Here is a 45124-nt window from a genome sequence, read left to right as displayed (position 1 = left end):
GCGAGCCGTGCCGCGATGCCCATCCACGCCGACCGCTTCAACGAGCTATTCCGCTATCGCTGGGACCGCATCGTCGATTTCCTCAAGCTTCACTATGTGCTGAGCCGCCGCGACGACCCCTATTGGCTGGCTCAGCGCGACGCGGCGCATGTCCCGCCGCGACTGGCAGAAATGTTGGCCCTGTGGCGCGACCAGCCGCCGTCGGCATGGGACTTTCCGCGGGTCGACGAAATCTTCTCGGCCGAGAGCCACCAATATATTCTTTACGGCATGGGGTTTCCGGTTCCTGCGGAGTTATCCGGGAGCGCGCGCGCCGCGGCCCTGCTTTCCGAAATCCGGCAGCGTGCGCGGTCGCTCGCCGCGGCGCTGCCGCCCAACCGCGATTATCTCGACGCGCTTCGCCCCGATGCCAAACCGGCCGCGGCGCGATAGGAAAGGATTTTGATGACCCGCCACGCCGTCCTCGACAACAAGACCCACCGCGATCTGCGCATCCGCACCGATGCGGGTGCCGAACTGGGCGACGACATCATGGCGGCGCTGACGGTGCCGAGCGAGTTTCGCCGCGTGCAGGCGCATTTCCCGATCCTGTTCCGGCGCGAGACGGGACGCGACGATTTTTCTGCGCTGGCGATGTTCGGTTTCCAAAATGGCGAAAACCTGTTCCTCGACGGCGATCGGTGGGACGCGCGTTATCGGCCGCTGTCGATTGCGGTCCAGCCGTTCCTGATCGGCCGCCCGGAAAATGGCGACGGACTGGGACAGGTGCATATCGACATGGACCATCCGCGTATTGCCACGGGCGGCGAGGGGGTGCGTCTGTTCGATGTCGACGGCGCCGCGACCCCCTATCTTGAAGATATCGCAGAACGGCTGGGCGATCTCGATGAAGGGTATCGCGAAAGCAAATCCTTCTACGACGCGCTGCTCGCCTATGACCTGCTCGAACCGTTCAGCCTGGAAGTGACGTTGGACGACGGGTCGCTTCATTCGCTGGTCGGATTCCATATCGTCGACGAGGCGAAGCTGCGCGCGCTCGACGCGGCGGCGCTCGGCGCGCTGCACACGGCGGGGCATTTGATGCCGATGTTCATGGCGCTGGCCTCGCTGTCGCAACTGTCGGTGCTGGTTGCGCGCAAGAACGGCAGGCTTGGCGGTGGCTGAGCAGGGCGGCGCCTTTACCCACCGCCTGGCGCGGGTGCCCGAGCGGACGTGGGACAAGGATGCCGGACTGGATGCGCTGCTGGAAAACCCGCGCGCGCCATTCGTCCTGCGCGGCCTGGTCGCCGACTGGCCGCTGGTCGAGGCGGGGAAACGGTCGGCCCGCGACGCGCGACGCTATTTGCTGGATCATGCCCGCGAGCGGCCGTTCAAGGTGTCGATCGCGCCGCCGGGCCACGATGGCCGCCTGTTCTACGACGCGGACATGGAAATGAATTTCGGCATCGGCACGGGGCGGCTGGCCGATATTTTCGGCGGTATCGACCAGGCCGAGGATCGCGGCGAAAACCGCACCGTCTATCTGGCGTCGATCGACATTCCATCGCACTTCGACGGGCTCGACGAAGCCAATCCGATCGACCTTGGCGACCGCGATCCGCTGAAAAGCATCTGGATCGGGACGCGCACGAAGATTGCCGCGCACAATGATTTTCCCGACAATCTGGCTTGTTGCGCCGCCGGGCGGCGCCGTTTCACGCTGTTTCCGCCCGGCGCGTTCCGAAACCTCTATCTTGGCCCCATCGACAACACGCCCGCCGGGCGCGTCGTCAGTATGGTCGATTTCGATAATCCCGACCTGGCCGCGCACCCGCGCTTCGTCGATGCGATGGCCGAGGCGCTGACCGTCGATCTGGAGCCCGGCGACGCGATCTTCATCCCCTCGATGTGGTGGCACCATGTGGAGGGGCTCGCGGACTTCAACATATTGGTCAATTACTGGTGGCGGCGGACACCGGCCTGGCTGGGCCAGCCGCAGGCGGCGCTCAATCACGCGATCCTTGCGATCCGCGACTTGCCGCCCGAAGACAAGGCGATCTGGCGTGAGCAGTTCGACCACTATGTCTTCGACAATGACGCCAGCGTCACCGACCATATTCCCGAAACCGCGCGCAGCATCCTTGCCCCGCTCACGTCCGAGACGGCGGGCCGGTTGCGCGCCTTTTTGCTGAGGGCCTTGAGTAAATGAGCGACAAGAAACCGGTCCGCGTCGTCATCGCGGGCGGCGGCACCGCGGGCTGGATGATGGCAGCGGCGATCGCGCGCACGATGGGTCCGACCGTCGATCTGACATTGGTCGAATCCGAAGCGATCGGGACGATCGGGGTCGGCGAGTCCACCATTCCGCCGCTGGTCAATTTCAACCGCATCCTGGGCATCCCCGAACCCGATTTCATGCGCGCGACGCAGGCGACCTTCAAGCTGGGCATCCTGTTCGACAATTGGAAGCATGACGGCGACAGCTATTTCCACAGCTTTGGCCTGTCGGGGAAGGACCACTGGTCGGCGGGTTTCCAGCATTTCTGGCTGAACGCGCGGGAGCGCGGGCATGAACAGCCCTATGCCGATTACTGCCTCGAGCTGGTCGCGGGGATGCAGGGGAAGTTCGCGCACCTGCCCGAAGATCGGATGAATTACGCCTATCATGTCGATGCGACGCTTTACGGGCGCTACCTTCGCAAGCTCGCCGAAGCCGATGGCTGCACGCGCGTCGAGGGCAAGATCGCACACGTCGAGCTGGACGGGACAAGCGGCGATATTGCCGCGCTGCATCTCGACGGCGAGCGGAGGATCGAGGGCGACATGTTCGTCGATTGCACCGGCTTTCGCGGGCTGCTGATCGACGGCGCGCTGCACGCGGGGTTCGAGGATTGGAGCCACTGGCTGCCCAATGACAGCGCGATCGCGGTGCAGTCGAAACATCTCGGCCCGCCGATGCCTTATACGCAGGCGATCGCGCACGACGCCGGGTGGCAATGGCGCATCCCGCTGCAACACCGCATGGGCGCCGGGATCGTCTATACCAGCGGCTATCTGTCGCGCGACGAAGCCTATGACCGGCTGATGAGCAGCGTCGGCGAACCGCTGATCGAACCGTTCGACATCAAGTTCAAGGGCGGGGTGCGGCGGAAGCAATGGTATCGCAACTGCGTTGCCGTCGGCCTGGCGGGTGGTTTCGTCGAGCCGCTCGAGGCGACGACGGTTCACCTGATCCAGCGCGCCGTGCTACGCTTCATCCGCCTTATGCCGAACGGCCGCGTCAGCGAGCGCGACGCGATGGAGTTCAACGACCAGCAACGGCTGGACATCGAACAGATCCGCGACTTTGTTGTGCTGCATTACAAGGCGACCAATCGGCGCGACAGCCCGTTCTGGCGCCATGTCGCCGCCATGCCGATCCCCGATTCCTTGCAGCAGAAGATCGAGCTGTTTCGCGAAACGGGCCGCGTCTTCCGCAAATATGAAGAGTTGTTTGCGGAGAATAGCTGGGTGCAGGTGATGATGGGGCAGGGGATCGAACCGCAATCCTATCACCCCATTGCCGACAAGCTGCGCGACGACGAGGTGGAGCGATTGTTCCAGTCGATCCGCGACAATATCGCGCAGACCGTTGCGACGCTGCCCGAACACCACGCCTATGTCGCGCGCTATTGCGGGGCGGAGGCGCCAAAGGCGGCATGATCCGCGCGGCAGCGATCCTGACGCTTGCGGCCGCGTTTGGCGGCGGTGCAGCGGCGCGCGAACCCGCCGATGGCGGATGGCGGCTCGCATGGTCGGACGAGTTCGGCGGCACGGCGATCGATCGCGACAAGTGGGACTTTGACGTCGATTGTTGGGGCGGCGGCAATAACGAACGCCAATGCTATACCGACCGGCCCGCCAATGCGGCGATCAAGGACGGCAAGCTGGTCATCACCGCGCGCAAGGAGGCGATGACCGGGCCGGCATTCCCGCTGTCGCAGCGCGGCGAAGCTGAAAAGGCGACGGCGCAGGCGACGAAGCCCTTTACCTCCGCCCGCCTCGTCACGCGCGGCAAGGCGGCGTGGACCTATGGCAAGATCGAGGTGCGCGCGAAGTTGCCGCAGGGGCAGGGGACGTGGCCCGCGATCTGGATGCTGCCCGAAGACGGCCATTATGGCAGCTGGGCCGCGTCGGGCGAGATCGACATATTGGAGGCGGTGAACCTTGGCGTCCGATGCGAAACCTGCGCGGGCGGGATCGAGAACCGCATCCTCGGCACGCTCCATTTCGGCGGTCAATGGCCGGCGAACAAGCATAAGGGCGACGAAACTGCGCTGCCCGCCCCGCTCGATGGTTTCCACGTCTTCGGCATCGTCTGGCAAAAGGGCAAGATCGTCTGGACGGTCGATGGCAAGCCCTATGCCACGCGCGTCGCGAGCGAATGGTCGACGAGCGGATCGAGCGAACCCGCCGCACCGTTCGACCGGCCGTTCCACCTGATCCTGAACCTCGCGGTCGGCGGCGGGCTGGCCGAAGACCGAGGGCTGAAGGGCGTGGATGAGAACGGCTATCCCAAAAACATGGAAATAGATTGGGTCCGCGTCTGGCAATGTGATGGCAATGCCGTTAGCGATTGCAGCAGCACGGGGGATCAGGCGAAATAATGGGGCGTCGGCGGCAGTCGGTTACGATCAAGCATGTTGCAGCCGACGCGGGCGTGTCGCTGCAAACGGTCAGCCGCGTCATCAACAACGAGCCGAATGTCCGCCCGGAAATGAAGGAACGGGTCCAGGCGTCGATCGACAAGCTGGGCTATGTGCCGTCGATCGCCGCGCAGCGGATGAGCGGATCGCGCTCCTACCTGATCCTTGCGATCAACGACCGCGAACGCACGATCGCCGACTGGCAGGGGCGGCAGGGCGTCGACTGGGTCGACCAGATGCTGCTCGGCGGGATGCTCAAATGTGCTGAATATGGCTACCGGATGATCTTTGAGCTGGTCGATACCCACAATGACCATGTCGAGCGCGAGCTGCGCGCGGCCATCGCGGCGCTGCAACCCGACGGCGTGATCCTGACCCCGCCGCATTCGGACAATCCGCTGATCGTCGGTCTGCTCGACCAGCAGAAGATTCCGTTCGCGCGCATCGGTTCGCGCGGCGGCGCGGCCGGGATCGCGCTGACGATGGACGATGAAGGGTCGGCGCGGCGCGCAACACGCCACCTGATCGACCTGGGGCACCGGCGCGTCGGTTTTATCGCGGGCTCCCCCGAATACAGCCTTAGCCGCTGGCGTATCGACGGCTGGCAGGGCGAGATGGGGGCGGCCGGACTGCCGACGGATGGATTGCTTGTGGAGGGCGACTTCACCTTTGCGTCGGGGACCCACGCGGCGCGCCAGTTGCTGGGCGGCGTCCATCCGCCCACCGCGATTATCGCGAGCAGCGACCAGATGGCGCTCGCGACGCTGGAGGTCGCACGCGAACTCGGCCTCGACGTGCCCGGGCAATTGTCGATCGTCAGTTTCGATAACCCGCCGGTCGTGCGTTTCACCCAGCCGGCGCTGACCGCGGTGGACCAGCCGGTCGCCGAAACCGCGTCGCGCGCGGTCGAACTGATCATCGCGGCGCAGCGCGGCGCTCCGCGCCCGACCGAGCCGACGCGGGTTCAGGGTGGGCTTGTGCCGCGCGGGTCGACGGCCGCGCCGCCGGTTGCCGTCCATGGATGATGTCGGCGCGCCGCGTCGCCAGTCCACCGCATTCCTCCTCCTCTACGCGCTCGCTTCGGCGGGCGGCGCCATCGCCTATGTGCCGTTCCTGACGATCTGGTTGCCGTCCCGGATGACCGAACTTGCGGGAACGGCGGATGTCCAGACCTTGGGCTATGTCACCTTTTTTGGCGCGATCGCGGCGAGTATCGGCGGGATCGGGTTCGGCTGGCTCAGCGATCGCACGCGCAACAGGCGCGGCTGGGTGCTGGCCGGATTGACGCTGACGATCCTGTTGCTGCTGGCGGTGCCGCTCGCGCACGACATCTGGTCGCTCGTCGGCATCATCATCGCGTGGCAACTCACGCTCAACATGATGCTCGGGCCGCTCGCCGCCTGGGCCGGCGATCTTGTCCCCGACGAACAAAAGGGCCTGCTCGGCGGCTTGCTCGCGTTTTCGCCGGCGCTCGGCGCCTGGTCGGGGGCACTCGTGACCTGGCCGGGACTGGTCCCGGTCGAAGGGCGGCTGATCGTCATCGCGATGCTCGTCGCGACCGCAGTATCGCCGGTGCTGTTGTTCGGCCGACCGCGCGCCTTCCCCGAACTCAACGCGCGCCCCATAGGCGAAGCGGATGCGCCGTCGCGTCGGCCGACCGGCCCGGCTGTGCGGATGTGGCTCGCGCGCTTGCTCGTCCAGATCGCCGAAGCGGCGCTGTTCGCTTATCTGTATTTCTGGTTCCGGTCGATTGACCCCGGCATGCACGACAATGAAAAGGCGCGGCTGTTCGGCATGGCGTTGACGATCGCGATCCCCATCGCCCTGGCGAGCGGACGCTGGGCCGATCGCAACGACCGACCGTTTCTGCCGCTGGTCGTCAGCTCGGCCGTATCGGGCCTCGGGATGGTCGGCATGGCGGTCGCGACAGGGCTGGAAGCGGCAAAGGCAAGCTATCTTCTGTTCGGGATCGCGACGACGGTGTTCCTTTCGCTCCACGCGAGCCAGACGCTGCGTATCCTGCCGCGATCGGACCGGCGCGGCCGCGACCTTGGCGTTTTCAACCTGACCAACACTGTGCCGTCGCTGATCATGCCGTGGCTGACAATCTCGCTGGTTCCAGGTTTTGGTTTCGACGCTTTGTTCCTGCTGCTGGCGGGGCTGACCGCGATCGCCGTGCTGCTGCTGGCGACCATGCCGCGCATCCGCTGACCCACCCCGCAAATACAGCGCTTGATTTCAGGGGGTCACTATGCGACACCCAATTTGATAACGTTCACAATAGAGGGATGGGAGAGATAATGCGCCGACAGGCAATGGTGATGGCGACCGCGCTGCTTCTGGCAGGAACGGCTGCTGCCGCAGCACAGACCGCGAACCCCGATGCGGCGGCGGTTCATCCCGACCTATGGCCTGCGGCAAAAAGCCCGGCCGCAATCTCCGATCCCAAGACCGAGGCGCGGATCGACGCCCTGATCGGCAAGATGACGATTGAGCAAAAGGTCGGCCAACTGGTTCAGGCGGATATCAGCACGATCACGCCGAAGGATCTCGAAACCTATCCGCTCGGGTCGATCCTGGCAGGCGGCAACAGCGGCCCGAACGGCAACGAGCGGTCGACCGCCGCCGACTGGGCAAAACTGGTTGGCGATTTTCGGGCGGTGTCGCTGCGGCCGCAGGCCAATGGTGTTGCGATTCCCATCATCTTTGGCGTCGATGCGGTCCACGGGCACAATAACATCCCCGGCGCGACCCTGTTCCCCCACAATATCGGCCTTGGCGCCGCGCGCGATCCCGAACTGATCCAGCGTATCGGCGCGGTGACGGCGGCTGAAATCGCGGGTAGCGGAATTGAATGGACCTTTGCCCCGACACTTGCCGTGCCGCAAGACCTGCGCTGGGGGCGGAGTTATGAAGGCTATGCCGCCGATCCGAAACTGATTGCAGATTATGCGAAGGCCATGGTGCTCGGCTTGCAAGGCAAGCTGGTTGCGGGCCGGACTCTCGGTGCCAGCCAGGTCGCCGCGACCGCCAAGCATTTCCTTGCCGATGGCGGGACGTTCGAGGGCAAGGACCAGGGCGACGCAAAGATCGACGAAAAGGAACTGATCGCCAAGCACGCCATGGGTTATCCGGCCGCGATCGATGCGGGCGCGCTCACCGTGATGGCAAGCTTTTCGAGCTGGCAGGGGGTCAAGCATCACGGCAACAAGGGGCTGCTGACCGACGCGCTGAAGCAGAAGATGGGCTTTGAGGGCTTCGTCGTCGGCGATTGGAACGGCCATGGGCAGGTTGCGGGATGCACCGTCACCGATTGCGCCCAGTCGATCAACGCTGGGTTGGACATGTTCATGGCACCCGACAGCTGGAAGGGGCTGTTCGACAGTACGGTAAAACATGCGAAGGATGGCACGATCCCTGCGGCTCGCCTGAACGATGCGGTCCGGCGTATCCTGCGCGTGAAATATAAGCTCGGCCTGTTTCCCGAAGGCCATGTCGACCGCAGTATCGTGAAAGCGGTCGGCACGCCCGACCATCTCGCGGTCGCGCGTGAGGCGGTCGCCAAGTCGCTGGTCCTGCTCAAGAACAACGGCAGCGTCCTGCCGATCAAACCCGGCGCGCGCGTGCTCGTCACTGGCCCCGCGGCCGACAGCATGGCGATTCAGTCGGGCGGCTGGACGATCAGCTGGCAGGGGACCGACGTCGTGCGGTCGGACTTCCCGAACGGGCAGACGATCTGGGAGGCGCTGGACAAGTCGGTGCGCGATGCGGGCGGTGTCGCCACGCTGTCCGATGACGGCGCGTTCAAGGAAAAACCCGACGTTGCGATCGTCGTGTTCGGCGAGGCGCCCTATGCCGAGTTTCAGGGCGACGTGGCGACGCTCGACTATCAGCCGTCGGAGGCCACCGATCTTGCGACGCTGAAGAAGCTGAAGGCCGCGGGTATCCCCGTGGTTGCGCTGTTCCTGTCGGGGCGGTCGATGTTCACCAATCCCGAAATCAATGCGTCGGACGCTTTTGTTGCGGGCTGGCTGCCCGGGTCGCAGGGTGCCGGCGTTGCCGATGTGCTCGTCGCGGGCAAGGACGGCAAGACGGTACGCGGCTTTACGGGCACACTGCCTTTCGCCTGGCCCGCCAACGCGCGATCGCCGGTCGAAAAACCGCTGTTCGCCGTGGGTTACGGGTTGAAATATGGCGACGCGTCGACGGTGCCGCAGCTTTCGGAAGAGCTGGGTGTCGATATCACCGCGGCGTTGAACGTCGAGAACTTCTTCTCCGGTGGCCGTGCGCGGTCGCCCTGGGTGCTTTCGATCACCGATGCTGGCGGCAAGCGTCCCGTGGAATCGGCGGCGATCACAAGTCCGGGCGGCATGATCGCGGCCCGCTCGGTCGATGTGCGCGCACAGGAGGATGGCAAGTCCTTTGTCTGGACCGGGCCGGCGACGCTCGAGCTGACCGGACCCTATGCCGACCTGTCGCGTCAGCTGAACAACAGCTTTGCGCTTCGCATCGAATGGCGGATTGATGCGCCGGGCACGGCGCCGGTGAGCATCGCGCTGGGAGGCAAAGCCTTCGACATTTCGGCAGCGGTCAAATCGGCCGCGCCGGGGCAGATCGTCACGATCAAGGTGCCGCTGCGTTGCTTCGCTGACGCCGGCGCCAATTTGCGGCAGGTGGACAATGCCGCGACCGTCAAGGCCGACAAGGGCTTTGCCGCGACGCTGCTGAATACGAATGTCGAGGCGGTCGGCGAGAATCTGCCTTGCCCGCCCGCGGTAAAGTGACAAGACCCGACGCGGGTTAGCCAGAAAACAGGGTTGGGAGAGAGACATGGCATTGGCGCCGAGCGTTGCGACGAGTGTGGACCCGAACGCGGTCGAACAGCCGGGCAAGGGAGGGGGCGGCACCAAAGTCGTGCTGATCCTCGCCTTTGCGGTGTTTTTCCTGCTTGGCGGGGTGACGAACATCAACGACCTGCTGGTCGGCAAGTTCAAGCCGATGTTCCACCTGACGCATGCGCAGGCCAACCTCGTCCAGATGGCGTTTTTTATCGCCTATGGCGCCTTTTCGATCCCCGCCGGCATCATCATGTCGAAGCTCGGTTATATCCGCACCTTCGTGCTAGGGTTCGTCATCGTGGCGGCCGCCGCGTTCCTCTTCATTCCCGCTTCGGCCGCGGCATCCTATCCGGGTTTCCTTGCCGCACTTTTTTGCATCGGCGCGGGGATTACGGTTCTGCAGGTCGCGATGAACCCCGTGATCACGACGCTGGGGCCGGTCGAAACCTCGCACAGCCGGCTGACCTTTGCGCAGGCGTTCAATTCGATCGGCGTGTTCCTGATGGTCTATGGCGGCGCGACCTTCCTGCTCGGCGATGAACAGCCGATCGACGCCGAAACCGCGACCGAGGCGCAAATCCAGGCCTATCGCGTCGCCGAGGGCGCGTCGATCGGTACCGCCTATATGTGGCTCGGCGTGCTGATGCTGGTCATCGCCGCGGTGTTCTGGATGTACCGGTCGGCGCTCGACCATGCCCGCACCGACGATGTGAAGCTGGAGGGCACCTGGGGCCTCTTGACCCACAACCGCCGTGTCCAGTTCGGCGCGCTGTGCATCTTCGTCTATGTCGGCGCCGAAGTCGCTATCGGCTCGAACCTCATGGCTTATCTCGCCGAGCCGAGCGTGATGGGGCTGGGGCTCCAGGCGGCGGGCAAGCTCGTCGCGATGTACTGGTTGGGCGCGCTGGTTGGCCGGTTGCTCGGCGGTTTCATCCTGCGGTTGGCGAAGCCGGGCCGCGTGCTCGCGACCTTTGCGGCCGGTGCGATTTCGCTGATCCTGCTCTCGGCGGTGACCACGGGCGCGTTGTCGGGCTGGGCGCTGATCCTCGTCGGCTTCTGCAATTCGCTGATGTTCCCGACGATCTTCAGCCTCGCGACCGAGGGGCTCGGCGAACGGACGCCGCAGGGATCGGGCATCATGTGCACCGCAATTATCGGCGGGGCGATCGTTCCGTTCCTGTTCGGAACGGTGGCCGATCTGAGTGGCGATATCCGTCTCGCGCTGGCGGTGCCGCTGATCTGTTATGCGATCATCGCAAGTTTCGGTTTGTGGGCAGCGCGCCGGGCGACCACGTAGCCGCCAGGCGGAATAAAGCCGCGGGCGATCGCGCTCTGGTGTGCGATCGCCCGCGGCCTCCCGCCCCCTCGCGGGAATAGCTGGAATTCAGGCCGGGTCGGCGATTTCAATCCGGTTTCGGCCGGCCGCCTTGGCCTTGTAAAGCGCGGTGTCGGCGGCCTTCAGCGCGGCGCGCGTGTCGCCATAGCCGAAGACGTCGGCGACCCCTCCGGAGAAGGTGATCTGGCCAAAGGGCTCGTCGGTCTTGCGGTTGATGAGCCGCCGGTCGGCCAGTGCCTCGCGCGCATCGTCGAGCTTTTCGGCCGCTTGCGACGGGGTCAGCCCGCGGAACAGCATGACGAACTCCTCGCCGCCGTGGCGCGCGACGTGGCAATGGTCGTTCGATATCCGCGCCAGCGTATCGGCAATCGCCTTGATGACGCGGTCGCCGGCTTCATGGCCGTGAAGGTCGTTGACCTTCTTGAATTCGTCGATGTCGCAAAAGGCGATGCTGAGCGGTTCGACCGCGGCGCGTGCTTCCTTATAGTGGCGCTCGAGCAGGATTTCGAAGGCGCGACGGTTGGGCAGTCCCGTCAGATAATCGAGCTCGGCGTCGCGCTTGGCGCGATCGAGGCTGCGGCGCAGGGCTTTCGCCTCATCCTCGCTCTTGCGCATGTCGTCCTCCGCCTGGCGCGTGCGGTCGAGCATGACCTTGGCGAGGTCGGCAAGGCTGGAGACGATGCGGCCGGTCTTCTGGAGCTGTTCGAGGTCGACGACATGCTGCTCCAACTCGGTGCCATAGTCGCTCGTGACCGATCGGGCCTCCTTGGTGTTGGCGTGAAACGCCTCGATATTGGTTTCGAGCCGCGTCATCAGGCGATCGAGTTCGACGCGGTCGGGCTGGCTCGCTTCCTGTTGGTCGAGGTCGTTGAGCCATTGCTGGCTGATCCCCTGCGGCGTTTGCGCTTGCGCGACGATCTGGCGCGCCAGCCGCGGGTTGCCACCCGAAAAGGCCCCGTGCGCCAGCAGCAGGTTCGCAGGCGAGACGTCGAGGTCATTGTCGACCAGGAAGGAGGTGATCGACGCTGCGAGTTCGTAGCGCGCGGCGCGGGCGCGGTCGCGCGGTCCGCCGCCATCGGGCGGAGCTCCGCCTTCGTCGGGCGCGCCGCCACGCGAATGGCGAAGCCCCAGCCAACCCAGGAACCGTCCTACCGGCTCGTTCGATTGTGTCGCTTTAGTGGTCATGCGACATTTAACGAGCGGCGCGGTGAAGGTTTAAGTCCGATTTACTGCCAATGGCGCGATTTTCAGGCGCCATTTGCTCGCCGATACCGGCATTGGTGCAATCGCCGCTTTAGAACAGTGGCTTAGCTGGAGACGCTCGATCAACGATCATGCGCAGCGGCGACCCTTTTGTCCCGCAAATGACGTCAGACGCACCGCATCGCAAAGGCCCAGAACAACGCTTTCTGTCGATATTCGCTTGCGATGTCGGCGCTGCCCTGGTGCCCGCTGTCCATGTCGGTGTGGAGGAGCGCCGGATTGCCGCTGGTCGAACGGCGGCGCACTTCGGCGACCAGTTTCGCGGGTTCCCAATAGGCGACGCGGTCATCCTTGAGACCCGCGGTGCACAGGAGCGGCGGGTAAGCGGCCGCCCCGACGTTTTCGTAGGGCGAGATCGAGGCGATATAATCATAGGCCTTGGGATCCGCGAGCGGGTCGCCCCAATCGGGCCGAAACAGCGGCACGAGCGGATGCGCGCCGTCGCTCATCGTGTTGAGCATGTCGACAAAGGGCACCTGCGCGATCACGCCGCCCCACAATGTCGGCGCGATGTTCATACTGGCCCCGACGAGCAGCCCGCCCGCCGACAGACCATAGGCAACGACCTTGCCCTTTTCGGTATAGCCCTCGGCGGCGAGATGCTGCGCACAGGCGATGAAATCGGTGAAGCTGTTACGCTTCGTGAATTTGCGCCCGCCGAGGAACCAGCGCCGCCCTTTTTCGGAACCGCCGCGAACATGGGCGATGGCATATCGCCAGCCGCGATCGACCAGCGCAAGTGCCGGAACCGAAAATTCGGGGTCGCTTGGCACGCCGTAGGAGCCATAGCCATATTGGAGCAGCGGCGCCTTGCCGTCCCTTGGCGCGCCGCGACGCGACAGCAGGGTGATGGGGACCATTTCGCCGTCAGGGGCAGGAGCAAAAAGGCGTTCGACGACATAGTCGTCTGGATCGAAGTTCGCGACCGTCTGTTGCTGGATGACGGTCTGCGTCCCGTTCGCGAGGTCGACGCGAATCCAGCGGCGCGGCGATTTGGGCGATTGGTGGACAATCGTCACCGTGCGCGCAGTGTAGCTCTGCTCGGCGGGCAGTTCGATCGCATAGGCGGGGTCGTCGAACGCGATCACCTGCTCCGACCCGTCGGGGCGCAGGATGACGAGACGGTGGAGGCCGTCGGCCCGCTCAAGCCGAACCAGCGCCGCCCCAAAAGGCACAAGCTGGAGGATCGGCGTTCCCGCGCGATGCGGAACGAGTGTGCCCAAGGTGCGGAAATCGGCGCGGTCGAGGCGCAGCAGCGCCATGTCGAAGGCGGCGTCGGCGTCGGTCAGTGTGACGAGTTCGCCGTTCCATTCGTCGATTTCATAACGGACCCCGACCTTGCGCGGCCAGACGACGGCGGGCGCGGCGGTTTCGTCGGTCGCGGACAGCAAGCGGACTTCGGCGGTTTCAGGGCCGGCGAGGGTGAGCGCAACAAAGCCGTCGGCGGCGGTGCGCTTCACCTGCATGAAGATTGCGGGGTCCTTTTCTTCATAGACAAGGCTGGTCGTCGTGCCGTCGACTGCGGTGCGATAGAGCCGTGTCGGACGGTTGCGCGCGTCGCGCCAGATCCAGAAGAGCCACCGCGACGACGGGGCGAAAACGAGTCCGCCATAGCCATAAGCGTCCTGTTCCACGATCGTGCGGACGGCGCCGCTCCGATTGTCGCGGACGCAGATACGATGGCGATCGTTGCCGATAACGTCCTCGGCCCAAGCGAAATAACGATGGTCGGGGCTCGGCTGATGGCCGGTGCTGCGGAAATAGGGCTGGCCCGCCGCCCGCGCACTTTCGTCGACGAGCAGTTCGGGTTTTTCGCCCTCCTTGTGGCGAATGTAGCGGGCGTGGGCCTGGCCCTCGGGAATTGCGGAGGCGTAGGTCCAGCCGTCCTTTTCGAGCGCCGGCGCCGCGACGGCCCCCGCGCTGCGCGCCAGCATCGCGCGAACCAGTTCGGCCTGCACCGCTTTCGTCGGCTCCAGCATCGCGTCGGCATAGGCATTTTCGTCGGCAAGCATTTTCGCGACGGGACGGGGCAGGTTGGTCCGGCTGCGTTCGCCCACTGGGGGAATGAACTTCATCCAGCTATAGGCATCGTCGCGCCGGCGGCCCAGTTGGTCGATCACATGCGAAATGCGCGGCGAGCGCGGCGGCGCGATCATCGGCCAGCGTCCGCGCGCGCTTTTTTCGAGCGCGCGGCCCGGGCCGCTGCCCAGCAACAGCGCCGCCGCCGCGACGCTACCCATAAACGCCCTTCGGCTCTTGTTGTCGACGCTGCGCATTTTCCGACCCTCTTTTGCCCGACGGGGATGTCGCGTCCAGTCTATGGCGCCTCGACCGGCTTACTGCATCGATCAGGCCGCCCAATCCACCGATTGGGCAAATTGGCCGCAAGCTCGCGCGAAACCGCGCTTTCCGGCGAATGGCGGGTGGCCCGATCCCGCTGGAATATGGCCCGACCATCGCCGTCACGCCAATTTCCCATGATAGCTTGAGCATCGGATCTTCTTACCAATAGGCATTATCAATTAGGGAGGCAAAAATGGGGTTTGCATCGATCAGGCGCGTCGCGGCGTGTGGTATTTCGATCCTGGCGCTGGGACAGGCATCGATCGCCCTGGCGCAGGAAACCGATGACAGCGAGATCGTCGTCACCGCCGCCAAGCGCGAACAGTCGGTCCGCGACGTCAGCGGTTCGGTGAGCGCGGTCAGCGAAGCGACGCTGCAAAAGCTGAATGCCCAGAGCCTTTCCGACTATATCACCCGCGTCCCCGGCGTCGTGTTCAACGATTACCAGCCGGGCGTCTCCGAAGTTGTGATCCGCGGCGTCGCATCGTCGACCTATCATGAAGCAAATCAGGCGACGACGGGCTATTATCTCAACGAAGTGCCGCTGATCGAACCCGGCTTCCCGCTCGTCATCCCCGACGTCGACAGCTTCGACGTGTCTCGCGTCGAAGTGCTGCGCGGGCCGCAGGGCACATTGTTCGGATCGTCGTCGCTCGGCGGCGCAATCAACTATGTGGTGAACGAGGCCGATCCCAGCCGATTCGATGCGGGCTTTGAAGGCAATCTTGCGACAACCAAGGGCGCCGGCGAGGCAAGCTATGCCGCGAAGGCGATGGTCAACCTGCCGATCGCGACCGACAAGCTCGCTGTCCGCCTCGTCGCGCTCCAGCGTTACGACGCGGGCTATCTGAACAACACGCTGCTCGGCGAAGACGGCAGCAACGACCTGCGGGTCAGGGGCCTGCGCGGGTCGATCGTCTTTACCCCGACCGAGGCGACGCGCATCTCGGCGCTCAGCATGTACCAGGAATATGATCTCGACGATCAGACCTATGTGATCTTCGGCCCGCCCAAGACTTTCGACCGCGCGACCAACGTGGCCGAGTTTCAGGACACCAGCTTCATGATGCACAGCCTGCGCATCGAGCAGGATCTGGGCTTTGCGACTCTGACCGCAGTCGGCAGCTATACCGAAAAGAAGGCGAACCTCGCGTTCGACAACTCAATCTTTGGCGGCAACGACCCGCGCACCGACACGCCCGAACTGGCGAGCAGCGATGGCAAGTCGAAGACCGAATATGGCGAGTTGCGACTGGCGTCGCCCGACGGCGGACGCTTCCGCTGGCTGATCGGTGCCAATTACACGCGGCTGCGCTCGAACAATACCGACGGCACCTTTATCGAGGGCATCGCTGACTATATCGACGCGAACCCCGGCGAATTCGACGGCCAGCCGGGCAGCGAACTTGCCCCCGGCGACCTCGCGACGCGGACGATCAGCAGCAACCGCGTCACCGAAAAGGCGATCTTTGGCGAGGCATCGTTCGACATTGTCGATGCGCTGACGCTGACGGTCGGTGGGCGCCTGTTCGAATATCGCTCGCGCCCGCGCCTCCAATATCTGCCCAACGCCAATCTGGTCGATCCGTTCGATTTCGCCCCGGCGGCGAGCAAGGATTCAGATTTCATCCCGAAAGTCTCGCTGACGTACAAGCCGTCGAACGACTTCATGGTCTATGCGCTCTATTCGGAGGGTTTCCGCATCGGCGGTGTCAACGTCTATTCGGCTGCGGTTCCCGGACTGCCGCTGACCTTTGAAAGCGACACGACAAAGAATTACGAGATCGGAACGCGGGTCGACCTGATCGACCGGACGCTGAGCGTCGACGTCACAGCCTATCATATCGACTGGGGCAATGTGCAGGCGCGGCTGTTCACGCCGGTCGATTTCAACGCCTATACGGTGAATGGCGGCGGCGCCGACATCGACGGTGTCGAAATCAGCCTGAACCTGCGTCCGACGCGGAACCTGACCTTCTCGTCGAACATCGCCTATAATGACGCGCGGTTGTCGACGCTATTGCCCGACAGCTTCGCGCCGGGCGGCGGCTATGCCAAGGGAACGCGCTTGCCAGGGGCGTCCGAATGGACGCTGTCGAACTCGCTCGACCTGAGCTTCCCCGATGCCAGCTTGAAGCCCCGGTTCGGCATCGCGCACCGGTATCTGTCAAGCGCACCCGTCGATTTCGCCGGGTCGCTGGAGAAGGGCGATTTCCACCTTGTCGACCTCAATGCCTCGGTAACGGTGAGCGATCGGATCGAAGTCAGCCTGTTCGCCAAGAATCTGTTCAACCAGTATGGCATCCTGAATGCGCCCTTCGCCTTTGCGGGTTCCGTCGCACGGCCGCGCACGCTGGGCGCCAGCCTGCGGTTCAGTCTGGACTGAGATCGGGAAATCCCCCCTTGCCGGCGGCATGGGGGGATTTATCAGAAACCCGAAAGGAACGCCGCGACATTCTTTCCGAGGTCGCCGACGGCATAGCCGCCCTCCATCACGATCAGCGTCGGCACGCCGAGGCTGGCGATACGGGCGGCCATGGCGACATAATCCTCGCGTTCCAGCGCGAAGCTCGAAATCGGGTCGCTGCTGTGCGTGTCGGCGCCGAACGAGACGATAAGGAACCGTGCGCCCCAGTCCGCCATCGCGCTGAGCGCCGCATCGAGCGCCGGGGCATAGCTTTTCCCGTCAGTGCCGCGGGGGAGGGGCAGGTTGAGCGTGCTGCCTTCGCCCGCGCCTTCGCCAATTTCGTCGGCATGGCCCCAGTAAAAGGGATAGTCGGTGCGCGGGTCGGCATGGATCGACGCGAAAAAGATATCGGGATCGCCGTAAAAGATGTCCTGTGTGCCGTTGCCGTGGTGATAATCGACGTCGAGGATCGCGACGGGGCCGAGGCCGCGCGTCTGGGCGGCGCGCGCAGCGATTGCAGCATTGTTGAGGTAGCAATAACCACCCATATAATCGCGCCCCGCGTGGTGGCCGGGCGGTCGGCATAGCGCAAAGGCGTGCGCCTCGCCGCTTGTCTGAAGATGGTCGAGGGCGGTCAGCGCGCCTTGCGCCGACCAATAGGCCGATTCCCAAGTGCCCGCGGCGATCGGTGTTCCCGCGTCATAGCTGTAAGCGCCGAGGTCGGCATCGATGCGACCAAAGGCGAGGGGACGGCGGCGGCGGATCGGGAAGGTATAACCGATGGCGTCGCCGGTGCGCCCGGCCGCCAGCCACTCGCGGTGGGCGCGTTCGAGAAAGGCGAGATAATGGGCATCGTGAACCGCAAGGAGCGGCGCCATGCCGAAATCGCGTACGCCCTCCCAATCGCTGAATTGTTTGACGATCGAGCGCGGCCGCTCGATATTTTCGGCATAGGGCACCCAATCCCCATTGTGCAGCTCGCGTAAGGGGGCATGGGCGGCCTGTCGTTCGTCGAAGAAAAGCTTCACCTTTTGGCCTGTCCTTTCATCCATCGCACGAGCGCCGGGTCACTGTGGCCGGCAACGATTTCGGCAAAACCCTGCGCGCTTTCGTCCTGCCCCAGTTTGAAGCTATGTTCGGCCGACCGTATGTGCGCACGAAAAGCGATAATCTGTTCCAGCATTCCGTCATAGCGGGTGCCGAGGCGAGCTGTCGACCAGGCGCTGCCCTCCATCTTTGCGACGAGCTGTTCGATGGCATCGCGCGTTTCGTCCTCGACGAATTCGATCTCGACGGTGAAGCGGAGCACGGCGAAGTTCCACGTCGGCGCCCAGTCGGGCTTCGATAACAGCGATGTCGGGATATAGCCCGCCGGGCCGTTGAACAGGACCAGGCCGCGCGGGTCGGCGCGGAAATCGCCGACGAGCGGATTGCGCAAGGCGCAATGGCCGAGCAGCGCGACGACGGCGCCGCTGGCGTCACGTTCGGCGAGCAGCGGCAGCGGGCTGGCATGGAAAGCGCCCGACACCAACCAGGCGAGCGGATAGTCGGCGATCAGTTGCCCGATATCGGCGGTGTCGCGCGGCTCGTAGAGGGCGGTCATGCGCCGACGATATCACGAACCCACGCTGCCTGCTCGTCGAGGGCGCGGCTCGCAAGCGGAGCGATCGATACCGCCTCGAGAAAACTGTGGGTCGCGCCGCGATAGGTGACAGCGCGGGCCGGGACGCCAGCATCCCCGAGCTTGCGTGCAAAGGCGTCGTTGCAGTCGGCAAGGATGTCGCATTCGGCGATGGCGAGAAATGCGGGGGGCAGACCGGTCAGATCGGCACGGAGCGGCGCGACCAGCGGATCGGCGAGTTGTTCGGCACTATCGACATAGGCCGCCCAAAAGGCGTCCATTTCATCCGATTCGAGCGAATAGTCGCCAGCGCCGAAGCGGGCGTAGCTTGGCGTGCGTTCAGGCGCAAAAGCCCCGTAGTTGAGCAGCATCGCAGCGGGCAGCGGGCGCCCGCGCTGGCGTTGCAACAGGCAGGTCGCAACCGACAGGTTGGCGCCCGCCGAATCCCCGCCGATCAAAACCCGGTCGGCGTCGAGGCCCAGCGCATCCGCATGTGCGTCGATCCAGTCGAGCGCCGCTGCGCATTCTTCCAGCGCTACTGGGAACTTGCTTTCGGGCGACAGGCTGTAATCGATGCCGAGGACCGCGATTCCGGCGCGCGCGGCATATTCGCGCATCAGGCGATCGTGGGTGTCGATGCTGAACAGCATCCAGCCGCCGCCGTGGATATAGAGCATGACCGGCGGTTTTTTGTCCGTAACCGGACGATGAAGCCGCAAACGGACGCCGCCCATATCCATTTCGCAGGTCTCCGCCATTATCGGGCCACCCGCACGCCACGGCGCGCGCACCGTTTCGGCGATCTGGCGACGCGTTGCCATGCTGGCCCCCGCCGGCGCGCCATGCTCGACATAGGCGGCGTTGATCGCATCGACGAAACGGCGGATGTCGGGATCGGCCATGTCGTCCTGCACGGCGCTCAAGCCCTTTGACATATTTAGCATATCCTTCCCCAAACATTCCTTGATCGCCTGATAGCTTTTACCCGGTCGCATCTATCGCCCGTTCGGGCCAATCACCGCGCCGGACAGGCCAGCGGCCGCATCGTTGCTGGTCAAGCGCGCGCCCGGCCTATATTGTGCATTTGTCTAAGACTTGCGAGGATTGGGCCATGAAGCATAGTGTCGATGTCCTGACGAATGACCGCCCGGTCATTGCGCTGCAAGATGAATATCCCGCGGGCTTCATCGATCCGATGCACAGCCATGATCATATCCAGATCCTTTACGCATCGGCAGGGGTGATGTCGGTTCGCACGCCCGAGACGAGTTTCGTGATCCCGCCGCAGCGCGCGGTATGGCTTCCCGCCGGAACGCGGCACGAGGTCGCTTGTCGCGGGCCGGTGTCGCTCCGCACATTATATCTTCCGCGCGGACGCGGCGAACATGACAAGGCATGCCGGGTTTTCGAGGTGTCGAACCTTGTCAAATCGCTAATCCTCGAAGTCGTCGATTTTCCGGCCCTTTATGACGTCAATGGGCGCGAAGGGCAGATTATCAAATTGTTGCTCGACGAAATCGGACGGATGCCCAACGCGCCCTATCAGGTGTCCATGCCGTCCAATCCGCGCCTGCTGCGTGTTTGCAACGCGATCATCGCCGACCCCTCCGACCCGCGCGATATCGACGATTGGGCCGCGCTCGCGGCGATGGGGCGGCGCACCTTCACGCGCAGTTTCAAACAGGAAACGGGGATGGGGCTCGCCGTCTGGCGGCAGCAGGTGCGACTGATGGAGGCCCTCTCCCTGTTGGCGGCCGGCGCGTCGATTACGCAGGTCACCTATGACGTCGGATATGACAGCCCCAGCGGCTTTGCCGCAATGTTCCGCCGCGCGTTCGGTGTGCCGCCGAGCCAGTATCTGAAACACTGACCGCGCGCGCCTCGTCCGGTGCGGGGCGCGGGAAGCTGGTTTTTTCTACATGTGCGATAAGGGGTTTGAGCGCGGGACTGAACCGCATATGGCGCTGGCGGATATTTCGGGTGACCACATGGATAAAAAACTTCCGCTGGGCGTCTCGCCAGAATTTACGAGTTTCGTCGGTCGCGGTCCATGCGACCGCGCGCTGTTGCCGCCCGATCCGGTCATCCTGGGGTTCGGCGACATAGGCGAGCCTGCCGTCAGCGTCCTCCAGGCACCGGACCTCGATGGTCATGCCAACGATCATCTGGTGGTGTTCGCGATCAGCGAGGCGGCCTGCCTGCGCCTGTTCGCCCTGCTGCCCAAGCCCGAGGGCCGCTGGTATCTTCCTGCCGATCTTCGCGGGCTGGGGCGCGCCGTCGTCGCGGTCGAAGGCGAAGGCGAAGTTCCCGACATCCTGCGATCGGCGCGTAGTCTGGAACTTTTGTGTCAGCTGTTTGCGGCGCTCGGCGAAGGGCGGATGGTCGAGGTCGGCGGTGCGACAACGCTCAGCGAGGATGACATCACCCGCGTCGCCGCCGCGCACCAGATCGTCAACGAGCATTGGCAGGAGCGGCTGACCGTCAGCAGCGTCGCGCGACGCTGCGGGCTGAGCAAGGAAAAGCTGACGCGGGGTTTTCGTGAGCTGTATCAGTGCAGCGTTGCCGAGGCGGTGAGCGAGCGGCGGCTCCAGCGCGCCCGCCAGTTGCTCGCGCAGAGCGACCTTTCGATCTCCAGCATCGGCTATCGTTGTGGGTATATGAGCAATGCCAGCTTTACCCGTGCCTTCGCGCGCCGTTTCGGGGTCGTTCCGACCGAAATGCGGCGGCGCGAGATGACCGCCTGACGCACCTGCCGAGCCACGTCGGCGGCTTGCCGAAAATGCGGTCTTTTGATGCCGGTCAATGACCGGCCGTCAAGGCATTGGCACCTTCCCTGTGCAACCGCAGGAGGAACGACATGCGAAATCTTTTGATCCACGCCGACGCGAGCCACGCGATGGCAGCGCGAATGGAGAGCGCATTGGCGATCGGCCGACGGCACCGCTCGCACTTGAGCTTTGTGATTGCATCGCCTTTTCAGCAGTTTATCGCGACCGATCCGTTCGGCGGCATGTATCTCGCCTCGGAACAGCTTGCGAAGGCGCAGCTGGCCGACCAGGAACTGGCCGAGCGACTGGGAGCCGAACTGGCGCACGAAGACGTGCCGTGGGACGTTGCCATTGCCGATGGCGATGTCGTGTCGGCGTTGTCGCTTGCCGCGACACTGTCGGACCTAGCCATTGTGTCGCTGGGGCGCGCCAGCACGTCGATGGTGGCGGGTGACCTTGCAATGACGGTGCCTGTGCCGGTACTCGCGATTCCCGACAACAGTGGCCCGGTCGACCTTGACGCGCCGGTAATAATCGCCTGGAACGGCAGCCCGCAGGCGGCGCACGCGCTACGCGCAGCGGTGCCGCTTATCGGTGATGCGTGCGAGGTCGTGCTGTTGACAGTGGGGCCCGACGAAGGCCGGATTCCTGCGCAAGATGCGTTGATCTATCTGTCGCGCCACGAAATCCACGCCGATTTTCGCCAGGTCGAGCGCGGCGTCGAAACCGCCGAAGAGGTGATAGAGCGCGAGGCAAAGGCCAAGGCGCCCGGGCTGATCGTCATGGGGGCTTTTGGTCGACCACGCCTGCGCGAAACGCTGTTTGGCGGTGTCACGCGCTACCTGCTTGAGGCCGCGCCTGCGCCGCTGCTGCTCGCGCACTAGGGTCGAAACCCGAGGTTTGGGGTCGTTACGCTTTTCAAACCGGCCGCCGTCCTGTAGGGCGGGCGAGTGACCGATTGTGCGACCTGCGTTGTCCGAAACCGCGCGATTTGCGCAAGCCTGAACCCTGCGGAACTTGCCGCGCTGGGCAAAATGGGGCGTCTGCAAAAGGTTCGGTCCGGGCAGACCTTATTGTGGGAAGGGGACGGCGCGCCCGTTGTCGCCAATGTTCTCGAAGGTGTGCTGAAACTGGTGGTATCGACCGCCGACGGGCGCGAACAGATCGTCGGGGTTGTTTTTCCATCGGATTTCATCGGTCGCCCGTTCGGCAAGGAAAGCCCATATAGCGTCACCGCGATGACCGACGCCGAGGTCTGCATCTTCAACCGCAATAATTTCGACGATTTTGCGAGTTCGCACCCGGACCTACAACAGAAATTGCTACGCCGCACGCTCGACGAGCTCGACCGCGCACGCCATTGGATGATGCTGCTTGGGCGCAAGTCGGCGTCGGAGAAAGTGGCATCCTTCCTGCTCGAAATGTCCGAGCGATTGTCGGGGCAGGGTTGCCAGTCGGGCGCGAGCAACGGGTTCGAGCTGCCCTTCGGGCGCCAGCAGATTGCTGATATCCTGGGCTTGACGATCGAAACGACAAGCCGCCAACTTACCAAAATGCGAGCAGACGGCGTCGTGGATTTGCCCTCGCGCCGCGAGATCGTGATCAACGACCGCGCGGCGATGGAGGATATGGCGGGATAAGGCGCCCGATCAGAAGCGAAAGGCCACCCCCGCGCTGATCACCCATGGATCAAGTTTGTGTTTCGTGCGCAGCACCTCGGTCGTCCCGGCAAACCAGCGAGCGGTCGGGCGAAGAAAATAGCGCTTCGCATCAAAAGTCACCGCCAGTCCCTTGTCGTTTACCGGGACGTCGACCCCAGCCTGGAGCGCGGCGCCGAATTTGTCGTCGATCTTTTGCCGCGTGGCGCCAAGCGCCACGGCGGTCGCGCCCGGCTTTTCGTCGATGAAGATGAAATAGCTGGGGCCGACGCCGATATAGGGCTGCACGCCGCCTTCCTTGCCGAAATGATATTTGACGGTCAGCGTTGCGGGGACGATCCGGGCATCCGACACCAGTCCCGCGCCCGCCAACGCGCCGCGTCCATCGACGTCGTGCTGCGTCACCCCGGCGATGGTTTCGAGCGAGAGTTTGTCGGTGACATAATATTCGACCGCGAGAGTCGGCACGACGTTGTCGTCGGCCTTCGTCTGGGTCCCCGCCGGTAAGCCGAGGCGGTCGGTCTTCACATCCTGGATCTTTCCGTCGGGCGCGACGAGCGTTCCGAGCAGTTTGACCTGCACGTCACCGGCCTTGGCCGCCGCCTGTCCCGGAATCGCGAGGGCGACCGCCAGCGGGAAGAGGGAGAAATATTGTTTTTTCATGGGTCTGGACTCCTTGCTTTGCACGGCCCCCCCCTGTGCCCGGTGCGACGCCGCCGCATTGATGCGGCGCAACAAATTCGTTGATCCCGGTCAATGTTTCGGCGCGCCAGTCGGCCCATGGCGGCGGTGAACCGCGCGATCAGAGGGCGCGCCAAGCAGGGACAAGCGAAATGGACGGTCTGGTAACAAGGGCGGGGGGGTGGCTGGGGTTGACCCTGCTCGCCTTGGTAATGGCCGCATTAGCGGTCGATGCACCGTTTACGGTACATATGATCATCGTGGCGCTGGCGTGCTTCGCCATGCTGTGGGCGACCGTCACGCGCGCCGATTATGGTGCCCTTGCGCGCGGAATATTGAAGATGCCCGCCGAACAGGGTGTCTATGATGACGATCCCATCCGCTGGGGCGTCGTCGCGACGCTGTTCTGGGGTATCGCGGGGATGGCTGCCGGGCTCTATATCGCACTCCAGCTTGCTTTTCCGGCGCTAAACCTCAACCTGGAATATACGACCTTCGGGCGGCTGCGCCCGCTGCACACATCGGCAGTGATCTTCGCTTTCGGCGGCAATGCGCTGATCGCGACGAGCTTCTATGTCGTGCAGCGCACCTGCCGCGCCCGGCTCGCCTTTCCCAAGCTCGCTCGCTTCGTCTTCTGGGGCTACCAGCTGTTCATCGTCCTCGCCGCCACCGGCTATCTGATGGGGGTGACCGAGGCGAAGGAATATGCCGAGCCCGAATGGTATGTCGACCTGTGGCTGACGGTCGTCTGGGTCGCGTATCTCGCGGTGTTCGTCGGTACGATCGTCAAGCGCCGCGAACCGCATATCTATGTGGCGAACTGGTTTTACCTGAGCTTCATCGTCACCATCGCGATGCTTCACATCGTCAACAATCTGTCGATGCCCGCCAGCATCTTCGGATCGAAAAGCTACGCCGCCTTCGCCGGGGTGCAGGATGCGCTGACCCAATGGTGGTACGGGCATAATGCGGTCGGGTTTTTCCTGACCGCAGGCTTCCTCGCGATGATGTATTATTTCGTGCCGAAGCAGGCCGAACGGCCGGTCTATTCCTATCGCCTGTCGATCATCCATTTCTGGTCGTTGATCTTCCTCTATATCTGGGCGGGGCCGCACCACCTTCATTACACCGCGCTGCCCGACTGGGCGCAAACGCTGGGCATGGTCTTTTCGGTGATCCTGTGGATGCCGAGCTGGGGCGGGATGATCAACGGCCTGATGACGCTGAACGGCGCGTGGGACAAGATTCGCACCGACCCGATCATCCGCATGATGGTCATGGCGCTCGCCTTTTACGGCATGAGCACTTTTGAAGGCCCGATGATGTCGATCAAATGGGTCAATTCGATGTCGCATTATACCGACTGGACGATCGGCCATGTTCATTCGGGCGCGCTCGGGTGGAACGGCATGATCACCTTTGCCTGCGTCTATTATCTGGTGCCGCGCCTGTGGGGCCGCCCGCGCCTCTATAGCCTGCGCATGGTCAACTGGCATTTCTGGCTCGCGACCGTCGGCATCGTTTTCTACGCGGCGTCGATGTGGGTGGCGGGCATCATGCAGGGGCTGATGTGGCGCGAATATGGCGCCGACGGCTACCTCGTCTACAGCTTTGCCGAAAGCGTCGCGGCGATGCACCCGATGTACCTGATCCGCGCCGCGGGCGGGGCGATGTATCTCGCCGGCTTCCTGATCATGATCGCCAATGTCTGGGCGACGCTCAGCGGTAAGGTCCGCGCCGAAAAGCCGATGACCGAAACCCCCTACAACGCCGCGGCGGACCGTCCGCTTGCGCCAGTTCCCGCCGAATAGGAGCCCGGACCATGGCCGCCAAACCCGCCAAAAAGGGCTTCAGCCACAAGAAGATCGAGCGCAACGTCACGTTGCTGGGGGCGCTCGCGCTACTGACCGTCACCATCGGTGGGATCGTCGAGATCGCGCCGCTCTTTTGGATCGACAACACGGTCGAGAAGGTAGAGGGGATGCGGCCCTATACCCCGCTCGAACTCGCGGGGCGCAACATCTATATGCGCGAGGGCTGTTATACCTGCCACAGCCAGATGATCCGTCCGTTCCGCGACGAGGTCGAACGCTATGGGCACTACAGCCTGGCCGCCGAGAGCATGTACGACCACCCGTTCCAATGGGGGTCGAAGCGGACTGGACCCGACCTGGCGCGGGTCGGCGGCCGCTATTCGGACGAATGGCACAAGGCGCATCTGATCGACCCGCGCAGCGTGGTGCCCGAATCGATTATGCCTCCCTATGCCTTCCTCGCCGAGCGCGAGCTTGAGACGGGGGACATGGCGAACGACCTTACCGCTCTCTATCGCGTCGGGGTGCCCTACACAAAAGCGGATATCGCCAAGGCCAACGACGACATCAAAGCTCAGGCCGACCCCGATGCCGGCGCCGGCGATCTGCAGAAACGCTATCCGAAGGCGCAGGTGCGCGATTTCGATGGCGATCCGGCGCGCGTGACCGAGATGGATGCGCTTATCGCCTATCTTCAGATGCTCGGCACGCTCGTCGACGTCGACAAGGCGGCACCGCAGGAACGTCCGTCCGAAACGGAGGCGGCCCGATGAGCTACAACGACCTCAGGCATTTCGCCGACAGCTGGGGCCTGCTCGCCATGGCGCTGCTGTTTCTCACCCTCATCGCCTGGCCGTTCCGGCCGAGCGCGCGCGCGCGCAACGACGAGGCCGCGAACATGATCTTCAAGGACGACGAGCATGGCTGAGCAGAAGCGTATCGACGAAGCCACCGGCACGAGCACGGTCGGTCACGAGTGGGACGGGATCGAGGAACTCGACACGCCGATGCCCCGCTGGTGGCTCTGGACCTTCTATGCGACGATCGTCTGGGGACTGGCCTACGTCGTCCTCTATCCGGCCTGGCCGATGATCGACAGCGCGACAAAAGGCGTACTCGGCTGGTCGAGCCGCGGCGATCTGGCAAAGGAAATGGCCGCCGATGCCAAGCGCCGCGCGCCGACGGTGAATGCCATCGCGGCGACCGCGATCGCGGACCTGCCCGCGAAACCCGAATTGATGCAGGCCGCGGTGCAGGGCGGCGGCGCAGCGTTCCGCGTCCATTGTGTCCAATGCCATGGCGCGGGCGGTGCAGGGGTGAGGAATCTCTATCCCAGCCTGACCGACGACGACTGGCTGTGGGGCGGGGATCTGGCCGCGATCGAATATACGGTAACGCACGGCATCAGAAATCCCGATCATAGGGCGACGCGCGCCAGCCTGATGCCCGCCTTTGGCCGCGACGGGATTCTCGATGCAGCACAGATTGGCGACGTCGTCAGCTTTGTGCGCACGATCAGCCGTCAGGAAAAGCCCGGCGCTGCCTCTGCGCGGGGTGCGTCGCTGTTCGCCGACAATTGCGCGGTCTGCCACGGTGCGGGCGGCGAGGGCGGGCGTCAGTTCGGCGCGCCGAAGCTGACCGATGCGATCTGGCTCTATGGCGGCGACCGCGACAGTCTGACCACAACGGTGAACCAGCCGCGCAACGGCGTGATGCCGCGCTGGAACAACCGGCTCGATCCGGTGACGATCAAGATGCTGTCGGCCTATGTCTACTCGCTGGGCGGCGGCGAGAAAGGACTTGCTCCTGAAACCGCAGGAGCCGTCGAGGAGCAGGGAGCCGATGGTCAGCCCTGAAGACCTTTCCGGTCAGCCCGCCCCGCTCTATGAAGCGCGGAGGGGCGTTTACCCAAAGACGGTAACCGGCCCTTTTCGCCGCTTCAAATGGGCGATCATGGCGGTGACGCTCGCGATTTATTACGGAACGCCGTGGATCCGCTGGGACCGCGGCCCCTATGCACCCGACCAGGCGGTGCTCGTCGACCTGGCGAACCGCCGTTTCTATATGTTCCAGATCGAAATCTGGCCGCACGAATTTTACTATGTCGCGGGTCTGCTCATCATGGCGGGCATTGGCCTGTTCCTCGTCACCAGCGCGGTCGGGCGCGCCTGGTGCGGCTATGCCTGTCCGCAAACGGTGTGGACCGACCTGTTCCAGCATGTCGACCGGCTAGTCGACGGCGACCGCAACGCACAGGTCCGTCTGGCGAAGGGGCCGTGGGGTTTCGAGAAAATCGCAAAGCGCACTCTTAAATATCTGATTTACCTTGTCATCGCCTTCTGGACCGGCGGCGCATGGATCATGTATTTCGCCGACGCGCCGACGCTCACGGTGGATTTCTGGACCGGACAGGCGGCGCCGATTGCTTATGGCACGGTGACCGTCTTGACCGCGACCACCTTCATCCTCGGCGGTTTCATGCGCGAGCAGGTTTGCATCTATATGTGCCCCTGGCCGCGCATCCAGACCGCGATGATGGACGAAAAATCGCTGCTGGTGACGTACAAGGACTGGCGCGGCGAGCCGCGCGGCAGCGTCAAGAAGGCACAGGCGCATCCGGGCGCCTTCGGTGACTGCGTCGACTGCAATCAATGCGTCGCGGTCTGCCCGACGGGGATCGACATTCGCAAAGGCCCGCAGATCGGCTGCATCACCTGCGCGCTCTGTATCGACGCGTGCGACGGTGTGATGAAGCAGGTCGGCCGACCGCGCGGGCTGATCGATTATTGCACGCTCGACGATGCTGCGACCGAAAAGGCAGGCGGCACGGCGCAGTCGATCCGCAAGACGCTGATGCGTCCGCGCACGCTGGTCTACTTCGGCGTCTGGATCGCGATCGGTGCTGCCATGCTCTTTTCGCTGGGACAGCGTACGCGGCTCGACCTCGCCGTGCAGCATGAACGCAGCCCGCTCTATGTTCAGCTGTCCGACGGCCATGTCCGCAACAATTACACGCTGAAGCTGCGCAACATGGAAACGCGTCCACGCCGCGTCGCGGTGACCGTCAGCGGGCTGCCGGGCGCAGCAGTGTGGACCGAAGGCGGCACGCGCGAGGGGGCCGGGCAGACGGTCATACTGACGGTCGCCCCCGACAGTGTCACGCGCCTCAAACTCTTTATCGCGGCGCCGGGTGCGGGGCCCGCGCGGCAGGATTTTGCGATCAGCACGCGCGGCCTCGACGGCGACCCGCGCGGCGACAGCGACATCATCCAGTTCGACCGGCCGGAGCCAGGACAATGAGCGACAGGCGCAAACCCAAAGCATTCACCGGCCTGCATATGACGGCGATCCTCGTCGCATTCTTCGCGGTGGTGATCGCGGTCAATTTTACGATGGCGCGCTTCGCCATTTCGACCTTTGGCGGCAAGGTGGTCGAAAACAGCTATGTCGCCAGCCAACATTATAATGAATGGCTGAAACGCGCCGCGGTGCAGGATCGGTTGGGATGGAACAAGACCGTCAGTCTTGATGCCACGCGGCGCGTCGTGCTGGCCGTCCGCAAGGACGGCCAATTGCTGCAAGGTCTCGGCGTGTCCGCGACGGTCATTCATCCGGTTGGGCGCACCGCACCCGCCGCGCTCCGTTTCGAGCCGGCGGCGGATGGCGTGCTGCGCTCCGTCGAGCCGCTGGCGTTAGGGCGCTGGCGGCTCGACCTCATCGTCCGGCACGGCTCGAACGAAGCGCGCTATCGGGAGGAGCTGCAATGAGCGTCGCCGCCTTGATCGAACGCGATTTCGCGGTTCCCGATATTCGCTGCGCCGGGTGCATCGCCAAGCTGGAACAGGGGCTGATACGCGACAAGCGCATTGCCGCCGCGCGCGTCAATTTCACTGAAAAGCGCGTTCATCTGTCATATATTGCCGACACCGACATGCCCGACCTGATCGGCGCTTTCTCGAACCTCGGGTTTGAAGCGCATCCGATCGGCGACGGGCCGGGCGAAGCCGACGCAGAGGCGGAGACGAGCCGCGAACTGCTGCGCGCGGTGGCAGTGTCAGGTTTTGCCATGATGAATATCATGCTGCTGTCGGTGTCGGTCTGGTCGGGCGCGGCAGGGGCGACGCGCGACCTGTTCCATTGGTTGTCGGCGGCGATTGCCCTGCCGACTGTCGCCTATGCCGGCCGGCCCTTTTTCCGTTCGGCGTGGCGCGCGTTGCGCCATGGCGGCACCAACATGGACGTGCCGATCAGCATCGGCGTCGCGCTCGTTTGTGCGATCAGCCTGTACGAAACCGCGACCAGCGGGCCGCACGCCTATTTCGACGGCGCAGCCATGCTGCTTTTCTTCCTGCTCTGCGGCCGCTGGCTCGACAGCGTGATGCGCGACCGCGCGCGGGGCGGGGTGACCGCGCTGCTGCGCAATATGGGGACGGGCGCGATGGTGGTCGGCGACGATGGCCGCACTCGCTGGGTCGATGCGACCGCGCTGGAGCCCGCGATGACCATGCTTGTCGCAGCGGGCGAACGACTTGCGGCCGATGGCATTGTCGTCGGAGGGGAAAGCCGGATCGACCTGTCTCTCCTGACTGGGGAGAGCGCGCCGCAACGCGTCCACGCCGATGACCGCGTCCATGCGGGGACGCTCAATCTCGACGCGCCGGTTCGCGTCCGCGTGACCGCGGCGGGCGCCGACACCACGATCGCCGACATCGCCCGACTGATGGGCGAGGCGGCGCAGGCCAAGTCGCGATACGTCCGCATCGCCGACCGCGCGGCGCGGCTTTATGCCCCCGCAGTGCATGGCCTGGCGCTGATGGCCTTCGCCGGCTGGATGGTCGCAGGAGCCGGTTGGCATCAGAGCCTGCTGATTGCGGCGGCGGTGCTGATCATCACCTGCCCGTGCGCGCTCGGCCTCGCGGTGCCGGCGGCGCAGATCGTCGCGGCAGGCGAACTGATGCGGGCGGGAGTGCTGGTCAAAGACGGCTCGGCGCTCGAGCGGCTCGCAGAAGTCGATCGCGCATTCGTCGACAAGACGGGCACATTGACGCTGGGGCGCCCCGACGCAGTCGGGCTCGACCGGCTCGATATTGGTGTGCGCTCGCTTCTCCTCGCGCTGTCGCAGGCGAGCCGCCACCCCCTCAGCGAGTCGCTCACGCGAGGCTTGCAGGCATGTGACGTACGTCCCGCCGAAGTGACCTCGCTGCGCGAGACTCCGGGTTTCGGCATCAAGGCGCTCTGGGCGGGTCGCTTGGTCGAGCTGGGGCGTCCGCAGGGTGGGGATTTTGGCGACATGATCGCGACCGAGCTGTCGGTCGATGGGCGGCCGGTCGCGACGATCCGATTTGCCGACCGGCTGCGCCCCGATGCCGCCGAAACGATCCGTGCGTTGGAAAGCGAGGGGATTGAGGTGATGATCCTTTCGGGAGATCGCGCCGAAGCGGTTATGCCGGTCGCGCGCCAACTGGGGCTCACGGCGCAGACCGGGATGAGCCCTCAGGACAAGCTGGAGGCGATCGAACGGCAGGCTGCGCTGGGGCGCAAGGTGCTGATGATCGGCGACGGCCTGAACGACGGCCCTGCGCTGGCGGCGGGTCATGCCTCAATGGCGCCGGGGTCGGCGAGCGATGTCGGCAAAAATGCCGCCGATTGCATCTTCCTCGGCGACCGGATCATGCCGGTGGTGCAGGTCGTGCGCATGGCACGGCGAACGCAGGCAATCGTGCGGCAGAATTTCGCGGCCGCGGTCGGCTATAACATGGTAGCGGTGCCGCTCGCCTTCCTCGGTTTCGTTACCCCGCTCGTCGCCGCTATCGCGATGTCGGGGTCGTCGCTGATCGTCGTCGGCAATGCGCTGCGGCTCAAACGGACGATCCGGTGAACGGGCTGATCATTCTGATCCCGATCGCGCTGGGGCTTGGCCTGTTGGGTCTCGCGGCGTTTTTCTGGTCGTTGCGCAAGGGGCAGTTCGACGATCTCGACGGCGCTGCGTGGCGGATCTTCGTCGAAGAAGAAGAGGGGAGGCGGCCATGATCGCGCGGCGATGCGTTCACATGTTGGGCGCGCTGGCGCTCGTCCAGCCGCCGCTCGCGGTCGAGGCACGGGTGCTTATAGTTGGATCATGTGGCGGAGCGCCGCACCGCATGTTGATCCCTGGAGACCCCGCAGACCCCGATCAACGCCGCGATTGCGCCAAGGCGTGCCATGCCGTCACCGAACGGCGCAGCAAGCCAGGGAGCGGAAAAAAGATATGTTGCTGACGTCCCAATGTTGATCCGGGTCAATGTCGTGGTCGGCCCGCGGACGTAGGACGCTTGGCATGTGGTCCTATCACCCCGATCTGCTCGCCCAGCCGGTGCCGCGGTACACCAGCTACCCCACCGCGATGGAATTTACCGAAGACGTGGGTTCAAATGCCTATGGGCGCGCGCTCGACGCGGTCAAGGCGGCGACGCCGATCTCGCTTTATGTCCATATCCCGTTCTGCGAGCAGATCTGCTGGTATTGCGGATGCAATACGGGTGCGGCGGGGCGCAAGCAACGGCTGGCCGAATATCTCGCTGTCTTGCGGGCGGAGATCGCCCTCGTTGCGAAACGGCTGGGCGGGCGCGGGCGGGTGGAAAGCATCGCGTTTGGCGGCGGCAGCCCCAATGCGATAGCCCCGGTCGAACTGGTGCGCCTGCTCGATCGCATACTGACCATATTCGATGCGCACCGGCCTGACGTGTCGATCGAACTCGACCCGCGGGGTTTTTCGGCGGAATGGGCGCTGGTGCTTGCGGCGGCGAATGTTACGCGCGTCAGCCTTGGCGTCCAGACCTTTGCGCCGCATGTCCAACAGGCGATTGGCCGGATTCAGCCGCTGTCGCATATCGAACGCGTTGTGGCTGCGCTGCGCCTTCGCGACATAGACGCGATCAATTTCGACCTGATGTACGGGCTGCCGGGGCAGTCGCTTGCCGACCTTGATGAAACGCTCGACGCGGTGATCCGCCTGGCGCCGAGCCGGATCGCGCTGTTCGGCTACGCGCACCTGCCGGAAATGATCCCGCGGCAGCGACGGATCAATGCTACCCATCTTCCCGACCAGCGGTTGCGTTTTGAACAGGCGGCGCTGGGATTCCGGCGGTTGACCGACGCGGGCTATATTCCCGTCGGTTTCGACCATTTCGCGCAGCCTGACGATCCCCTGGCGTTGGCCGCCCGCGCGGGCCGTGTGAACCGGAATTTTCAGGGGTTCACCGATGACAGCGCGCCCGTCTTGCTGGGTTTCGGAGCAAGCGCGATCAGCCGGTTTCCCGACCTTATGGTCCAGAACGAGAAACGCGCCGGTCCCTATCGCGACCGGGTCAACGACGGTCAGCTTGCGGCGGTGCGGGGGGTCGAAGTTCCCGCCGACCAGCAGGTGCGGGCGCGGCATATCCGCGAAATCATCTGCAACGGCCGCACCCATCTCGCGCGTTCGCAGCGCGCACGCGTTCGCGATGCCCTGCGGGATTATGAGCGGCGCGGCGTCATTGACTGGCACGAGGGCGATCTTGTGATCCGCGACAGCGGCTTGCCCTATGCCCGGCATATCGCCGCGGAATTCGACAGCCTGAGGGGGCACATCGAAAGACTTTGAACGGCGCACCGCCGCAGATTTGGCTATTGGACGCTGGCAACCCGGTGTTCGGGCGATGGCCGGCGCAGCTCGACGACGTTGGTCCGGCGCAGATTGCCCTGTTCAAAAAGGCCCGCCCGCGCGATCAGTACCGCCGCTTGCGTGCGGTTCGTCACGTTCAAACGATTGAGCAACGTGCGGACGCGAACCTTGACCGCATTGACCGTCGCGCTCTCCTTGCGGGCAATCTCCTTGTTGGAGAGGCCGAGTGCCAGATGGTGGAGCAGCTTCCATTGCGACGGCGCGAGCCCCGCGCCCATGATCTGGATGCGCTCGTCGGAGGGGGCGTGTTCGCGGCAGTCGTCGAGGCGCACTTCATGGCCGCAAGCCGACAGAGCGACGAGGTGCGACAGCGCATGGCGCGTGATGCTGAGCGGTGCGAAGGAAATCCCCGCGCGTAATTCGCGCAGCCGCGACACCAAGGTTCCGCCGCTCTGGTCGCTGAGGACGATCCACCGCGCGGTTTTCAAAAGATGGGCGTTCGCCACGTCGCGCTCCAGGTTACGCTGATCGCTGCTGGTGTCGACATAGACGACGACATCCGGATCGATGTTCAACTCGTCGCCAAGATTTGCGGAAAGATACATGCTTCCGGCGACCGTGACGCCGTCATGCCCGGCCAGCGAGTCGGTTATTGCCTCGCGCAGGAGCGTTTCCCGGCACAGCACCAGAACCGAATATACCGTATGCTTCATTGCCCTCAGCCCGATGTCGGGAGGGTGCGGCATCCAAGGTTTAGAGCCCGCAAAAACCTCCCCAAACGCCGCAACGCACGGCGTTCTTCCCTCTTGCGACCTTGATGAGAAACCCCACTACGCTTTCGCCGGTAGCGATTGATTCCTGAAGTTTTAATTACAGAAAGCTAAGTTATCTGCAAACTTTCCGCGTCACATTAACCGAGTTGCGTCAAAGCGGGACATGGAGCGGCGCTTCGGTAACGCGAAAGCGGCACTGGCGATTCATGCCGAATCTGACGGATTCCTGACGCGAATCGCCATTTTGGGCGGTGGCGACGTAAAGCAGGGCATGGCGCCGCAGCGCTAAAGCGTTGTGCCGGACTCTTAAGAGTCGCACTTAAGAACCGATGAAGATTTCGCGAACCAGGAGCGCGCATAGCGACTCCGTTGGCGCCGAATCGTTGCTCGACGGAACACGAATCGAGTCTCCTGCGCGGTGGGTTTCCTCTCACGGTGCCCGTAATTTCTGTTTCCGAGAGGCAATGCGGGGGGGGTTCTTTCCAAGAACATACCCGTAGGTGTCGTCTGGTCGATCGGCCGGGCCTCTCCAATCACCTACCCTAGTTAATGTTTGGAAAGGACTACCCAATGAAAAAAGCACTTATCCTCGCCGCGCTGCCCTTCGCCATCGCCGCCGTTCCGGCTGCCGCGCAGGTTACCCCGGACGATGAAAGCTATGCAATCGCGCTCAGCGGTTCGGTTGCCAGCAACTGCGAACTGATCCCCGAAGGTTCGGGTTCGTACAATGTCGACATGCTGAACACCGGCAACCAGGGCGCGCTCGCGATCGTCTATTCGTGCAACTCGCCCTACACGGTGTCGCTGTCGTCGCTGAATGGCGGCATGAAGAACACCACCAGCGGCGGCCTTGTGAACATCGACTATAACGTCGAAGCCAGCTTCTTCGGCTTCAGCGCGACGTCGACGAACTCGGCAGCGATGCAGGGCAGCCCTGTCACGATCGTCACCAACAATGACTGGCAGAACATTCTGCTCAACGGCGGCGCTCGTTCGGGCAACCTCGATCTCAGCTTCGACAACCCCGGCGAATATGCGGTTGCCGGTGACTATTCGGACACGCTGACCATCACGCTGGCAGCGCAACTCTAAGCTTCGGCTTTCACGCGGAAGGGCCGGACGATGCGCTGCATCCTCCGGCCCTTTCCATATTCCGCCCGGCACTTTATGGCACGGGCGGGGAGGGTTTCATCGTGAACAAATATCTGCTCGCTGCTTTTGCGGGATGTGCGGTCGTTGCCGCTGCGGCACCGTCGCTGCTCGGCGCCTATGACCTGAAACCGATCGTGGTGCAGTTGACGCCCAGCGGCGCAGGCGCTGCGCAGCAGATGACGATCACCAATTCGCACAAGGTGCCGATCGCAATCGAGGTCAAGGCGTTCCGGCGCGAACAATTGCCCGACGGCAGCGACAAGCTAACCGCCGAAAATGACGACATCATCATTTCGCCGCCGCAGATGGTCATCCAGCCGGGATCGAGCCAGGCGTTCAAGGTGCGCTGGATCGGCGATCCGAAGCCGACGCGCGAACAGGCCTTTCGTATCGTCACGACCCAGCTGCCGATCAACTTCAAATCGCAGCAGCAGGGCGAAGTTAACGCCAAGGTCAATCTGACCTATAAATATGAAGCCGCGCTATATGTCGTGCCGGCGGGCAGTGCGCCGTCGGCGACGCTGAGCGGTGCCGCGCCGGTCAAGGACGACAAGGGCGTGACCTGGCTGGAACTGACGATCAAGAATGACGGCAATGCGCGCGCTTTGCTCGACAAGCCCGCGATCACGCTGCGCTCCGCGGCGGGCGGCACCGAAAAGATAATTTCCGGCGCTTCGGCAGGTCCGCTTCAAAATTTCAACGTCCTTGCGGGCAGCGAGCGCAAGATCCGGCTGCCCTGGCCCGAAGGTCTGCCCGACGGTCCGCTGACCGGAACGCTCAAGACCGACTATACCGTGCTAAAATAGTCGGTCGTAGAGCCGGGCTGTCCCATTTGCGTTCCGCATCCAGACCTCGCCTGCTCTTCAATGCGTCGCTTCTGGCGCTGCTTGCGTTCGCCGCCGGAGGCGCCTGGGCCCAGACCCCCGCCGCACCGATCCAACCGCGCGCCGACGCCGACGAAAATGCACCAGCATCACCTCCCGACGCGGCGTCAGGCGATGTCGCGGACGATGCCTCTCCCGACGATATATTCAAACAGGTGTTCGGCCGTGCGCGGCCCGCGATCAGCGCCGGCGACTACGCCGCCCAGATCGAAAATATCTATGTCGGCGATTATCTGATCAAGCCGACAGGTGCGGGCGAGGGAAGCGTCAGTGCGCGGTTCGTGCGCGATATACTGGCCCCGACGCTGGTGGCCGGGTTGGAAGAGCAGGTCGCAGCCCTCGCCAATGGCCGCGATGACGTGCCCTTTTCCGATATCCGGGGATTTGGCATCGAGGTCGAGTTCGACGAAGCAAATCTGGTCCTGGCGGTGCGCATACCGGCGCAGATGCGGGACGTGTCCGATCTGGTCATCCGGTCTGTTCGGAAGCAGGCGAACCTGGAACGCGTCAAGCAGAGCAGCATTTCAGCCTATGTGTCGGCGCGCATCGGGATGACCTATATCGAAGATATGCCGGGGCCCGGCGAAGGGCTTTACCGCACCGCCGCCGATATCGACCTGGCCGCCAATCTGCACGGGCTGGTTGCGGAGGCCGAGCTTCGTTACGATGACCGGAGCAACAGGCGGCTGCGCCGCGGCGACGTGCGCCTGACCTATGACGATCGCGCCTCGCTCATCCGCTATGAACTGGGCGACCTTACCATCGGGCGCCGTCCGTTCCAGCTTGCACCGCGGATCGCCGGTGCGTCGATGTACCGAAAATATTCGATCAATCCCTATCTCAACATCCGCCCCGTGCCCGAACAGGAATTCCAGCTTGAACGGCCCGCGCGGGTCGATGTGCTGGTCAACGGCATCCCGTCGCGGACCTTCAACCTGTCGAGCGGACGGTATCGGCTGCGCGATTTTCCGCTGGTATCGTCGGCGGCCAACGACGTCGAACTGATCATCACCTATGACAGCGGCGAGACCGAGCGCCTGTCGTTTCCGGCCTTTTTCGACATCGACCTGCTGAACCCCGGGCTGCTGGACTTTGCGATCAACGTCGGCGTGCCGTTTCGCGACGAGGATGGCGTGCGCCGCTATGATACCGGAAATTACAACGGCACCGGCTATCTTCGATATGGCGTCAACAAGTCGCTCACCCTCGGCATCAATTGGGAGGGCGACAAGAATTTCTCCAACCTCGGTGGCGAGGTCCTGTGGGCGACGGGCGTGGGCACATTTGCGGTCAACGCTGCGGTCGATGCGCTCAATCCGAAAGCTACCGCCGGCCGGGCCAGCCTGCAATATCGCTGGCGCGATACCGATGCGACGCGCGACCTGACCGTCGATGGCGTCCTGCTTCTGACCGGAAAAGACTATCGGTCGCTCAATTCGATTTTGGGCGGGGAGTTGATTTCGATGCAAGCGCGTCTGCGCGCCGGGATGCGCCTCAGCGAACCTGCTCGCGTTCAGATCTATGGTTCGTTCGAGCGGTTCCGCGGATTCGGCAAAGGCTATGCCGTCGGCGTCAATTATTCGCACCGATTCCGGTTCGGAAACTTTTCTGCCAGCCTTGAATATCGGAGCACTCCCGAAGATCGCGGGCCGGCCTTCAACATCGGGTTGCTCATCCCGTTCGGCCGCTCGTCGGTGAATGCGACGTTCGACAGCAACGACAATAATGCGCGCCTGAATTATTCGCGAACAGGAACGAGCGGTATCGGTTCGCTCAGCACCAGCGCCGCGATCGAGCGCCGCGATGGGGCCGACCGCGTGTCGGGCCGCGTCGCCTATGTCGACAATCGCTTCGAGGCCACGTTCGAGCAGATCGCCCGCAACTATTTCACCGACAAGGACAGCCGCGACCTTCGCAGCGAATTTACCTTCGGCACTGCGCTGGTCATGGCGGACGGCCATTTTGCGCTCAGCCGCCCGGTCAGCAACGGTTTCGCCATTTTCGATCCCGACAAGGCGGCGGGCGGACTCCAGCTGATGGTCGAACCGCGCGTCGGTTTCGGTTCGACCGATGTCCAATATACGGCGCGCAGCGGCGCGCTTGGCCCAGCGGTGGTGAGCACGCTTGCGCCCTATTTCAATCGCGGCATCCAGGTCGATGCGCCCGATGCGCCCGTCGGCAATTCATTGGGTGGGCAGGTTTTCATGCTAACCCCCGGGTATCGCGCTGGTTATTACATCCCGGTCGGAAGCGAGAATAATGTGTCGATCGTCGGCAATCTCGCCGACCGCGACGGCGATCCCATATCCTACGCGTCGGGCGAGGCGACGGTGATCGGCGCGGACGGAAAGCCGGGCGGTCCTCCGATCCAGCTGTTTACGAACGAGACGGGACGCTTTTTCGTCGAGGGTGTCGAAGCCGGGCGCGGCTATGCCGTCGATCTGCAAGTCGGCGGCCAGCGGGTCAGCACCCGGATCGACGTTCCCGACGATGCCGACGGCCTCTTCCGCCTCGGCGCTCCGGTAAAACTCGAAATCGACGCCCCCGCGCCAGCCAAGGAGAATGGCGATGAATAGCAAGATCCAGGCATTGGGTTTTTCGTTTCTTTTGGCCGCTGCATCTACGCCTGTTGCAGCGCAGGAGGATATCGACCCCAACGGCGGCCCGTGCCGCATCGAGCTGCAACTGGCATCCTCGGTCGACTGGTTGGGGCCGCTTGGCCGCGGGTATGAAGTGTTCGCGGGGGGCGAATCCTATGAAACCGTCGCGGTCGAAATGCGGCATAGCGGCGCGGCGTGTCGCTATGCGCTGACCGGCAGCGCGGCATCGGGTTCGGCCACGCCGCAATTGACCAGCGGGGCCAGCAGCCTCGGTTTCGACATTCTTTCCACGACCAATGGCCCGTCGCTGTTGAGCCCGGATTATTTCGGCACGCAGACTTCGCGGATCGAGGGGCAGTTCGCGGCGGGATCGAGCGTTCAGTTGGTGCCGCTGCTCGTCGCGATTCCCGCGGGCCAGTTTGTCCGCAGCGGAACCTATCAGGGCCAGGCCTTGCTGCGCGTGTTCACGGCCGAGGAGGGCAGCGAACGCCTGCAGGCGGAAGTTCCGCTGACGATTGCGACCCGCGTCGCTTCGGGTCTGGAAATACGGTCGCCCGATTTCGGCCCCGGGCTGCGCGAAACCAGCATCGACCTGGGCGACATCAGCGGCGCCGCCGAGCGCGAGATCGACTTTACGGTGCGCGCCAACGCCGACGTCAATGTCAGCTTTCGGTCGCAGAATGGGGGCCGCCTTGCCCATGCGCACGGCGCGCCGGGCATCGCCTATCAGTTGAACGTCCGCGGGATTGCGGTCGATCCCTCGGCCGGGAATGCCATCCCCATGCCGTTCCGCGAAGATGGCGCGGAGCATGATGTGCCGATCCGGATCGAGATTCCCGATAGCGCGACTGGCCGTGCCGCGGGCTATTACCGCGACACATTGCTGGTCACTTTCACGGTGCCCTGAACGCCGGCGTTCGCGCCGTTCTCCCCGCTAAGCGGCGGCGAGTTGTTTGCCCAGTTCGGCGAGCGCGCCGCCGATATCGTCCAGCGCGTCGTCGGGGCGCGATCCGACGACGAAGGAGGCGGTAAGGCAGAAGCCCGGTGCGACGCCGGTGATCGCGGCGGCGGCGGTATGCACACCGCGATGCGCGTGGCCGCGATCGAGGCCGAACCCGCGCGCGGCAGCATCCGCGACCTGTTCGGCATAGGCCGCGAACGTCAAAGCGGACTGCCAACGGACGGGCGCAAAGCGTCGCGCCAATTCGATTTCGCCGATTGCCTGGGCTGCCGCGATCGCACGGCCTGCCGCGCCCGCGCCCAGCGGTTGCCGCTGATCGTCAGCCAGCGCGAGGCGCATCCCGGCATCGCTTTGCGCATGCGCCACAAGCTGCATCCGGTCGCGCGAGGCGATGCGCCACAATCCCACCGCTGTTTCATGCGTCTGGGCAAAGCGTGCCATGGCGGGTTGGGCCCGGTCGACGAGTTGTCGGGTCCGATTCTGTCGCAGGGCGTCCGCCGTCTGCCACGCGGGCGTCAGGCGGTATAATTTTGTTCGCGCATCGCGCTCGATCGCGCCTTCGCCGACCAGCGTTTTCAGCAGGTTGAGGCAGCTCGACGGGCTGACGCCGACGAGACGGCCGATATCGGACAGCGACAGGGCGTCGGAATCCGCAAGGATGCGGAGGATTGCAAAAGCCTTGGCAACCGATGGCACCGGACTGGTCATTCGCGCAGGATATTTTCATATATATGAAAATACAATTCTGAATATTGAAGTTATCCCGCAAAAGGGGGTATTGGTTGGGACAAGATTCGACAGGGAGAGCCGCCATGAGCAACATCGGTATGGACGCCGACATTTTCGACCAGTTCATCGAACAGCTCGAACGTTATGTCCGCGACCGGCTGATCCCCGCCGAGCAGGAAATCATCGAGACCGATCAGATCCCCGCCGACATCCTGGCCGAAATGCGCGACATGGGCCTGTTCGGCCTGACGATTCCCGAAGAGTTCGGCGGCGCGGGCATGAACGTCAGCCAATATGTCCGCACCATCCACACACTGTCCTATGCGATGCCGGCGTTCCGTTCGATCATCTCGATCAATATCGGCATGGTCGCTTCGGCGCTCAAGAATGGCGGCACCGACGCGCAGAAGGCCGAATGGCTGCCGCGTATCGCGGCGGGCGAAATTGCGTGTTTCGGGCTGACCGAACCCGGATCGGGTTCGGATTCGGCGGGTCTCCAGGCGACGGCGGTTCAGACCGACAACGGCTGGGTGCTCAACGGCACCAAACGTTACATCACCAATTCGCCCTTTGCGAAGCTAGGCCTGATCATGGCGCGGACGAGCAAGGAAAATTTGCCCAAGAACGCGCATGTGTCGGCTTTTCTCGTCCCGCTCGACGCGCCCGGCGTGACGATCGGCAAGTCGGACAAGAAGATGGGCCAGTCGGGCAGCCATATCGCCGACGTCATCATGGAGGATGTCCGCGTTGGAGGCGAGGCGCTGCTCGGCGGCGAGCTGGGCAAGGGATTTGCTTATGCGATGATGAGCCTCGACAACGGCCGCATGTCGGTCGGCGCCGCGGCGACCGCCTATGCCCGCCGCGCGCTCGACAGCGCGGTCCGCTATGCGACCGAGCGCAAGGCATTCGGCGAGCCGATCGCCAATTTCCAGCTGATCCAGCAGATGCTCGCGCAGAGCGAGGTCGACATCTATGCCGCCGAATGCATGATGGAGGATGTGACGCGGCGCGCGGATGCGGGCGAGAATGTCCTGCGCAAGGCCGCGGCCTTCAAGGTGTTTGCCAGCGAGATGTGCGGGCGCGTCGTCGATGCCTGCGTCCAGGTTTATGGTGGCGCGGGCTATCTGGCGGAATATGATGCCGAGCGTTTCTTCCGCGATGCGCGTATCTATCGCATCTACGAAGGCACCACCCAGATCCTGCAACTTCAGATCGCCAAGCATATGCTGCGCGAGTTCCACGCCCAAGGCTGACCCCAATCCATCGACCGGAGATTTCGCATGACCCTTCGCCGCGCCGCTATCGTCGCCCCGATCCGCACCGCGGTCGGCAAGTTCGGAGGCGCCCTGTCGTCGATGACCGCCGGCGAGCTGGGCGCGGTGATCCTGAAGGCGCTCGTCGAGCGGACGAAGATCGACCCGTCGCGGGTCGATGACGTCGTGTTTTCGCAAGGCTATGGCAATGGCGAGGCGCCCAGCATTGGGCATTGGTCGTGGCTCGCCGCTGGGCTGCCGCTCGACGTGCCGGGTTACCAGCTCGACCGCCGTTGCGGCTCCGGGCTCCAGGCGATCGCCAATGCCGCGATGATGGTGCAGACGGGCATGTCCGAAGTCGTCGTCGCAGGCGGGGTCGAATCGATGTCGAACGTCGAACATTACAGCACGGACATTCGCAAAGGCGTTCGCGCAGGCAATCTGACGCTGCACGACCGGCTGACGCGCGGGCGGCTGATGTCGCAGCCGGTTGAACGTTTCGGAGTGATCAGCGGGATGATCGAGACCGCCGAAAATCTGGCGAAGGATTATGGAATCAGCCGCGAAGCATGCGATGCCTATGCCGTGCAGAGCCATCAGCGCGCCGCGGCGGCGTGGGCGAACGGGCTGTTCGACGAAGAATTGGTGCCCGTGTCGGTGGCGCAGAAAAAGGGCGATCCGGTCGTTTTCGCGCATGACGAAGGCTACCGCGCCGATGCAACAATGGAGACGCTCGGCAAGCTGCGCGCACTCGAAGGCGGGGTGGTCACTGCGGGCAATGCCAGTCAGCAAAATGACGCCGCGGCGGCATGTCTGGTGGTGGCCGAGGACAAGCTCGACGAACTCGGGCTTGCGCCGATCGCCTGGTTTCACAGCTGGGCTGCGGCGGGATGCGACCCAAGCCGGATGGGCATCGGCCCGGTCCCGGCAGTCGAGCGGCTGTTCGCACGCACCGGGCTTGGTTGGGGCGACATCGACCTTGTCGAACTGAACGAGGCGTTTGCGCCGCAGGTGCTGGCAGTGCTCAAGGGTTGGGGCTGGTCGGACGACGACAGTCGGAACGAGATATTGAATGTCAATGGCTCGGGCATCTCGCTCGGCCACCCGATCGGCGCGACCGGCGGACGCATCCTTGCCAACCTGACGCGCGAGCTGGTGCGCCGCGATGCCCGCTATGGGCTGGAGACGATGTGCATCGGCGGCGGGCAGGGCATTGCCGCCATTTTTGAACGCGCCGCCTGACCGACCGGCGCGGCGCGTCGCGGCACGATTGATGTTCGGCCATCGACGGTGACGATCGACGCAGGCCGCGTGGGCGTTCGTCAGGCGCTCCAGTCGGCGCCCGCATCGACGGCAATGATTGCCTCTATCTCGACCAGCGCATCAAAATGCAGAGGGCCGCATGGAATGATCGACCGTGCCGGGCGATGGGCACCAAAGACGGCGGCGTAAGCGCGGTTGACCTCGTCCCAATGCGCTACGTCGGTCACATAGATGGTGCACCGGAGGACGTCGTCGAGCGACGCTCCGATCACGCGCGCGATCGCTTCGATGTTGCGGAGCGCGAACGTGACCTGATCGCCGACCGATGGCGGGGCGGACCCCGCCATCGCGGCAGTCACGCCGAGCTGCCCCGACACATAGAGCGTGTCGCGGTGCAACACCGCCTGCGCATAATGACCGCCGGGCGGCGGCGCGGCGGCGCAGCGTATTTCGGTCATTTTCTGGATCGTCATCGCCATTGCTCCCTTGCTTACCAGCCGCTTGTTCGCGGCCATTCCGCCACCAGCTTTCCCGCGCGCAGAACATCGTATGACGCATAAGGGGCGCAGGTCAGGCAGGCGTGGCCCGGCAGGATGCGGACGAGGCTGCCGATCGGAAGGCGGCCAAACCAGCTTGCGTCGGGGATGGGCACGGCGCCATGTTCCTGATGGACGGTTGCGACGGTCAGCGAAGCCAGCGGTGCGAGCGTGGCGGCATCGCAGACGAGACCATATCCCGCATTGGACATGAAACGGTTTGCCCCCACATCTTTGGAAAGGGCGAGGGCGCCGGCGTCGAGGATCAGGCTGGGGCTGGGGCCGCGGCGCTGATGGCCGATCACCGTCGCGAGGACGGACACGGCGATATGCTCGCGCGCGCAGACGCCGCGCGACCATTGGGACAGGTCGCCGAACAGGTATATGCCCGCGCGAACCTCCGTCACGCCTTCCAGTTGATCGGCGAATGCGACCGTCGGGGTCGAACCGATGCTGACGATGGGGCAAGGAAAGCCGTGGCTTCGCAGCAATTGCGCCGATGCCACGGCCGCATGGCGTTCGGTTTCGGCCAGCGCGCGGATCGATGCGGGATCGTCGAAGGCATAGGAATGCCCGGCGTGGGTCATTACGCCCATCAGCTCGACATGCGGGGAACCGTGCGCGACCGCGCGGGCGACGGCGACCAGCTCGTCCGACGCCGGTTCGGTGCCGCTGCGATGTTCGCCGCAATCGATTTCGACGAGGATGCCGAAGCGCGCACCGAGTGCAGACGCGGCCTCTCCGGTGGCAATAGCGGTGCCCCTGTCGTCCAGGGTGAGCAAGAGGCGTGCACCATGGTCGCTCTGGATGCGATGGACGCGCGGTAGTTTCGCGGGAGCGATCGCCGTGGTGTAGAGGATGTCGCGCCAGCCCGCGGCAGCGAAATGCTCTGCTTCGGCCAGGGTCGACACGGTGATCGGCCCTTGCTCGCCATCTGCGGCAACCCGCGCCACATCGACCGACTTGGCGGTTTTCAGATGCGGTCGCAGGGTGACCCCGAGGCGTTGGCAGTGGGCGCGCATCTGTGCGGCGTTGCGTTCCAGACGGTCGGCGTCGAGGATCAGGCGCGGGGTGTTCAATCCGGCGAAGATGGTGTCCGCGCCCGTCATGGCAGCGTCCGCAGCGGGTCGAGGGTGTCGGCGATCAGAAACGGTCGCGCTGCATTCGCGACAAAGGGCAATCCGGCGCGGTTGTGCCAGAAAACCGGCATGCCGACGCCCGCCGCCCCGGGAATATCCGCGGGCGACCCCGCCACGAAAAGCGTTTTTTCGGGATCGCTGCCGAGTTGGTCGAGGACGGCGCGATAGGATTCCGGCCGCGGTTTGTAAAATCCGGTTTCTTCGGACGTCAGGACGGCCGAGAAGCGAACGCCGACGCGCTCTGCTGCCTGCCGTCCCAGCGATTTTGAACAATTTGTTATGACGCCAAGCGCAACGCCGCGCGCGCCGATCCTGGCGAGTATCTCCTGCGCCTCCGGCCAGGGCCGGAGCCTGTTCCAATCCGCAACCAGCCGGTCGGCCGCCGATGCGGCCACCCCCGCCTTGATGGCGGCTTCGCGGACGAGATCCTCATAGGGGCGATAGGCACCGCAGCCATAGGTCAGCTCCAGATAGGCGTGTCGCCAGCGCAGCCCGTCCAGGGCCGATCCGGCCGCACGGTTCCACAGCGACCATGAATCGAGAAGAGCGGTCAGAAGGTCGAAGACCACGGCTTCGACAGGGGCAAGCTGTTTCATCGATCGAAATCCAAACGCGATAGGCAGGGCGAAGGCGGCGCGGCCGCCGCCGGGACGATAGCGGTGCTGCTGTCCGGTCCGCTGCGATTAGCAATGACGTGATCGGACCGGCAAATGCCCGTTGCAAATGGTTTGATGCCGCGCCGTATCCGCGGCGATCGCGGTTTACGCCGTTGCCAGTCGCCACAAGGCTTCGGCGGAGG

At 64.1% G+C, this 45124-nt stretch carries 41 protein-coding genes (1 of these 41 only partly in view); 29 read left to right on the top strand and 12 right to left on the bottom strand.

Annotated features, from left to right (window positions below):
- The 9 genes from A3E77_RS12100 to A3E77_RS12060 form a co-directional block, all read left to right on the top strand.
- Window positions 1-432 (top strand): tryptophan 7-halogenase (locus tag A3E77_RS12100; protein ID WP_293646231.1); only part of this gene is annotated, 432 nt, incomplete at its 5' end.
- A gap of 12 nt (window positions 433-444) precedes the next feature.
- On the top strand, window positions 445-1164 hold the full coding sequence (locus tag A3E77_RS12095; RefSeq protein ID WP_293646229.1) for a SapC family protein: 720 nt from the start codon (window positions 445-447) through the stop codon (window positions 1162-1164).
- Window positions 1157-2188, top strand: coding sequence for a cupin-like domain-containing protein (locus tag A3E77_RS12090; RefSeq protein WP_366652637.1), 1032 nt, complete (start codon window positions 1157-1159; stop codon window positions 2186-2188). The genes A3E77_RS12095 and A3E77_RS12090 overlap by 8 nt, the downstream gene beginning before the upstream one ends.
- Complete coding sequence (locus tag A3E77_RS12085; RefSeq protein WP_293646227.1) at window positions 2185-3681, top strand: tryptophan halogenase family protein; 1497 nt, start codon at window positions 2185-2187, stop codon at window positions 3679-3681. The genes A3E77_RS12090 and A3E77_RS12085 overlap by 4 nt, the downstream gene beginning before the upstream one ends.
- Window positions 3678-4625, top strand: a complete 948-nt coding sequence (locus tag A3E77_RS12080) for a glycoside hydrolase family 16 protein (RefSeq protein ID WP_293646225.1) — start codon at window positions 3678-3680, stop codon at window positions 4623-4625. The genes A3E77_RS12085 and A3E77_RS12080 overlap by 4 nt, the downstream gene beginning before the upstream one ends.
- Window positions 4625-5689 (top strand): LacI family DNA-binding transcriptional regulator, encoded by a 1065-nt coding sequence (locus tag A3E77_RS12075; RefSeq protein ID WP_293646223.1) that lies wholly within the window; start codon window positions 4625-4627, stop codon window positions 5687-5689. Before A3E77_RS12080 ends, A3E77_RS12075 begins: the two co-directional genes overlap by 1 nt.
- A complete protein-coding gene (locus A3E77_RS12070; RefSeq protein WP_293646221.1) occupies window positions 5682-6875 on the top strand; it encodes an MFS transporter in 1194 nt (397 codons plus the stop codon). Before A3E77_RS12075 ends, A3E77_RS12070 begins: the two co-directional genes overlap by 8 nt.
- Before the next feature lie 89 nt (window positions 6876-6964).
- Window positions 6965-9448 (top strand): glycoside hydrolase family 3 protein, encoded by a 2484-nt coding sequence (locus A3E77_RS12065; RefSeq protein WP_293646219.1) that lies wholly within the window; start codon window positions 6965-6967, stop codon window positions 9446-9448.
- A 46-nt stretch (window positions 9449-9494) separates the two neighbouring features.
- On the top strand, window positions 9495-10799 hold the full coding sequence (locus A3E77_RS12060) for a sugar MFS transporter (protein WP_293646217.1): 1305 nt from the start codon (window positions 9495-9497) through the stop codon (window positions 10797-10799).
- 87 nt (window positions 10800-10886) lie between these two features.
- Here the strand turns inward: A3E77_RS12060 and A3E77_RS12055 are convergent, their stop codons facing one another.
- On the bottom strand, window positions 10887-12023 hold the full coding sequence (locus A3E77_RS12055) for a sensor domain-containing diguanylate cyclase (RefSeq protein WP_293646215.1): 1137 nt from the start codon (window positions 12021-12023) through the stop codon (window positions 10887-10889).
- Window positions 12024-12208: 185 nt separating this feature from the next.
- On the bottom strand, window positions 12209-14341 hold the full coding sequence (locus A3E77_RS12050; RefSeq protein ID WP_293646213.1) for a S9 family peptidase: 2133 nt from the start codon (window positions 14339-14341) through the stop codon (window positions 12209-12211).
- A gap of 296 nt (window positions 14342-14637) precedes the next feature.
- Between A3E77_RS12050 and A3E77_RS12045 the strand changes: the two genes are divergently transcribed.
- Window positions 14638-16830, top strand: coding sequence for a TonB-dependent receptor (locus tag A3E77_RS12045; RefSeq protein WP_293646211.1), 2193 nt, complete (start codon window positions 14638-14640; stop codon window positions 16828-16830).
- 41 nt (window positions 16831-16871) lie between these two features.
- Here the strand turns inward: A3E77_RS12045 and A3E77_RS12040 are convergent, their stop codons facing one another.
- The 3 genes from A3E77_RS12040 to A3E77_RS12030 are packed head-to-tail and all read right to left on the bottom strand — an operon-like array spanning window position 16872 to window position 19407.
- A complete protein-coding gene (locus tag A3E77_RS12040; protein WP_293646209.1) occupies window positions 16872-17879 on the bottom strand; it encodes a histone deacetylase family protein in 1008 nt (335 codons plus the stop codon).
- A complete protein-coding gene (locus A3E77_RS12035; protein ID WP_293646207.1) occupies window positions 17876-18454 on the bottom strand; it encodes an FMN-binding negative transcriptional regulator in 579 nt (192 codons plus the stop codon). The genes A3E77_RS12040 and A3E77_RS12035 overlap by 4 nt, the downstream gene beginning before the upstream one ends.
- Window positions 18451-19407 carry an alpha/beta hydrolase gene (locus A3E77_RS12030; protein WP_293646205.1) on the bottom strand — a complete coding sequence of 319 codons (957 nt, stop codon included), beginning with the start codon at window positions 19405-19407 and terminating at the stop codon, window positions 18451-18453. Before A3E77_RS12030 ends, A3E77_RS12035 begins: the two co-directional genes overlap by 4 nt.
- Window positions 19408-19583: 176 nt before the next feature.
- Here A3E77_RS12030 and A3E77_RS12025 point away from each other — a divergent pair, with 176 nt between their 5' ends.
- The 4 genes from A3E77_RS12025 to A3E77_RS12010 all read left to right on the top strand — a co-directional run bounded on the left by A3E77_RS12025 (window position 19584) and on the right by A3E77_RS12010 (window position 22880).
- Window positions 19584-20342 (top strand): AraC family transcriptional regulator, encoded by a 759-nt coding sequence (locus tag A3E77_RS12025; protein ID WP_293646203.1) that lies wholly within the window; start codon window positions 19584-19586, stop codon window positions 20340-20342.
- 118 nt (window positions 20343-20460) lie between these two features.
- A complete protein-coding gene (locus A3E77_RS12020; RefSeq protein WP_293646201.1) occupies window positions 20461-21216 on the top strand; it encodes an AraC family transcriptional regulator in 756 nt (251 codons plus the stop codon).
- A gap of 113 nt (window positions 21217-21329) precedes the next feature.
- On the top strand, window positions 21330-22124 hold the full coding sequence (locus A3E77_RS12015; RefSeq protein WP_293646199.1) for a universal stress protein: 795 nt from the start codon (window positions 21330-21332) through the stop codon (window positions 22122-22124).
- A gap of 66 nt (window positions 22125-22190) precedes the next feature.
- Window positions 22191-22880 carry a Crp/Fnr family transcriptional regulator gene (locus A3E77_RS12010; RefSeq protein WP_293646197.1) on the top strand — a complete coding sequence of 230 codons (690 nt, stop codon included), beginning with the start codon at window positions 22191-22193 and terminating at the stop codon, window positions 22878-22880.
- A gap of 9 nt (window positions 22881-22889) precedes the next feature.
- Here A3E77_RS12010 and A3E77_RS12005 read toward each other — a convergent pair whose 3' ends face one another.
- Window positions 22890-23561, bottom strand: coding sequence for an OmpW/AlkL family protein (locus tag A3E77_RS12005; protein WP_293646195.1), 672 nt, complete (start codon window positions 23559-23561; stop codon window positions 22890-22892).
- 170 nt (window positions 23562-23731) lie between these two features.
- Between A3E77_RS12005 and ccoN the strand changes: the two genes are divergently transcribed.
- The 9 genes from ccoN (at window position 23732) to hemN (ending at window position 33014) form a co-directional block, all read left to right on the top strand.
- A complete protein-coding gene (ccoN, locus tag A3E77_RS12000; RefSeq protein ID WP_293646193.1) occupies window positions 23732-25390 on the top strand; it encodes a cytochrome-c oxidase, cbb3-type subunit I in 1659 nt (552 codons plus the stop codon).
- A gap of 11 nt (window positions 25391-25401) precedes the next feature.
- Window positions 25402-26166 (top strand): cytochrome-c oxidase, cbb3-type subunit II, encoded by a 765-nt coding sequence (ccoO, locus tag A3E77_RS11995; RefSeq protein WP_293646191.1) that lies wholly within the window; start codon window positions 25402-25404, stop codon window positions 26164-26166.
- Window positions 26163-26321 (top strand): cbb3-type cytochrome oxidase subunit 3, encoded by a 159-nt coding sequence (locus A3E77_RS11990; RefSeq protein ID WP_293646189.1) that lies wholly within the window; start codon window positions 26163-26165, stop codon window positions 26319-26321. The genes ccoO and A3E77_RS11990 overlap by 4 nt, the downstream gene beginning before the upstream one ends.
- Window positions 26314-27249, top strand: a complete 936-nt coding sequence (gene ccoP / locus A3E77_RS11985) for a cytochrome-c oxidase, cbb3-type subunit III (RefSeq protein WP_293646187.1) — start codon at window positions 26314-26316, stop codon at window positions 27247-27249. Before A3E77_RS11990 ends, ccoP begins: the two co-directional genes overlap by 8 nt.
- A complete protein-coding gene (gene ccoG, locus A3E77_RS11980; RefSeq protein ID WP_293646185.1) occupies window positions 27236-28693 on the top strand; it encodes a cytochrome c oxidase accessory protein CcoG in 1458 nt (485 codons plus the stop codon). The genes ccoP and ccoG overlap by 14 nt, the downstream gene beginning before the upstream one ends.
- On the top strand, window positions 28690-29160 hold the full coding sequence (locus tag A3E77_RS11975) for a FixH family protein (protein ID WP_293646183.1): 471 nt from the start codon (window positions 28690-28692) through the stop codon (window positions 29158-29160). The genes ccoG and A3E77_RS11975 overlap by 4 nt, the downstream gene beginning before the upstream one ends.
- Window positions 29157-31271, top strand: coding sequence for a heavy metal translocating P-type ATPase (locus tag A3E77_RS11970; RefSeq protein WP_293646181.1), 2115 nt, complete (start codon window positions 29157-29159; stop codon window positions 31269-31271). Before A3E77_RS11975 ends, A3E77_RS11970 begins: the two co-directional genes overlap by 4 nt.
- Window positions 31268-31423: a cbb3-type cytochrome oxidase assembly protein CcoS gene (ccoS, locus tag A3E77_RS11965; protein ID WP_293646179.1), complete on the top strand. Its 156-nt coding sequence runs from the start codon at window positions 31268-31270 to the stop codon at window positions 31421-31423. Before A3E77_RS11970 ends, ccoS begins: the two co-directional genes overlap by 4 nt.
- A gap of 286 nt (window positions 31424-31709) precedes the next feature.
- Window positions 31710-33014: an oxygen-independent coproporphyrinogen III oxidase gene (gene hemN, locus A3E77_RS11960; protein WP_293646177.1), complete on the top strand. Its 1305-nt coding sequence runs from the start codon at window positions 31710-31712 to the stop codon at window positions 33012-33014.
- 23 nt (window positions 33015-33037) lie between these two features.
- Here hemN and A3E77_RS11955 read toward each other — a convergent pair whose 3' ends face one another.
- On the bottom strand, window positions 33038-33748 hold the full coding sequence (locus A3E77_RS11955; RefSeq protein WP_293646175.1) for a helix-turn-helix transcriptional regulator: 711 nt from the start codon (window positions 33746-33748) through the stop codon (window positions 33038-33040).
- Between the two features lie 630 nt (window positions 33749-34378).
- Between A3E77_RS11955 and A3E77_RS11950 the strand changes: the two genes are divergently transcribed.
- From A3E77_RS11950 to A3E77_RS11935, 4 genes are all read left to right on the top strand, one after another.
- On the top strand, window positions 34379-34900 hold the full coding sequence (locus tag A3E77_RS11950; RefSeq protein ID WP_293646173.1) for a hypothetical protein: 522 nt from the start codon (window positions 34379-34381) through the stop codon (window positions 34898-34900).
- A gap of 101 nt (window positions 34901-35001) precedes the next feature.
- Window positions 35002-35766, top strand: a complete 765-nt coding sequence (locus tag A3E77_RS11945) for a fimbrial biogenesis chaperone (RefSeq protein WP_293646171.1) — start codon at window positions 35002-35004, stop codon at window positions 35764-35766.
- Window positions 35767-35792: 26 nt separating this feature from the next.
- The gene (locus A3E77_RS11940) at window positions 35793-38420 is read left to right on the top strand and encodes a fimbria/pilus outer membrane usher protein (protein WP_293646169.1); all 2628 of its coding nucleotides are present in this window, start codon (window positions 35793-35795) and stop codon (window positions 38418-38420) included.
- Complete coding sequence (locus tag A3E77_RS11935; RefSeq protein WP_293646167.1) at window positions 38413-39351, top strand: hypothetical protein; 939 nt, start codon at window positions 38413-38415, stop codon at window positions 39349-39351. Before A3E77_RS11940 ends, A3E77_RS11935 begins: the two co-directional genes overlap by 8 nt.
- A 27-nt stretch (window positions 39352-39378) precedes the next feature.
- Here the strand turns inward: A3E77_RS11935 and A3E77_RS11930 are convergent, their stop codons facing one another.
- On the bottom strand, window positions 39379-40113 hold the full coding sequence (locus tag A3E77_RS11930; protein WP_293646165.1) for a helix-turn-helix domain-containing protein: 735 nt from the start codon (window positions 40111-40113) through the stop codon (window positions 39379-39381).
- A 104-nt stretch (window positions 40114-40217) separates the two neighbouring features.
- Here A3E77_RS11930 and A3E77_RS11925 point away from each other — a divergent pair, with 104 nt between their 5' ends.
- A complete protein-coding gene (locus A3E77_RS11925) occupies window positions 40218-41387 on the top strand; it encodes an acyl-CoA dehydrogenase family protein (protein WP_293646163.1) in 1170 nt (389 codons plus the stop codon).
- A 27-nt stretch (window positions 41388-41414) separates the two neighbouring features.
- Entirely contained in the window at window positions 41415-42629 is a 1215-nt protein-coding gene (locus tag A3E77_RS11920; protein ID WP_293646161.1) for an acetyl-CoA C-acetyltransferase, read from the top strand.
- A gap of 80 nt (window positions 42630-42709) precedes the next feature.
- On the opposite strand, the gene A3E77_RS11915 is transcribed toward A3E77_RS11920, so the two are convergent.
- The 4 genes from A3E77_RS11915 to A3E77_RS11900 form a co-directional block, all read right to left on the bottom strand.
- Window positions 42710-43123, bottom strand: a complete 414-nt coding sequence (locus A3E77_RS11915; RefSeq protein ID WP_293646159.1) for a RidA family protein — start codon at window positions 43121-43123, stop codon at window positions 42710-42712.
- 17 nt (window positions 43124-43140) lie between these two features.
- Window positions 43141-44295 (bottom strand): alanine racemase, encoded by a 1155-nt coding sequence (locus tag A3E77_RS11910; RefSeq protein ID WP_293646157.1) that lies wholly within the window; start codon window positions 44293-44295, stop codon window positions 43141-43143.
- Window positions 44292-44921 (bottom strand): HAD family hydrolase, encoded by a 630-nt coding sequence (locus A3E77_RS11905; protein ID WP_293646155.1) that lies wholly within the window; start codon window positions 44919-44921, stop codon window positions 44292-44294. Before A3E77_RS11905 ends, A3E77_RS11910 begins: the two co-directional genes overlap by 4 nt.
- A gap of 165 nt (window positions 44922-45086) precedes the next feature.
- Window positions 45087-45124: the 3' portion of a LysR family transcriptional regulator gene (locus tag A3E77_RS11900; RefSeq protein WP_293646153.1), read on the bottom strand. Its footprint extends 862 nt past the window's final position; only the last 38 of its 900 coding nucleotides appear in the window; its start codon lies beyond the right edge, outside the window; the stop codon is at window positions 45087-45089.

The organism is Sphingopyxis sp. RIFCSPHIGHO2_12_FULL_65_19, assembly GCF_001830555.1.
Classification (GTDB): domain Bacteria; phylum Pseudomonadota; class Alphaproteobacteria; order Sphingomonadales; family Sphingomonadaceae; genus Sphingopyxis.
This window is presented reverse-complemented; position numbering and strand designations above follow the sequence as displayed.

What these genes read in the sequence shown, in the direction of transcription:
- A3E77_RS12095 (WP_293646229.1), top strand. Translation starts at nt 445, where the DNA reads ATGACCCGCCACGCCGTCCTCGACAACAAGACCCACCGCGATCTGCGC.
- A3E77_RS12085 (WP_293646227.1), top strand. Translation starts at nt 2,185, where the DNA reads ATGAGCGACAAGAAACCGGTCCGCGTCGTCATCGCGGGCGGCGGCACC.
- A3E77_RS12080 (WP_293646225.1), top strand. Translation starts at nt 3,678, where the DNA reads ATGATCCGCGCGGCAGCGATCCTGACGCTTGCGGCCGCGTTTGGCGGC.
- A3E77_RS12075 (WP_293646223.1), top strand. Translation starts at nt 4,625, where the DNA reads ATGGGGCGTCGGCGGCAGTCGGTTACGATCAAGCATGTTGCAGCCGAC.
- A3E77_RS12070 (WP_293646221.1), top strand. Translation starts at nt 5,682, where the DNA reads ATGGATGATGTCGGCGCGCCGCGTCGCCAGTCCACCGCATTCCTCCTC.
- A3E77_RS12065 (WP_293646219.1), top strand. Translation starts at nt 6,965, where the DNA reads ATGCGCCGACAGGCAATGGTGATGGCGACCGCGCTGCTTCTGGCAGGA.
- A3E77_RS12060 (WP_293646217.1), top strand. Translation starts at nt 9,495, where the DNA reads ATGGCATTGGCGCCGAGCGTTGCGACGAGTGTGGACCCGAACGCGGTC.
- A3E77_RS12055 (WP_293646215.1), bottom strand. Translation starts at nt 12,023, where the DNA reads ATGACCACTAAAGCGACACAATCGAACGAGCCGGTAGGACGGTTCCTG.
- A3E77_RS12050 (WP_293646213.1), bottom strand. Translation starts at nt 14,341, where the DNA reads ATGGGTAGCGTCGCGGCGGCGGCGCTGTTGCTGGGCAGCGGCCCGGGC.
- A3E77_RS12045 (WP_293646211.1), top strand. Translation starts at nt 14,638, where the DNA reads ATGGGGTTTGCATCGATCAGGCGCGTCGCGGCGTGTGGTATTTCGATC.
- A3E77_RS12035 (WP_293646207.1), bottom strand. Translation starts at nt 18,454, where the DNA reads ATGACCGCCCTCTACGAGCCGCGCGACACCGCCGATATCGGGCAACTG.
- A3E77_RS12030 (WP_293646205.1), bottom strand. Translation starts at nt 19,407, where the DNA reads ATGTCAAAGGGCTTGAGCGCCGTGCAGGACGACATGGCCGATCCCGAC.
- A3E77_RS12025 (WP_293646203.1), top strand. Translation starts at nt 19,584, where the DNA reads ATGAAGCATAGTGTCGATGTCCTGACGAATGACCGCCCGGTCATTGCG.
- A3E77_RS12020 (WP_293646201.1), top strand. Translation starts at nt 20,461, where the DNA reads ATGGATAAAAAACTTCCGCTGGGCGTCTCGCCAGAATTTACGAGTTTC.
- A3E77_RS12015 (WP_293646199.1), top strand. Translation starts at nt 21,330, where the DNA reads ATGCGAAATCTTTTGATCCACGCCGACGCGAGCCACGCGATGGCAGCG.
- A3E77_RS12005 (WP_293646195.1), bottom strand. Translation starts at nt 23,561, where the DNA reads ATGAAAAAACAATATTTCTCCCTCTTCCCGCTGGCGGTCGCCCTCGCG.
- ccoN (WP_293646193.1), top strand. Translation starts at nt 23,732, where the DNA reads ATGGACGGTCTGGTAACAAGGGCGGGGGGGTGGCTGGGGTTGACCCTG.
- ccoO (WP_293646191.1), top strand. Translation starts at nt 25,402, where the DNA reads ATGGCCGCCAAACCCGCCAAAAAGGGCTTCAGCCACAAGAAGATCGAG.
- A3E77_RS11990 (WP_293646189.1), top strand. Translation starts at nt 26,163, where the DNA reads ATGAGCTACAACGACCTCAGGCATTTCGCCGACAGCTGGGGCCTGCTC.
- ccoP (WP_293646187.1), top strand. Translation starts at nt 26,314, where the DNA reads ATGGCTGAGCAGAAGCGTATCGACGAAGCCACCGGCACGAGCACGGTC.
- ccoG (WP_293646185.1), top strand. Translation starts at nt 27,236, where the DNA reads ATGGTCAGCCCTGAAGACCTTTCCGGTCAGCCCGCCCCGCTCTATGAA.
- A3E77_RS11975 (WP_293646183.1), top strand. Translation starts at nt 28,690, where the DNA reads ATGAGCGACAGGCGCAAACCCAAAGCATTCACCGGCCTGCATATGACG.
- A3E77_RS11970 (WP_293646181.1), top strand. Translation starts at nt 29,157, where the DNA reads ATGAGCGTCGCCGCCTTGATCGAACGCGATTTCGCGGTTCCCGATATT.
- hemN (WP_293646177.1), top strand. Translation starts at nt 31,710, where the DNA reads ATGTGGTCCTATCACCCCGATCTGCTCGCCCAGCCGGTGCCGCGGTAC.
- A3E77_RS11955 (WP_293646175.1), bottom strand. Translation starts at nt 33,748, where the DNA reads ATGAAGCATACGGTATATTCGGTTCTGGTGCTGTGCCGGGAAACGCTC.
- A3E77_RS11950 (WP_293646173.1), top strand. Translation starts at nt 34,379, where the DNA reads ATGAAAAAAGCACTTATCCTCGCCGCGCTGCCCTTCGCCATCGCCGCC.
- A3E77_RS11935 (WP_293646167.1), top strand. Translation starts at nt 38,413, where the DNA reads ATGAATAGCAAGATCCAGGCATTGGGTTTTTCGTTTCTTTTGGCCGCT.
- A3E77_RS11930 (WP_293646165.1), bottom strand. Translation starts at nt 40,113, where the DNA reads ATGACCAGTCCGGTGCCATCGGTTGCCAAGGCTTTTGCAATCCTCCGC.
- A3E77_RS11925 (WP_293646163.1), top strand. Translation starts at nt 40,218, where the DNA reads ATGAGCAACATCGGTATGGACGCCGACATTTTCGACCAGTTCATCGAA.
- A3E77_RS11920 (WP_293646161.1), top strand. Translation starts at nt 41,415, where the DNA reads ATGACCCTTCGCCGCGCCGCTATCGTCGCCCCGATCCGCACCGCGGTC.
- A3E77_RS11915 (WP_293646159.1), bottom strand. Translation starts at nt 43,123, where the DNA reads ATGACGATCCAGAAAATGACCGAAATACGCTGCGCCGCCGCGCCGCCG.
- A3E77_RS11910 (WP_293646157.1), bottom strand. Translation starts at nt 44,295, where the DNA reads ATGACGGGCGCGGACACCATCTTCGCCGGATTGAACACCCCGCGCCTG.
- A3E77_RS11905 (WP_293646155.1), bottom strand. Translation starts at nt 44,921, where the DNA reads ATGAAACAGCTTGCCCCTGTCGAAGCCGTGGTCTTCGACCTTCTGACC.